Below are 57,671 nucleotides of genomic sequence, written 5' to 3' on the forward strand. Positions count from 1 at the left end.
CGCCCGGAATTTCAAAAAATAATTCCGTTAAACGACTCTCCACAAGAACGTCTATTGATGCAAGGACGACTCTATATTAATCCGTTTACTCCAGAGCCAACTCCTAGCGAGTGCTTGGGTTATGAACTAAATCCAAGTCAGATTAGTGGTTACTGGTGCTACCAGAGCCAATGGGAGTTAATCGGTAAGCCACTTTATCATTTACACAAACCATGCTGGGCGATTGGTACGGACGATTTATCTCAACCCATTGAAAAGCCTTCAGACCGATTTGTACATGCACAAACGGAGGACGGTCAATTCTGGTTTGTGGTACCGGATTCCTGGCCCGGAAACAACTCAGTTCAGGAATCTTAAAACGCAAAAGGGTTGATGCTTGCACATCAACCCTTTGTTTTCTAAATCGACTATTGAATGGTTTACAGGCCGGCAGCTGCAAACACTTGATTAACGATCTCTTGTGCTTCTGCTTCGATTTGTTTTAGGTGCTCTTCACCTTTGAAGCTTTCACAGTAAATCTTGTAGATGTCCTCTGTGCCTGATGGACGAGCAGCAAACCAGCCGTTGGCAGTCGTTACTTTTAGACCACCGATTGCAGCACCATTACCAGGCGCATGCGTGAGACGAGCCGTAATTGGATCACCCGCTAGTGTTTCAGCCGCGACCATTTCTGGTGACAACTTCTTCAGTACGTCTTTTTGAGGGCCATTCGCTACAGCTTGAATACGGTTGTATTTCGACTCACCGTGTTTCGCCGCTAGCTCTTCATAGTAGTCTTGTGGGTTCTTACCCGTTACCGCAGTGATCTCTGCCGCTAGAAGACATAACAAGATGCCGTCTTTGTCTGTTGACCATGGCGTACCATCTTTACGAAGAAAAGATGCCCCGGCACTTTCTTCACCACCAAAACCGAATTTACCAGTGTACAGACCATCAACAAACCATTTGAAGCCTACTGGTACTTCACATAGCTCACGACCTAGATCCGCCACAACACGGTCAATCAGTGCACTTGATACTAGTGTTTTACCAACCGCTACATCTTTACCCCATGCGTCACGATGGCGGTATAGGTAGTCGATACAAACGGCTAAGAAGTGATTCGGGTTCATCAAACCTTTTGGCGTAACGATACCGTGACGGTCGTAGTCAGGATCGTTACCAAATGCTAGATCGTACTCATCTTTCAATGCCAATAGACCCGCCATTGCGTATGGAGAAGAACAGTCCATACGAACCACACCGTCTTTATCGAGAGACATGAATTGGAAAGAAGGATCAATCGCTTCACTTACTAGCGTTAGGTCTAGGTTGTATGCCTGACCAATTTGACGCCAGTAATCGATGCCGCTGCCACCCAATGGATCTACACCAATCTTCAGGTTTGCTTTTTGGATTGCTTCCATATCGATAACGTTCACTAGGTCATCGATGTAGGGTTTAACCAAGTCCATCTCCACAAACAGATCCGATGCTTTTGCTTCTGCTAGTGGTAAGCGTTTAACACCTTGTAAACCTTCGGAAATCAGTGCGTTCGCACGATCTTCGATAGCTTGAGTCAACTCAGCTTCTGCTGGACCACCGTGAGTCGGATTGTATTTGATACCGCCGTCTTGTGGTGGGTTATGAGATGGTGTAATCACAATACCGTCTGCTTTTTCATCGTGCTTGATGTTGTAAGTCAGAATTGCGTGCGAGATACCTGGTGTTGGCGTGTAGCCGTTATCCTGCTGTACGATGACTTTTACGCCATTCGCAATCAAAACTTCAATCACGCTAGAAAATGCAGGTTCAGACAAAGCATGCGTGTCTTTACCGACAAACAAAGGACCTGTGGTCCCTTGCTGGGCACGAACTTCTGCAACCGCTTGAGCAATAGCCAAAATGTGGTTTTCGTTAAATGTATGCTTATCAGCGGTACCACGGTGACCTGATGTGCCGAATTGAACCTTGTGATCGGAGTTCTTAGCATCAGGTTGAAGCAAGAAGTAATTGGCAACGAGTGCCGGAATATTATGAAGATCTTCCTGCTGCGCTTTTTGCCCAGCACGAGGGTGCATAGCCATGTTTGACATCCTTTCTTTAAATACAAATAAAATTAAAAAAGCCTCATAATATCCGCTCACTGCGACACATTATGAGGCTTCTATCAGGTTTCTTAGATTGAACCTGTTACTTTTTCTATTAAGTCAGGTTGGTACCCCATGTGTGTCATCACTTGTTCAACCATCTGTCTTTTACGACTGGTATTGTTGTTCGTGATAACCCAAAACGGTGTGCCAGGAATGGCTTTTGGCTTGGTCGTGTTGCCATTTGCCAACAAGGTTTCTTCATTATCTGCAAAGTACACGCGTTTGCGCCCCTTTACATTCGTAGCCTGCGCGAAACCTTCTGGATTTAATTTATGTAAGGTCGATAGTACTAACATAAAGCGATCAATCGCTTTTTTTAGACCGGCAAACTCATCAGAAATAAGCAGCGAACGCATTTCTTTCACTACATCAACAGATTCCGTTTTACCCGCATCTTTACTTACTACAATCCCTTGTGGCTTCTCTACTACAGGCGCGGCTTCAGCTTCCTGCAACTGACCATCAAGGTTTAAAAGGCGTCGCAAAATATCCGAGGCGCTTTCACCGATATGCTTAGTTTGGCTAGCAATGTAACGGTATAGATCCTCATCAACCTCAATTGTTTTCATTCGCTTTTCACATTCTCAATGTTTAAACTCTGGGGGATTATAACGAGATCCTCTCGGATACTCCACGTTAAACCCATCACGAATAAGATAAAATGTCAGCATTACTCAACTATAAGCAGGAAGGCCAAGGCCAAACAGTTGTTTTGATTCACGGATTGTTTGGTAGTTTAAGTAATCTGGGTCTACTAGCCCGCGATCTTATTAAAGATCACACGGTGATCAGTATTGATCTGAGAAATCACGGCCTCTCTTTTCACTCAAACATTCATAATTACGCCGACATGGCAAAAGATGTGGCACAACTCCTACAACACTTAAATGTAGATCCATCTATTATTATTGGGCATTCAATGGGTGGAAAGGTCGCGATGACACTGGTGGACATTGCTCCAGAGCTCGTCAAACAGTTGGTTGTACTCGACATGGCACCTGTCGCCTACACAGCAAACCGTCACGACAATGTGTTTAACGGTTTACACGCAGTAATTAACGAAAAGCCAGCAAGCCGTCAACAAGCGATGGATATCCTAGCTCAACATGTTGAGATCGACGGTGTAAGACAATTTCTCTCTAAGTCACTATACAAAAATGGCGATAAAATGGACTGGCGGTTTAACGTACCGAGCCTTTATGAGAATTACGCACAAATTATCGGCTGGCAGGAAATTGCCCCAACAGACATACCCACTCTGTTTGTTAAAGGTGGTGATTCCGATTACTTAATGCCAGAGCACCAACCTGCGGTGCAAAAACAGTTCAAACAAGCAAAAGCACATATTATCGCTAATACTGGCCACTGGCTTCACGCCGAAAAACCGGCTGAAGTAATGAGAGTCATTCGGAAATACATTTCGAGTTAACAAATTCGAAAAGCAACAATAGATTATTGAAATAACCCTTCTTGTAGTGCATTAACTTTACCGTTTAACAGTGGTATAGTGCGCCCAAGATTTTTCGGCATGAAGGGCTAAAATGCTTTACGACTATATGGATATGCTCGAGTCTATTGGGCTCGATCTTCTTTTTGCTGCTATCTTCTTTTTCATCGGGATGGCAATAAAAGATGTGCTAAAGCAAGGCAATGTACCTGTTTTTGGTCGTCGTATTGTGTGGTTAGTCCTTTTCCTAGGCTGTGCTGGCTTTATTGCAAAAGGTGTAATTCAGCTAACTTGGGAAGGCTCTGGGTTAGGTTAAACCCTTAGTACCATCGCCAATAACAAACAATGTAAAGGTATAGACTCTATGGCAAGTGTAGGTATCTTCTTCGGTAGCGACACAGGTAATACTGAAGCCGTTGCAAAGATGATTCAAAAGCAACTAGGTAAGCATCTAGTTCACGTTCAAGACATCGCGAAAAGCAGCAAAGAAGACATTGATAACTTCGATCTTCTTCTTCTAGGTATCCCAACTTGGTACTACGGCGAAGCACAATGTGATTGGGATGATTTCTTCCCTGAACTTGAGCAAATCGACTTCTCTACTAAGCTAGTGGCTATCTTTGGCTGTGGCGACCAAGAGGACTACGCAGAGTACTTCTGTGACGCGATGGGCACAGTACGTGATATCGTTGAGTCTAAAGGTGGCACAATTCTTGGCCATACTTCAACAGAAGGCTACGAATTTGAAGCGTCTAAAGCACTTGTTGAAGGTGACGACAGCCAATTCGTAGGTCTATGTATCGATGAAGACCGTCAACCGGAACTGACTGACGAACGTGTTGAGAACTGGGTTAAACAGATTTACGAAGAAATGTGTTTAGCTGAGCTTGAAGGCTAAATAAATCGAATTATACAAAGACCTCCGATTGGAGGTCTTTTTGTATATTTTCACAAAGCATCGGTGAGCACTTCCTCTTCGCGATACTGAGGTTTCTTTCTTACATAAAGCTTGCGTTGAACCTCTGAAACCACATTCCCCTGCTTATCTTTTACATGGGTAATAAATTCAGGAAAACACTTTTCTCCATTCCGTGTCATTTGATAAATGTTTTCTAGCATTCCTTCAGTGACCTCAAATTCTGCAAATAAATCACTTTGCCCTGGCTTAATAAAGTTAATACTCGCCTCTTTATCCCACACGTAATACTCCTCGCGTAGAATCCCCATCAGCATCAACGAGTAAATGGGATCAGTTAAAGAGAAAATACTGCCACCATACTGAGTACGATTGGCGTTTTTATTCCACCAGCGAAGTTTCAAACGCACCTTGACGGTACGAAAGTCTTCAGAAATATGTAAGATTTTAATACCAGCGCCCCAAAAAGGTGGCCAAATATTGAGTGCGAATTTTACAATTCCTGGTTTGTATATCTTCGCAAGTCGCTTATTCATCGCAGTCCGTGCCCTCTCTAAGCTCAATGTTACATAATTGTAACTGGTCAGATCTGTAATATAATCGACCTATTTCTAATTTACAAAAAGATTCTATTAACCCTTTGAAGTTCGTGGTTTAATGTTCTGAGCGCTTATCCTATAATGGTAGGAAGATTGAATTCTGTTAAATCGCTGCAGATGATCCAACGGGAAAGTATATGTCAGATAATAATCAGGCGCTGAAGGATGCGGGTTTAAAAGTAACCCTTCCAAGGCTAAAAATTCTAGAAGTACTTCAGCAGCCAGACTGCCAGCACATCAGTGCTGAAGATTTGTACAAAAAGTTGATTGATCTAGGTGAAGAGATTGGCCTAGCAACTGTTTACCGAGTTCTAAACCAATTCGATGATGCTGGTATTGTAACTCGTCACCACTTTGAAGGTGGTAAGTCAGTCTTCGAATTATCGACTCAACATCACCACGACCATCTAGTGTGCCTAGACTGTGGTGAGGTAATTGAATTTTCTGACGATCTTATTGAAGAACGTCAAAAAGAGATTGCAGCTAAGTACAATGTCACGCTAACAAACCACAGCTTATACTTGTACGGCAAGTGCAGTGATGGTGGTTGTAAAGACAATCCAGATGCACACAAACCAAAAAAATAACGGTTTGTTGATTTAAAATAAACGTCAGCTCATGCTGGCGTTTTTTGTTTCTGAGGGCGATATCTTTCAATAGCTGAATTGCCGTACCAACTTTTGTAAAGCGTCGATTAGACTTACCAATTCAAACCTTAATAAACATCATTGTTTTGCTTCCAAACCGAACATTTATCAAACGCCCCTCACTCTTAATCAGCTCCCTACATTACCTATAACCGCCGAATTACGATAATGAGAATAAAAAAATGCCAGCATTTGCTGGCATTTTTATCGATTTTTGCATTAATCGAGATTATTGGTTCTCAATTTTTGCCCAAGTATCACGTAGGCCAACCGTGCGGTTGAATACTAGTTTATCTGCTGAAGAATCTTTCGAGTCTGCGCAGAAGTAACCCATACGCTCAAACTGGTAGCCTTTTTCTGCTTCTGCTGACGCTAAGCTAGGCTCTACAAAACCATTGATCACAACTAATGATTCAGGATTGATTGTAGAAGCAAAGTCTTCTGCTGCACCCGGGTTTGGAACCGTAAATAGACGATCGTACAGACGGATTTCCGCTGGTAATGCTTTATCAGCTGATACCCAATGAATCACACCTTTTACTTTACGGCCATCAGCCGGATTCTTACCTAGTGTGTCTGCATCGTAAGAACAGAAGATAGTCGTGATGTTGCCTTCAGCATCTTTTTCAACGCGCTCTGCTTTGATCACGTAAGCACCACGTAAGCGAACTTCTTTACCTAGCACTAAACGCTTGTACTTTTTGTTCGCCTCTTCACGGAAGTCTTCACGCTCAATCCACAACTCTCGAGTGAATGGTACTTCACGCACACCCATCTCTGGTTTGTTTGGGTGATTAGCAACCGTCAAGTTTTCTACTGCACCTTCTTCAAAGTTTTCGATAACAACTTTAACAGGATCCAGCACAGCCATTGCACGCGGAGCGTTCTCGTTTAAGTCATCACGAATACAAGATTCTAGTGAGCTAAACTCGATCATATTTTCTTGCTTCGTTACACCAATACGCTTACAGAATTCACGGATAGATGCTGGCGTGAAGCCACGACGACGCAGACCAGAGACTGTTGGCATACGTGGGTCATCCCAACCGTTAACCAGTTTTTCAGTGACGAGTTGATTAAGCTTACGCTTAGACATCACTGTGTACTCAAGGTTTAAGCGACTGAACTCGTATTGATGCGGACGGCTTTCGATCGTGATGTTGTCCAGAACCCAGTCGTACAGACGACGGTTATCCATAAACTCAAGCGTACAGATAGAGTGTGTAATGCCTTCTAATGCATCAGAGATACAGTGCGTGAAGTCGTACATTGGGTAAATGCACCACTTATCACCAGTTTGGTGGTGCGTAGCAAAACGCACACGGTATAAAACTGGATCGCGCATAACCATGAATGAAGAACCCATGTCAATCTTGGCACGAAGACACGCTTTACCTTCTTCAAATTCACCAGCGCGCATTTTTTCAAATAACGCTAAGTTCTCTTCAACAGAACGGTCACGGTATGGGCTTGGTTTACCTGGCGCCTTTAGCGTGCCACGGTATTCACGAATCTGCTCTGGACTTAGCTCATCTACGTACGCTAAGCCTTTGTTAATCAATTCAATTGCATATTCGTAAAGCTTATCGAAGTAGTTTGATGAATAACATACTTCACCACTCCACTCAAAGCCCAACCAGTTTACATCTTTCTTGATAGACTCAACGTATTCGATGTCTTCTTTTTCAGGGTTCGTATCGTCGAAACGTAGATTACATTGACCCTGGTAGTCCTGAGCAATACCGAAGTTCAAACAGATAGACTTAGCATGACCGATATGCAGGTAGCCATTTGGCTCCGGCGGGAATCGAGTATGCACGCTAGTGTGTTTACCATCCGCTAGATCTTTATCAATGATCTGGCGAATAAAGTTTGATGGACGAGCATCAGCTTCACTCATCTATAGCACCTCAAAAATATTAGTATTGTCAGAGAAAACGGAACTCTGCATCCAAGTATGGTTTTGCAGAGTACATTGTTTCTAATGATCCACAATTCTAAGCAATTAGACAACAAGAACTCGCGCTAAAACGACAATATTTATCGAGTTAGTGCGAAAGCACAGCAGATTCAAAGTGCCAAAACAAAAAAAGACCTCCCGAGGGAGGTCTTAGTCAGATATCAGTTCGATGTAATTAAGGCAATTTTACATTCGATAGGTCTTCATTAGCACCGATTGCTTTCATTTCGCCAGCAACGATTTCAGCTAGAGGGCCAAGGATAACTTGAAGGTTGTTTTCACCAAGTTTAACCACACCTTTCGCACCCAGTTTCTTCAGTACTTCCTCATCAGCGACTGAACGATCTTTTAGTGTCAAGCGTAGTCGAGTGATACATGCGTCGATTGAAGTTAGGTTGTCATGACCGCCAAGTGCTTTTAAGTATTGGCGAGCTAGGTCACCACTTTTCTTCTCACCAGCAGGCGCTGCTGCTTCGCTGTCGTCATCTTCACGGCCAGGCGATTTCAAGTTGAATGCGCGGATTGCGAAGCTGAATGTGAAGAAGTATAGAGCACCAAAGCCAAGACCAACTGCACCAAGTAGTAGCGGTTTAGTTGCTAGACCGTAGTTCAACAAGTAGTCAATTAGACCAGCTGAGAATGTGAAGCCGTGTAGCGTACCAAGCATGTTAGCAACAACAAGCGACAGACCAGTGAACACTGCGTGAATCGCGTATAGTGCAGGCGCTAGGAATACGAACATGAACTCTAGAGGCTCTGTGATACCAGTTAGGAATGAACAGAATGCAACAGAGAACAATGCACCACCAACTTGGCTACGTTTCTCAGCAGGAGCCGCTAGGTACATTGCAAGCGCCGCACCAGGTAGGCCGAACATCATTACTGGGAAGAAACCGTTCATGAACACACCAGCGCTCTTATCGCCGCCGAAGAAACGGTGTAGGTCACCAGATTTAACTGTTTCAGTTACTTCCTTCACTGTTGCAGTGATTTCAGGAGTGACAGAGTTAGCGAATTCAAATGTATGAGTTTGACCAGCCACAAGCGTTTTCGCTAGCGCAGGATCAACACACAGTTGTTGTAGAGCAGGAAGCGCTTGACCCGCAGCATTTGCACCAGTTACTAGCACTTCTTGACAAGACCCCATACCAAACCAGAAGAATGAGTTAAGTACGTGGTGTAGACCTACAGGAATAAGGGCACGGTTCAGTGTACCGTAGATAAACTGACCAATAGCGCCAGAAGTTGAGATGCCATGAGCAAGCGCATCTAGACCACCTTGAATTGTTGGCCATACAATGCCACCAACTGCACCAGCAACTAAAGCGAATAAACCTGCCATAATCGGCACTAAACGTTTACCAGAGAAGAAAGCAAGCCACTCAGGAAGACGTGTAGCATGGAAAGCGTTGTAAGAGTGGCCAGCAATAATACCTGCGATGATACCACCAAAGAACGACATGTTTACTGATGCATCAATTGTTGACGCTGTCGCTGTCAGTACAAAGTACGCAACTGCACCAGCAAGGCCAGCTGCACCTTGACCGTCTTTAGATAGACCGATCGCAATACCAAGGCCAAATAACAATGGAAGGTTAGAAAAGATTGAGTTACCTGCTTGTGCCATAAATGCGATGTCAAAAACATCCGGCTGGCCCAAGCGCAGTAACAAGCCTGCGATTGGCAAAGTCGCAATAGGAAGCATAAGAGCTTTACCTAACTTCTGCGCGTATCCGAGAATATTCACCTTAAGTTCCCCCTATAGGATTAGATGTTATGTTGAATGACTTATTTCAGTCGTCCAATTTAGTCATCCTCAGTTTATGACATTAATTTTGCTCCGCAAATTAAAAGCTCACCGTTTGTGATCATAATCACCACAATTTGCCCTTTCGGAAGGTTTTTGCTAGCGAGATCATAAAACTTATTTTATTATACGAAAAAATGGCGTTTTAAAGATAATATTCTCGCACTTTATGCAAGGCAGAATCAGTGTTATTTTGGTATCTAGGCGGGTAAATCACTGTAACTTTGCTCTGAAAAAGAATCATAAAAAACCATACAATTATTACTTTTCAGTTAGTTACTATGACAATAACATCGATAAAACGCGACTTGCTGTATGTGACTCGTTATCTAATTCAGTGATACAAACTAAGTACCCATATGACTAAAGCAGTCTCCACTTAGGTAACGATATAGAAATTGAATTCTCATCTATAAGGACTAGCTGACTATGTACGCGCTAAGTAACTGTAAAATTTATACCGGTAGTGATGTTCTTACCGATCATGCGGTCATCATCGAAAACGACCTTATTCAATCTATTGTGCCGGTTGCAGAGCTACCTCAGGGCATCGAAGTGAAAGACCTCGCAGGCGCAAACCTAAGTCCGGGCTTTATCGACCTGCAACTGAATGGCTGTGGCGGTGTAATGCTAAACGATGCAATCACACCGGAAACCATGCAAATCATGCACGAAGCAAACCTCAAGTCCGGCTGTACTAGCTTCTTACCAACGCTCATTACTTCATCAGACGAAGATATGCGAACTGCAATTTCTGCCGCTCGTGAATATCATAACCAATATCAAAACCAATCACTTGGTCTACACCTAGAAGGTCCTTATCTTAACGTCGCGAAAAAAGGTATCCACAACGTCGATTTTATTCGCCCGTCAGATGAAAGCATGGTTGATCTTATCTGCGCAAACGCAGATATCATCGCTAAAGTAACGCTTGCACCAGAGCAAAACGATCCAGAGCATATTGCACGATTAAAAGCAGCCGGCATCGTAGTTTCTATTGGTCATACAAATGCGACCTACGCCGAAGCGCGTAAAGGCTTTGAAGCAGGTATTACTTTTGCCACACACCTATTTAACGCGATGACACCTATGGTTGGTCGTGAACCTGGAGTTGTTGGTGCAATTTACGATACGCCTGACGTTTATGCTGGCATTATTGCTGATGGTTTCCACGTAGACTACGCAAACATCCGAATTGCTCATAAAATCAAAGGTGAAAAGCTTGTTTTGGTGACGGATGCCACAGCTCCAGCAGGTGCTAACATTGATCACTTTATTTTTGTCGGTAAGAAAGTATATTACCGAGATGGTAAGTGTGTTGATGAAAACGGCACACTAGGCGGCTCAGCTTTGACAATGATAGAAGCAGTTCAGAATTCAGTTGAGCACGCGGGGATCGCTTTAGACGAAGCTCTACGAATGGCCACGTTATACCCAGCAACTGCAATTGGTGTTGAGGATCGCCTTGGCCGAGTTCGAAAAGGGATGGTTGCAAACCTAACCATTTTCGATCGTGACTTCAAAGTAAAAGCGACGGTTGTTAACGGACAATACGAGCAAAATTAAGCATGAATGGCGGACAGATTGGTAATGTAGATTTAGTAAAACAGCTTAACAGCGCTGCGGTATATAGGCTGATTGATCAGCAAGGTCCTATCTCCCGTATTCAAGTCGCAGATGTGAGCCAGCTCGCACCTGCTAGTGTTACCAAAATAACCCGCCAACTTTTAGAGCGCGGCCTTATTAAAGAGGTCGCCCAGCAAGCTTCAACTGGTGGTCGTCGTGCAATCTCTCTGACCACCGAAGTCAAACCCTTTCACTCTATTGCGGTTCGTTTAGGTCGAGATTACGTACAATTTTGTTTGTACGATTTAGGTGGCACTGCACTTGCGGAAGATCAACACGAACTGCATTACACCAACCAAGCTGACTTGATCGCTGGGCTTATCGATTTACTTAAAGACTTCGTAAACCGTTGCGAAGACAAAATTGATCAGCTCATCGCAATTGGTATTACGCTACCGGGCCTTGTTAACCCAACAACAGGCGTAGTTGAGTACATGCCGAATACCGATATCGATAATCTGGCGCTGGGTGAAATTGTTGGGGAGAAGTTTAATACCGCATGCTTTGTTGGGAATGACGTACGTGGCATGGCGTTAGCGGAGCACTACTTTGGGGCAAGCCAAGACTGTCAGGACTCCATTTTAGTTAGCGTTCACCGCGGTACTGGCGCAGGTATTATCGTTAACGGCCAGGTTTTTCTGGGCTTTAACCGCAACGTCGGTGAAATTGGTCATATCCAAATCGATCCGCTTGGTGAACAGTGCCAATGTGGGAACTTTGGTTGCTTAGAAACCGTAGCAGCGAACCCAGCTATTATCCAACGAGTAAAACAACTGATTGCTCAAGGCTATGAGTCAAGCTTGACTGACCTTGAAAACATCACGATTGAAGCAGTGTGTCAGCATGCAATGGATGGTGACGAACTTGCAAAGCAGAGTTTAGTGCGAGTGGGTAACCAGTTAGGTAAAGCGATTGCAATTACCGTTAACTTGTTTAACCCTCAGAAAATTGTCATTGCGGGCGACATTACTGCTGCACAAGACATAGTCTTCCCTGCAATTCAACGCAATGTCGAAAATCAATCTCTCAAAACTTTCCATAACGACCTTCCTATCGTGGCTTCACACATTGATAAGCAGCCAACGATGGGCGCATTTGCGATGATTAAACGCGCAATGCTAAACGGAGTTTTGTTACAAAAGTTACTTGAAGACTAAGTTTATACAACTAATTGAGTTACAATCTCGGGCTGTGTTTTCACAGCCCGTTTTTGTATATCAGGAATACAGCTCAACAGTATGGAAATTATTCTAATTACAACAGCTTTTTTAGCTGGCTTTATTGCGCTTAAATGTAGCCTCCCTCCCCTCGTTGGTTTTCTACTGGCAGGATTTGGTTTGCATGCATTTGGCTATCAAAGCAATGACGTTATCGTCACTCTTGCAGATCTTGGTGTCACTCTTCTTCTATTCACGATCGGACTCAAGCTTGATGTCAAAACGCTACTGTCCAAAGAAATATGGGGAGGAGCGACCGCCCACAACATACTGTCTACCGCTTTTTTTGCACTAGCGCTATCAGGTTTAAAACTACTAGGCTTAACTTCGCTCGCCAGTATGGATAGCGGTCAAATCCTACTTTTAGCTTTTGCACTATCGTTCTCCAGTACCGTTTTTGCCGTAAAAGCATTGCAAGAAAAAGGGGAAATGAACGCCACCTACGGCACACTCGCGATCGGTATCTTGGTTATGCAAGATATTTTTGCCGTGGTATTCCTGACTGCTTCAACCGGAAAAGTCCCAGAATGGTATGCCATTGGTTTGTTCGCATTGCCTTTCCTTCGTCCACTATTCTATAAACTGTTAGATAAAGTTGGCCACGGCGAAATGCTGGTGCTGTTCGGTATTTTCTTCGCGCTTGTTGTTGGGGCAGGGCTATTCGAACTGGTCGGAATGAAACCAGACTTGGGCGCGCTGATTTTAGGCATGTTGCTCGCAGGCCACCCTAAAGCTTCAGAGCTATCCAAATCGCTATTCAATATGAAGGAGCTGTTCTTAGTCTGCTTCTTTTTAAACATTGGCTTGTCCGCTTCATTGAGCGTCAATGGTGTCGTACTCGCCCTACTATTTATCTTACTGCTGCCAATAAAAGGGCTCTTGTACTTCGTCACGATTAATCACTTTAAGTTTCGAGTACGTACCTCTTTGCTCGCCTCTTTATCGCTGTTCAACTACAGTGAGTTTGGCCTTATAGTCGCAGGGTTGGCCTATAAAATGGGCTGGATGCCAAGCGATATGCTCGCTGCGATTGCGGTTGCGGTGTCTGTGTCCTTTATTATTTCTGCGCCACTTAACCGCCTGAGCCACAAAATTTATCAACACTCCGGCAAGTGGCTGCAAGAGACAGCCGCAGAAAAGCTTAACCAGCGTGACCAACTCATTAACCCTGGGCATGCCCAGGTATTGATCTTAGGCATGGGGCGCATCGGGACTGGGGCCTATGATGAATTACGTGCGCGCTATGGCAAAATTTCACTAGGCATAGAAATTCGTGAAGATGCAGCACATCAGCACCGTTCAGAGGGAAGAAACGTGATCGCTGGCGATGCCACAGACCCAGATTTTTGGGAACGAATTTTAGATACAGGTCATGTCAAACTGGTGCTGCTTGCCATGCCTCATCATCAAGGTAACCAAACCGCACTTGAGCAGCTTAAACGCAGAAAATATAAAGGGCAAATAGCAGCTATCGCCGAGTACCCAGATCAGTTGGAAGGTTTGCTGGAAAGCGGAGTTGACGCCGCATTCAATATATACAGTGAAGCAGGTAGCGGTTTTGCTCGACATGTGTGTAAACAACTTGAACCTCAGTTCACACCAATAAAATAAGCAACCATACTAATATTTTTTAAAAGCCTTTCTATCAATAGAAAGGCTTTTTTGTATGGTTTTTATACCAAACCTTGATTCCATTCACCAAACAAGCCATTAAATTAAATAATATTTACACAACAAGGCTTTTTATCATTTTTATAATCACAAAACGTTGCTTTTTTTACTAGTAATGGCAAATTGAAGCCATACCGATTAGAAATTATTTAGTTTAGTAAGGATGTAGTATGTGTTCAGTATTTGGCATTTTAGACATTAAAAGCGATGCAGCCGCATTGCGCCCTATCGCATTAGAAATGTCGAAAAAACTTCGTCATCGTGGCCCTGACTGGTCTGGGATTTACTCTTCAGAGCGCGCTATTTTAGCGCATGAGCGCTTGGCGATTGTTGGTCTAAATAGTGGTGCACAACCGCTATACAGCCCTGATAAAAAGCTCATCCTTGCAGTCAATGGTGAAATCTACAACCATAAAGAAATTCGTGCTCGTTACGAAGGAAAATACGAGTTTCAAACCGATTCAGACTGTGAGGTCATTCTTGCACTGTACCAAGATATGGGTGCAGATCTCCTTGAAGAACTAAACGGTATTTTCGCTTTTGTTCTGTACGATGAAGAAAAAGACGAATACTTAGTCGGTCGCGACCACATTGGCATTATCCCTCTTTATCAAGGTCATGATGAGCATGGCAACTACTATGTTGCATCAGAGATGAAGGCACTTGTTCCAGTATGTAAAACAGTGAGCGAGTTCCCTCCTGGTAGCTACTACAGCTCAAAAGATGCCGAGCCAACGTGTTACTATGTTCGTGACTGGAACGAATACGCTGCCGTTCAAGGTAACACCACCAGCAAAGAAGAACTGACTGAAGCACTAGAAGCAGCGGTTAAACGCCAACTAATGACGGATGTTCCATATGGTGTTTTACTATCAGGTGGTTTAGATTCATCCATCACCTCTGCTGTGGCTAAACGTTTTGCTGCAATGCGAATTGAAGACGATGAAAAGTCAGAAGCTTGGTGGCCACAACTGCACTCTTTTGCTGTGGGTCTAGAAGGCGCGCCTGACCTGAAAGCCGCTCGCGAAGTTGCCGACCAAATCGGTACCGTTCACCATGAAATGACTTATACAATTCAAGAAGGTCTCGACGCGATTCGCGACGTGATTTACCACATCGAAACGTACGATGTGACCACCATTCGCGCATCCACGCCTATGTTCTTAATGGGTCGCAAGATCAAAGCGATGGGCATTAAGATGGTACTTTCTGGTGAGGGCGCTGACGAAATCTTTGGCGGCTACCTGTACTTCCACAAAGCACCAAACGCGAAAGAGTTCCACGAAGAAACAGTACGTAAGCTGCTTGCTCTGAACATGTTTGACTGCGCGCGCGCAAACAAATCGCTAGCGGCATGGGGGGTTGAAGGCCGAGTACCGTTCCTTGATAAAGAGTTTATCGACGTTGCAATGCGCCTAAACCCAGCAGATAAGATGTGTGGCAACGGCAAAATGGAAAAACACATTCTACGCGAGTGTTTTGAGCATTACTTGCCAGAGTCGATCGCATGGCGTCAAAAAGAACAGTTCTCTGATGGTGTAGGTTACAGCTGGATTGATACGTTGAAAGAAGTCGCAGAGCAAAAAGTGACGGATCAGCAGATGGAAACGGCTCAATACCGCTTCCCATACAACACGCCAACCACGAAAGAAGGTTACGTGTACCGAGAGATCTTTGAAGAGCTATTCCCACTACCGTCAGCGGCTGAGTGTGTGCCAGGTGGTCCTTCGGTAGCTTGTTCATCAGCGAAAGCGATTGAATGGGATGAGTCATTCCAAAACTGTGTAGACCCGTCAGGTCGTGCGGTGCAAACCGTCCATAACGACGCTTACTAAGCGACTAAGTAGGGTGTCATGCCCTACTCCTAATCGGTAATCATCGTTGTTTTGCTAAGCTCGCTAACAGCGTCCCACTGCTGATGATCACTAGCAAGATTAAAAAAGAGGTGCCAAAGCACCTCTTTTTTTGTTTGTACGCATTAGCTATTTCAAGTCTAAATCGCTGTTGTCAATGCTGACAGGCACTCGTTTAGTGATCATCTGCACTAACATGATTGAGCGTTTCTCACCATCTTGCTCTTGGAAGATAGCATCTATACCTGCAAACTGACCGCTCTTAACTCGGATTTGATCACCTGGTTTTGGCATACACTCAGAAGCGGTATTTTCATTACAGCATTTTTCTAGCTGCATCAATTCAAAGACTAAGTCACCTTGGACTTCTTTCGGTTGAGCACCAAAACGCACGAAATCAACAACCCCTCGAGTGGAGCGGACTGAGGTGAAGTTAGGTCCCTGTTCATAATCAAAGTAAGCAAACACATAACAAGGAAACAGCGGCTCTTCGACTTTTTGTCTTTTCCCGCGCAAAATCTTCTCAACTTCTACAGTTGGATAAAAGCACTCTACACCTTGGTTTTCAAGGTGCTGTTTCGCCCTAACCTGCTCCCCACGTTTACAATAAAGTAGATACCAACGTTTCATCTTTTTTACTAGCCAATTCTATTTTGTTTTTATCCTAGCATTAAGCCAAAGTTGAGTCATTGACATTCAGTTTATCTATAAAAGTATGATTATACATCGCTCGCATTAACGGTATCTTTTCAAGAGCTTACGAGAAGAAGTCCATAGACAAAAATGGAAATTAAGTTTGTAACACAGCCAACACACCATCATATCATCTGTAAATCCACTCAAAAACAGTCACTTAACAAACAGATTTAGTCGTAAGGCAAAATTTTATTGTTTGTCACTCATTAGATTGCCATGTATACGTAGAAGTCGTTAAAAAATGTAATAACTATTATTAGAAGAGCTTATGTCAAACCAACATCAATATTTCGGCCATCCTCGTGGCTTGTTCTTATTGTTCGGTACTGAACTGTGGGAACGCTTTTCTTACTACGCAATGCGCGCCATTCTAGTACTTTACCTTACAGATACAACGATGAATGGCGGCCTTGGCTGGTCAACCAAAGACGCACTAGACCTATACGGTATTTATACTGGTCTTGTGTATATCACACCTCTCATCGGAGGTTACTTAGCGGATAACTATCTAGGTCAACGCCGTTCAATTTTGCTTGGTGGCGCGTTAATGGCTATCGGCCAGTTTACACTCGCACTTCCTGCTGACGCTCTGGGTATTGGTTCGCTGCACAGTTTCTATTTAGGTCTTGGTCTGCTTATCACGGGTAACGGCCTCTTTAAGCCGAATATCTCAACCATGGTTGGCGATTTATATAAAGAGGGTGACAACCGTCGTGACGGCGCATTCACTATCTTTTATATGGGTATCAACTTAGGTGCGTTACTTGCCGGCGTCGTTTCTGGCTCTGTGACAACCTCGTACGGTTGGAAAGCTGGTTTTGTGGCCGCAGGTGTAGGTATGATTATTAGCCTAGTGATGCAAATGGTGCTAGCTCAGTCTTGGCTTGGTGACATCGGTCGCGAGCCCGCAGCAAAACGAGCTCTAAGCAACAAAAACTCAACCACGAAGCAACCCTTAACGAAAGAAGAAGTAAACCGACTAAAAGTAATTTTGGTCATGAGCTTATTCACTATCGTCTTCTGGGCTGGCTTTGAGCAGGCCGGTGGCCTGATGAACATCTACACTCAACAATATACTGATCGTATGATTGGTGGCTTTGAAGTACCTGCTGCGTGGTTCCAATCGCTAAACCCATTTTTCATTATTACCCTAGCACCGGTTCTAGCGGTCCTTTGGGTAAAACTGGGTAAACGCGAACCTACGTCGCCAGTGAAATTTGCAATGGCACTATTTTTCTTGGCAATTGGCTTCCTATGTATGGTTGGCGCTGTGCTAGAACAAGGTGGAGACACAACGGTAAAAACATCAATGTTGTGGCTGGTGGGTGCTTTCTTCTTCCATACATTGGGCGAACTGTGCTTATCTCCAATTGGTCTTTCACTGGTGACCAAGTTAGCACCGCTTCGCTTAGCTTCACTCATGATGGGTGCATGGTTTGGCTGCAATGCGATTGCAAACTACGTTGCGGGCTATGTGGGATCTCACGTAGGAGAATTGGGCGCAATGGCTATCTTTAGTGGCATTGCAGTCAGTGCTACCGTGAGTGGTGTCATCCTACTTCTGTTCTCGAATACGCTCGTTCGCTGGATGCATGGTGCAGAGAATACTCACAGCACAGCAGAACAAGTCGAAGAGCAGCAAGTACAAGTCGCTTAATCGCTCTACAAAAAAGGGTCGCTTTTGCGACCCTTTTTTGTACCTAAAGCTTAGAGTGAACTAACTCAGCCATCATTTCTATATGAAGCTCACTATCGTTCAAACAAGGAATGTAAGTAAAGCTTTCACCACCTGCTTCAAGGAAAATCTCTTTACACTCTTCCGAGATCTCTTCCAACGTTTCTAAACAATCCGAAGAGAATGCTGGTGTCACAACATTGATATTCTTTACCCCTTTTTCAGGAAGTGCCTCTAGGGTTTTATCGGTGTAGGGCTGTAACCACTCTTCTCGGCCAAATCGAGACTGATACGTCATACCTATCTGTTGCTCGTTTAACCCTAACGCTTCAGCGAGTAAGCGAGTCGTTTCTTCACAGTGCTGAGGGTAAACATCTCCATTATCAGCGTAACGTTTTGGAATACCGTGATAAGAACATAGCAAGTAGTCTCCCTTACCATACTCTTGCCAATGTTCACGAACTGAATGCGCTAACGCTTCAATGTATTTCGGGTGATTGTAGTAATCCCGAATAAAGCTAAAGCCCGGCATCACGGGCAGGTTTTTAAACGCTTTAGTGATTCCGTCAGAAACCGCTGCCGTTGTTGTGCCCGAGTATTGCGGATACAAAGGTAAAACGATGACTTCCTCTACCCCTTGAGCCAACAGCGCTTCAAAACCTGATTGCAAACTTGGATTTCCATAAGTCATGCCAAGTTCGACTGGCATATCAAGCTTTTGAGCCAACTTCTCTGTTTGACGCTTAGAGTACACCATCAGTGGCGAGCCCTCTTCCATCCAAACTGATTGGTAGAGTTTAGCAACCTTGGGAGCTCGGATTGGAAGGATAACGCCGTGCAATAGCGGACACCAAAGCCATCGAGTCATGTCTACCACTCGGTGATCATGAAGAAACTGACTTAAAAAACGCTTTACGGCAGGAGCGGTTGGTGCGTCAGGAGTACCCAGGTTCACGAGGAGTACACCCTGTTTATAATTCTCTTTCATAACATCCTATTCATGGTAAACGGCTTGGTTCATATACTTAAATAGCCTCAAAGTGCTGCATCGCTGCAGCTTGAAGTTATTTAGATATATGTTTACGAGTAAACTAAAAAAAGCGACCACTTGGGTCGCTTTCAATATATCAAAATATTAATTTTTTGACTTCAGTAAATTAAGAGAGTGCTTTCTCGATATCTGCACTAACTTCAGCTACTTGCTTAGTACCATCAAACTTAAGGTACTTAGTGTTGCCTGCTTCAGCTTCTTTACCGTAGTAGTTGATTAGTGGTGCAGTTTGCTCGTGGTAAACACCTAGACGTGCACGTACTGTTTCTTCTTTGTCGTCATCACGAACAACAAGATCTTCACCAGTTACGTCATCTTTACCTTCCACTTTAGGTGGGTTGTAAACAACGTGGTAAGTACGACCAGAAGGAAGGTGAGCACGACGACCTGCCATACGCTCAACAATCACATCATCTGCAACGTCAAATTCGATAACGTAGTCTACATCAACGCCCATTTCTTTTAGGCCGTCAGCTTGAGGAATAGTACGTGGGAAACCATCCAGTAGGAAACCGTTCGCACAGTCTTCTTGAGCGATACGCTCTTTGATAAGGCCAAGGATGATTTCATCAGAAACTAGCTGACCAGCGTCGATAACAGCTTTAGCTTGTTTACCAAGCTCTGTACCTGCTTTGATAGCAGCACGAAGCATATCACCAGTAGAGATTTGTGGAATACCGTATTTTTCCATGATGAAGTTTGCTTGTGTGCCTTTACCTGCACCTGGAGCACCTAGAAGAATGATGCGCATGATTTATCCTCTTTAATATTTAAGATTTATACCGAAGCTCACAATAGCTGGGCTTCTTAGACATCAAACCCGAGAAGCACTCGCAACGATAAGTTTCGGTATAACGTATATAGGCGAGCAAAAATACACGCCTTATTACTCACATTCAAGTCGCAGATTCTATCACAGGTTCGCCGCGCAAAGAGTGTATTAAGACTAAAGAATGTTAACGATACCCTCTTTCACGCCCTATTGATTATTAACTCAACACCTGAGATGCAAAATTTTGCGACAACAAACAAAAAGCTCGCGAAATGCGAGCTTTTTGATGTACTGAGGTTATTACACCTTAGTCAAAAGTTTATTAACAGCTCCTAAGAACTCCGTTGGGTCCTCAATTGAGCCTCGCTCTGCAAGCATTGCTTGACCAAGCAGGACTTCTACCCAACGACCAAATGCCTCTTCATCCGCTTCGTCAGCCATGCGCTTAACCAGCTCGTGCTCTGGGTTTAGCTCAAAGATGTACTTCACTTCTGGCACTGCCTGACCCGCCGCTGCAAGAAGCTTCGCCATTTGAGTGCCCATTTCGTAATCGTCCGTTACCACAACAGCAGGTGTAGATGCGAGTTTAAAGGTCGTACGAACTTCTTTCACACGATCGCCTAGGTAAGACTTCGTGCGTTCTAGAACCGACTTAAACTCTTCTTCAGTTTCTTTCTGCTTCTCTTTTTCTGCTTCATCTTCAAACTGACTTAGATCGAGCCCAGCTTTTGTGATTGACTGGAACTGCTTGCCGTCAAACTCAGTTAAGTAGTTCATCAGCCACTCATCAATGCGGTCGTACATCAAGATAACTTCAATGCCTTTCGCTTTGAACTGCTCTAAGTGAGGGCTGTTTTTCGCAGCTGCATAGCTGTCTGCCGTCAAGTAGTAGATCTTATCTTGACCTTCTTTCATGCGCTCAACGTAAGCAGCTAGACCCACGGTTTGCTCCGCAGAATCCACTTCAGTTGAAGCAAAGCGCAATAGGCCTGCAACTTTCTCTTTGTTTGCGAAGTCTTCTGCCGGACCCTCTTTCATCACAAGACCAAACTCTTTCCAGAATGATTGGTATTTCTCTTCATCATTCTTAGCCATGCGCTCTAGCATCGTTAGCACACGCTTAGTACAAGCATTACGTAGAGACTGAGTCACTTTGTTGTCTTGTAAGATCTCACGCGATACGTTGAGTGGCAGATCATTGGAGTCTATTAAACCACGTGCAAAACGTAGGTAAGACGGCATGAACTGCTCTGCATCGTCCATAATGAACACGCGTTGTACGTATAGTTTCAAACCTGATTTGTGGTCGCGGTTCATCATATCCCATGGCGCTTTAGATGGGATGTAAAGCAAGCTCGTGTAATCGTTTTTACCTTCTACACGGTTATGGCTCCAAACCAATGGATCGGCAAAGTCATGTGATACGTGCTTGTAGAACTCTTGATACTCTTCATCTGAGATATCCGATTTATTACGCGTCCACAGAGCTTGAGCTTTGTTGATTTGCTCCCACTTCTTCTCATCCGTTTCTTTGCCTTCGTCATCGCGAACAACCGTTTGGATGGAAACTGGGATGCCAATGTGATCCGAGTACTTGCTGATCACATCACGTAGACGCCATTCATTTAGGAACTCTTTACCTTCTTCACGCATATGAAGAATGATATCAGTACCACGCGATTCTTTAGTGATGTTTTCGATGGTGTACTCACCTTCACCGGCTGAGTGCCATTGTACTGCTTCATCAGCGGCTAGGCCCGCAGCACGAGTGCGTACGGTGACGGCATCAGCAACGATAAACGCCGAGTAGAAACCAACACCAAACTGACCAATAAGCTGAGAGTCTTTGCTCTGCTCTTCAGACAGCTTTGAGAAAAACTCCGCGGTCCCGGATTTTGCAATCGTACCTAAGTGCTCGATCACATCATCGCGGCTCATACCGATACCGTTATCAGAAATGGTTAAGGTATTTGCGCTTTCATCAAACGACAGTTTCACGCAAAGATCTGCATTACCTTCATATAAGTCTGGGTTAGATAGCGCTTGGAAGCGCAGCTTGTCCGATGCATCTGATGCGTTAGAAATCAGCTCGCGCAAAAAGATCTCTTTATTTGAATAAAGAGAATGGATCATTAAATGCAGTAGTTGTTTTACTTCTGATTGAAAACCACGAGTTTCTTTGTTTTGAGATACGGTTTCGCTCATGTGTGCTCCATAACATCTAAACTAATTGGCTTTTTCATGGAGATAAGTTTGTGACTTTCCCCTTGAAATTACCTTACTGAGATGTCATTTAACATGTGGCTGACAAATGTAAATTCAAGGTCAATATTGCTAAAAACGGTGTTTTTTTAGAAAAATTTAATTATCCTACCAGCCTAAAAGCATCTAAAATGTCGTGCGCACTCCATGCGCTTCGGTAATTTTGTGACATAAATCACTATAATTACAACATCATCCATCTAAGAAGAACTAAATGACTAACATCGGCACCAAATTTCTACTTGCTCAAAGGTTCACCTTTGATCCAAATAGTAATTCGCTCGCTGACCAACAAAACGGCAACGACGTTGTACGATTAGGAAGCAACGAAAGCCGTATACTTCTGATGTTGGCAGAGAGACCAAACGAAGTTTTAACCCGTAACGAGCTTCACGAGTTTGTTTGGCGTGAGCAAGGTTTTGAGGTGGATGACTCAAGCCTGACTCAAGCGATCTCTACTCTGCGTAAGATGTTGAAGGACTCAACAAAATCTCCAGAGTTTGTTAAAACGGTTCCTAAACGCGGTTATCAACTCATTTGTTCAGTGGAACGCTTAAGCCCATTATCTGCTGACTCTAATACTGACGTTGAAGAAACCACTTCTGAAAATGAAGTGCACGCAGCGGAAATAGAAACAAGTGACGCGCCGTCAGCAGAAGCGGCGACAGACACCACGACTGAAGTAGAGCCTCAAGTAGAACCACCTAAGGCACAGCCAAAACCAGCAGCTAACACTAATAACTGGCTGCCGCGTATGATCGTTCTTTTGTCTCTGCTGCTTCCTATTTGTGTATTGCTATTCACCAATCCTGCAGAATCCCAATTCCGTCAGATTGGTGAGTATCAAAATGTACCTGTGATGACGCCAGTGAACCACCCGCAAATCAATAGTTGGTTGCCGTCCATTGAGCAGTGCATTGAACGCTACGTAAAATACCATGCAGAAGATTCAATGCCGGTAGAAGTGATTGCTACAGGTGGCCAGAACAATCAGCTGATTCTGAACTACATTCATGACAGTCAACATTCATATGAGAACGTGACATTGCGTATTTTCGCTGGTCAAAATGACCCAACCGATATCTGTAAATAAGGAGGCCAGAATGAAGATAAAATTAGCATCTGCGGTTTTGGCCGTATCCGTTCTTTTCAGTGGTTGGTTATATTGGGGTAGCGACCTAAAAGTGGAACAGGTCCTCACTGCCAATGAGTGGCAGTCAACCATGGTGACGGTCATTACAGACAGCTTGCCTGACGATCCTGTCGGCCCACTGCGTCGTGTTAATGTTGAATCAAATGTGAAATATCTCCCTAATGGGGACTATATTCGCGTAGCAAATATCAAACTATTCGCTCAAGGTTCAACGGCAGAATCCACGATTAATATCTCGGAAAAAGGGCGCTGGGAAGTAAGTGACAACTATTTGTTGGTTTCGCCTTCTGAGTTTAAAGATATTTCATCTTCTCAATCAAAAGACTTCTCCGAAGCACAGCTACGTTTGATCACTCAAATCTTTAAGCTTGATGCTGAGCAAAGTCGCCGTATTGATGTCGTGAACGAAAAAACGCTATTGCTCACTAGCTTGAACCACGGTTCTTCGGTGCTGTTTAAAAACTAACTTTGATTTGATGATAAGGGGGCAAGACGCCCCCTTTATTTTGCTTATGGATTGGCTAGATACCCTCACCCTCTTTTTCGGCTCACTTATCGCCAATACTCTGGCTTCGCTTTCTGGCGGCGGTGCAGGCTTACTTCAATTCCCTTTGCTCATCTTTCTCGGCTTGCCATTCTCGGTTGCGCTGGGGACACATAAAGTGGCTTCCGTCGCTTTAGGCTTAGGGGCAGCAAGCACACACTTAAAAGCAGGCACAATTAAATGGAAGGTCGCGCTCTACCTTATAGTCTCTGGCAGCATTGGCGTAGTCTTAGGGGCGAACTTAATTGTCCAAATACCTGATGGTATGGCGGAAAAAATGCTAGGGAGCATGATTCTCGCGCTCGGCATCTATTCACGATTTAAGAAATCGTTAGGCCAATCAGAAATAATACGTAACCGTCACCCAATCGGTTGGGTCATCGGCGGTGTCGGACTAATGCTCATCGGTATCATCAACGGGTCGCTGACCGCAGGTTCTGGTCTGCTCGTGACATTATTTTTAGTTCGCTGGTTTGGGTATAACTATAAACAAGCCGTTGCTTACACCATGATTTGTGTCGGCCTGTTTTGGAATGGCATTGGAGGCATTGCCGTCGTCCAAGCTGGCGCTCCGATACATTGGGCTTGGTTGCCTGTTTTATTGTTAAGCTCATTTCTAGGCGGCAGTTTAGGCGCATGGGCCGCGACTCGATACAGCAACCGAGTGATTAAAATTGCATTCGAAATTCTCACGTTTGCCGTGGGTATCAAGTTGCTAGTTTAAACCGATTAAAAGGAAAGTTTCATGGATAAAGCAATCATTGATATTTATTACTGCCGCCAATGCAACTGGATGTTGCGTTCAACTTGGCTATCGCAAGAACTACTGCATACTTTTAGCGAAGAAATAGAAACGATCAGCTTGCACCCAGATACGGGTGGTCGCTTCGAAATTTTCTGTAATGGCCAGCAAATTTGGGAACGGAAAAAAGACAGCGGCTTTCCTGAAGCAAAGGTGCTAAAACAGCGCGTAAGAGACATTATCGACCCAGAACGCGATTTAGGACATTCAGACACAAAATAGGGAGCAATTCGCTCCCTATTTTTTTACTTAGTAAAACCGTTAAATCATGGTTTGTGCTAAGACTTCGCCTTCTGGCGTTTTTACCGTTAGCGTATTGTCTTCTAAAGTACCAAAGCTTCTCGGTAAGCCATTACGTGGGAATGTCATCGAGCCTGGGTTAAATATAATGGCTCCATCTTGCATCTCTGCGACAGGAACATGCGTATGACCGTGGGCGATGATATCACCTTCACGCAGTGGCGACCGTTTTTCAGAGTTATACAAGTGACCATGAGTCAAAAAGATTCTCTTGCCAGATTCAAGTAGCACCCACGAGTAATCCATCATCATTGGAAACTTCAATAGCATTTGGTCTACTTCACTATCGCAGTTACCACGCACAGAAATAATTTGATCACTGTATTGGTTCAATAGCTCCGCCACCTGCGGTGGGTTGTAACCTTCTGGAATCGGGTTTCTTGGCCCGTGGTTTAGCGTATCCCCCAACAAAATCAGGTGCTCCGCACCAGAGGCTAAAAATAGCTCAATAGTTTCTTTAGTTGCTGGCAAAGAGCCATGCAGATCTGAGGCAAAAAATAGTTTCACGACATCGTCTCCTCACAAAGTACGAGGTCATTCTACGGCATTTTTATGACAGCTCAACCAACGACTACTGATAACGCAATGATTCAATGACCATAGGCAAAATATAGAACCATGCGGCATACGCAGTTCCAACCAACACCAGTATCCAAAACACCATCGACATAAATTTTGACTTAGCTAGGTGGTGCAGCGGGTCTGGCTCTCCGCATCCTGGACATGCGTGAGCGCGCTTTGAGATTTGTTTCTCACACACAGGGCAAGAGACTAAAGGCATGATACAAATTCCTCGACAATAGACTTAGGGCGCAAAGAATAATGGTGAATTAACACATATGCAACCTAACATATATTAAATATTTTAGTTCTTTGTAACAGTCGCTGACTTGAGAAAAAATGCGTTGATTTTTCATTTATATCAACCTATTACACTTCTTCTCGCACCATGCCATTGATGACAATATTGTTATAACTCACCATGCCAATGACCTCCCCATCTTCAATAACCGGAGCTCGGCTAATGCCAAATCGTTCAAATAGGCGCGCACAATATTTCACATTCATATCAGGGTCGACACACAAAGCGGGCTTGGTCATGATCTCATAAATATTCGTGCGCTGTGGAGAGCGATTATTCGCCAGCACCTTTTTGGCGATATCATTCATCAAGACGATGCCATATTCATCGTTGTCATCTCGCTTTTTCACCACCAGCGCTTTGACTTGGTATTTTTTAGCCAACGTTATGCCTTCATAAACTGTCATTAGCCCATCAACCATGACATAAGTAGCCGCCATTACATCTCGAACTCTAATTATCGTTTGACTGCTCATAACTCATCCTCGACCACTTTGGTCAACGTCTCTACTTGATGCGCGACACCGACTGCATCCTCAATATCGATCTGAATAGCAATGCCCTGCCCCGACTCTCGGTCGAACTCACCAACTTCATTGATGGTTTCTAATATGTGTCGAGAAAGGTGCTCCTCAACGACAAACAGCAGCACATCTTTTTGTACTTCCAGCGTTAAGCCAAAAAACGTTCGCTTTTGATTTAAGCCTTGTCCACGAGCGTTATTAATCACCGTCGCACCAGTCGCGCCAGCTTCGCGAGCAGCGTCCAGTACCTTGTCTGTTTTGCTGTCTTCAACAAACGCAAGTATCAATTTAAAGCGCATTTTCTTCGTCCTCCGAGACATCTTTATTCAGCCATTGGGTTATTTGCGCATAGCCCATCACAGAGATCATAGGAAACAGACTGGCAAAAGCGATCAAGCCAAAGCCATCAATCATTGGGTTTCTTCCTGGGACGGTAGAAGCAAGCCCCAGCCCTAGTGCGGTTACAAGCGGAACAGTGACAGTAGAAGTCGTGACGCCTCCAGAATCGTAGGCGAGTGGAACAATAAGCTTTGGCGCATAAAACGTTTGAATCACAACCACGATGTAACCCGCAATGATGTAATAGTGAATAGGGTCACCGACAACAATCCGATAGCTCCCTAGCGCGATGCCAATGGCCACCCCAAATGCAACGGCCACGCGTAAACCGTTAATACTGATACTGCCACCAGAAACTTGGTTTGCTTTTATCGCTACAGCGATTAGAGAAGGCTCAGCAATCGTGGTACTAAAACCGATAAAAAAGGCGAAGGTATACACCCAATAGTAGTCGACCCACACTAAGGCTTTTCCCACAGAGACTTTAAACTCTTGTAAAAATTCCGGCGCCGTCAGTTGCACGGCCATGGTCTCTCCGAGCGGAAACAGAGCCATTTCTAATCCGAGCAAAAAAAGAGCGAGCCCAAGAATCACATAAACAAACCCAAGCAAAACCTTCTTAAGGTTGTTAACTGGACGCCTTAACACCGCTAACTGAAAACCAAAAATAATGCTGGCGATGGGAATGACATCTCGAACGGTCGATAATAAAGTGTCTAGGAAATGTTCAATTGAAATCATGTTACGACCATTCCGTAAACCATCACAAACATCATCGGTAGTAGCGAGGCAAAAGCGATCAAACCAAAACCATCCACCATGGGGTTGCGCCCTTTAATCGCCGATGCTAAACCAACCCCTAGTGCAGTGACCAAAGGCACGGTGATAGTCGACGTCGTCACACCTCCAGAATCATAAGCAACGCCAATAATGGCTTCCGGTGCAAACCACGTCAGGACTACAACGCCGACGTAGCCGCCGATGATCATGTAATGAATTGGCCACCCTTTTAAGATGCGCAGAACGCCAATAACGATGGCGATTCCCACAGAAAGCGCTACCGTTACTCGTAGCCCTTGTCCATAATCCTGCATCGATTGCTCTGAGTTTGGGATCATCCCGCCTTCTGCCGCAACTTCTGATGCTTCTTCTGCTACGGCCGTTAATGCAGGCTCGGCGATCGTGGTGCCAAAGCCTAGACAAAACGCAAAAACTAACAACCAGAATACGCTGCCTTTTTTTGCAAAGGCTTGAGCCATACTCTCTCCGATAGGAAAAAGACCAAGCTCTAGACCAAAAATAAAAAACGTTAACCCTAAAACCACAAGCAATAAGCCAAAAAGAATGGAGATGAGATTAGGAAGTGGCTCTTGCAAAACAACTAATTGAAAAAAAGTGATAACAACAACGATGGGTAGCAGATCGCGAGCACTATTAAGGAGCGCTCGAAAAAGAGCAACAAATGCTTCCATACCTATCCCTCCTTGATGGTGCAAACTGATTACGCTTGTTCCGGTAGCGATGTTTTTAGTCTGGCATAGATTTAGTTCTCCTACCGTGAACGAATTAGCGCCATGCATAACATTTAGTTACATTTTTTCAATATGTGAAGTCAGTAGCCTCGCTACAGGCTTGCCACTATCCTAGAAATAATAGTCTTGAGATGATCAAGCTCAGCACAAAACGACTATAATGTTCTAATACGTGTACATTCAAAGAGATAACATGAAGATATTACTCACAGGTGGCACTGGGTTTATTGGTTCGGAGTTGCTCAAGCTGCTATCCACTCACCAAGTTATGCTACTTACACGCTCTCCGGAGCAAGCAAAACAACGCCTCCAACACGCTGATTTGGGTAATATCGAATACCTTGACTCGCTTGAGTCATTCGCCGACCTCAATCACATTGATGCCATAATTAATCTTGCGGGTGAGCCTATCGCAGATAAAAGATGGACCAGCGAGCAGAAAGAAAAAATCTGTAAAAGTCGCTGGAAAATTACCGAACAAATCGTTGAGCTGATCCACGCCAGCACAGAACCTCCCGCTGTTTTTATTAGTGGCTCGGCCGTTGGTTACTATGGCGATCAACAAGACCATCCGTTTGATGAGTGCCTGCATGTTAACAGTGAAGACTTTCCTCACGAGGTTTGTGCAAAGTGGGAGCAAATAGCCAAACGCGCAGAGTCTGAACAAACACGTGTTTGTCTATTGCGAACTGGCGTAGTACTCGGCCTTAATGGCGGGGCTTTGGCGAAAATGCTCTTACCTTACAAACTTGGCGTAGGCAGCCCGCTCGGGAACGGTAACCAGTACATGCCTTGGATTCACATTCTGGATATGGTCCGCGCCATCATGTACTTGCTTGAAACACCACATGCCCACGGTGCGTTCAATATGTGCGCACCTCACCCTGTGACTAACCGTATCTTTAGCGGCACGTTGGCAAAAACGCTCAAACGACCACATATCTTGTTCACGCCTAAATGGGCAATGGAGCTCCTAATGGGTGAATCTTCCTGTTTATTGTTCGATAGCATGAGAGCCAAACCCAAAAAGCTCACCGAACTTGGCTTCAAATTTAGCTACTCCAGAATAGAACCAGCACTCAAGCACTTGCTTCATGACCGGAGCTGATGAATGATGACCTCATTCAATGTTGCTTGAGGCTTAATTTATGAAAAAGTCGATTCTTATTACGGGTTGCTCAACCGGTATCGGTTACGTGTGCGCTCACGCCCTGCAAAACGAGGGATTTCATGTCATTGCATCTTGTAGGAAAGAGCAAGATGTCCAACGTCTAATTAATGAAGGGCTAACCTGCATCAAGCTAGACCTAAACAGCCCTGAAAGTATTTCTTCGGGCGTGAAGCAAGCATTAGAGCTAGCAGAGGGTAAGCTTTATGCCGTGTTCAATAATGGTGCCTATGGCCAGCCCGGTGCATTGGAAGACTTGCCCACCGAGGCTCTTCAAGCTCAATTTCAGACCAACTTTTTTGGTTGGCACCAGTTAGTCAGAGAAGTGCTTCCTCACATGCGCATACAAGGCGAAGGACGGATAATACAAAACAGTTCTGTTCTTGGCTTTGCTGCAATGAAATACCGCGGCGCCTACAATGCGTCAAAGTTTGCCCTAGAAGGCTGGACTGACACACTACGGCTAGAGCTTGCGGATACGAATATCAAAGTGACATTGATAGAACCTGGGCCTATCGAAACTCAATTTAGAAACAATGCATTAAAAGCCTTCGAGAAGTGGATTGATATTGAATCCAGCCCTCACCGCCTCGCCTATGAAGGACAAAGAGAGCGACTCAACAAAGACAAATCTAATAATCGATTTGTTTTACCTGCAGAGTCCTGCGTCGCACCTGTTCTTCATGCATTGACTAGCGCTTCACCTAAAATTCGCTATCGAATTACTACGCCGACTAAATTATTCGCAATCTTGAAAAGGTTATTACCAACCCGTGTGCTTGATAAAATTTTGCGACAAGCTGCATAAAAAAGTTTTGTCACAATGTAATTTCATCGTAACAATGTGATGTCATTATGAGCATGTAGGTTAAAAAAACCTCAAGCAAACGAATCAATTTCTACGCAATTCAGTGAGCACTATTCAGCCTAAAGTGAATGAGTTGCTTAGATTTGGTATCGCCACCCATTACGTTTTGTAGCAATGTTTATACTACTGCGAGGCAACAATGACATTAAATCAGCTTAACTGGCTTAGTGTGGGTGTAGTGTTGACCATGTTCATCCTATTTTGATACCGCACTAACAAATAGCATTAGAACTGCGCTGCTTCGGCAGCGTTTTCTTTTTGCCTTACACCTATTCAGCAGTAACACTATTCTCTTACCGCATCCTTTCACAAAATAGAATGATTCATTATTGATGACGATTAGCAACCCTCGCTTGAATTTCCCTTAAATCAACTCCATATCTATTATCAACGACAAGACACAAAGCAAGGATACTCTGATGCAATCCCCATTTATCGTTGAGATAACAGAACAGAACTTTCGCGAAACTCTTGAAGGATCAATGAACACGCCCGTTCTGATCCACTTTTGGGCCAATGCTCAACCAGAAAGCGCACAGATACTCCCTGAGTTGCAATCTCTTGCTCAACAGTACAACGGTGCATTTACGCTTGCTTTATTAAATTGTGAAGATCAGCCAGCTCTAGCGTCTCAATTTGGTGTGCAAGTATTGCCAACTATCGCGCTGTTTATAAATGGTCAAGCCGTCGATGGATTGGGTGGCCCTCAGCCAATTGATGCCATTGCAACCATGCTACAAAAGCATTTGCCAAGCCCAGATGAACAGCTATTAAAGCAAGTCAGTGAACTTCTTCAGCAAGGTGAGCATGCTCAGGCTTTAAGCATCATCCACACTTTGCCGCCAGAACTGCAAGAGCGTGGCGATGTGAAACTCGCGATGGCTGATTGTTTATTAGAAACCAAACAATTTGATGTCGCTCAAGAGCTACTGAACGCTATCCCTCTTGAGTATCAAGATAACTACTACAAGAGTCTAATAGCCAAGCTCGAGCTGCATTTGCAGGCTGCAGATAGCCCTGAGTTACAACGACTAGAACAAACATACGCAGCAGACATGGCAAACTTCGAACTTGCTTGTGAATTGGCGGTACAGTACAACCAAGTGGGTCGTGATGAAGAAGCGTTAGAACTGCTGTGGAATATTCTTAAAAAAGACTTGGGCGCCCAAGACGGTGAAGTGAAGAAGACTTTTATGGATATTCTCAGCGCGCTAGGTCAAGGCAACGCATTAGCAAGCAAATATCGCCGTCAGCTGTATTCGATTCTGTACTAACTCGCTGAAAAGCGAAACTTCAACTAAAGGCCGGATATTCCGGCCTTTGTTATATAAAAAACCAATAACCTCTTAAGGTTCTCAGAACTTCAATTGTCTATTGTCTATAAATAGGTAAAAATGAATCGGACATTATGCACTTAAGGGAATAACTCATGCCAATTGATTCACTGATTACCATCGGTATTTTCGTCGTTCTTGCTGTAGTTATCTTATCTTCAGCCATTAAGACGGTGCCACAAGGAAATAACTGGACAGTCGAACGCTTCGGACGCTACACCCATACGCTAAAACCCGGCTTAAACTTGATCATCCCATTTGTTGATAAGATAGGGCAAAAAGTCAACATGATGGAGCGCGTTCTTGATATTCCAGCGCAAGAAGTTATTTCAAAAGACAACGCTAACGTGGTTATTGATGCCGTCGGATTTGTTCAAGTCATCGATGCTGCCAAAGCGGCTTATGAAGTCAACGATTTGGAACATGCCATTAGAAATTTAACTCTCACCAATATCCGTACCGTTTTAGGCTCAATGGAGTTGGACGAAATGCTGAGTCAGCGTGACATGATCAACTCCAAGCTGCTGGCAATTGTTGACCAAGCCACCAACCCGTGGGGTGTAAAAGTCACGCGAATTGAAATAAAAGATGTCCAGCCACCATCCGATCTAACGGCGGCGATGAATGCTCAAATGAAAGCCGAGCGAAATAAACGAGCGGAGATTCTCGAAGCAGAAGGGGTACGCCAAGCTGAAATTTTAAAGGCTGAAGGTCACAAGCAATCGGAGATATTAAAAGCTGAGGGCGAAAAGCAGTCTGCTATTCTCCATGCTGAAGCTCGTGAACGCGCCGCACAAGCAGAAGCAAAAGCGACTTATATGGTTTCTGAAGCGATTGCCAAAGGCGATATGCAAGCCGTCAATTACTTCATTGCTCAAGGCTATACCGAAGCGATCAAAAGCATTGGTCAAGCCGAAAACGGCAAAATCATTATGCTTCCATTAGAAGCGACCGGACTAATGGGCTCGGTTGCAGGGATAGCAGAGATGTTTAAACAACAAGATAAAGAATAACTTATGGACTTTTTCAGTTTGCTGGAAGGCGTCTCTTTCTGGCATTGGCTAGCCTTCGGTTTTGCACTTCTAGCGGTAGAGCTACTTGGGACGGCGGGATATTTTCTCTGGCTCGGAATTTCTGCACTTATCGTTGGGGCACTAATGACTGTTTTACCAATGAGCTGGCAATTACAATGGCTTTGCTTTGCAAGTTTCAGCTTAATCACCACTTGGTTATGGTGGCGACGACAATGGTCTCAAGACAAGAAAGAAGACCAAGAAAGAGATCTGAACCAAAAGTATAAGCAGTTAATCGGACGCACACTTACCATTGAAGAGGACTTTTCTGTTGGACTCAATCGTATCAAGGTTGCCGATACCACGTGGTCGGCACAGTCGGATCAAGCACTTCCAGCAGGAACGCGCGTTAAAATAAAAGATATCGATGGTATTATTTTAATCATTGAGCCTGATTCTAAGTAATTTATGCCAAAGTAATGGGGCAAACTATGCTCCATTACTTTAATCTAGACAACCGCTTTCATTTCATTGATTTAATTAAAATCGAACAAAAAATAAGTAACAGCAATATTATTAATATCCTACCCTCTCCTTCCAGGAATTTAATTCCTCATCATACGACAATCAATAAGATAGAAATATATCGATATAAATTATCTTTCTAAATTTATTTTAAAAAATAAAACTTTATTGAATTATTTTTTGATCTTTTTGCCCCCCCATACATACTTAACGCATAAGCATTTAAGTTGAATGCTTTTTATTTGGTAAGTAAGAGGATGTACTATGAAGAAACTTCTCTTTTTAATGTTATGCGGTATCTTTTCTTTTTCTTCCTTTGCCTACACTAACGGAAATGGTGGTACAACTAATTTAGGACCGATAGTCGAATGTAAATTGCCAAGTGGTGATGTCACTAATATTCCAAGTGAAATGTGTCGATTTAGAGGCGGAGAATGGAACTAATATAGAAGTCAGTAGTTAGTTCGATATAAGTAAACTATTGATACCTTACTTTTCAGTAAAGTCATTATTTACCCAAGCAAGTAGATATTCAATGTCTACATTAAGGTGATGATTATGAGATTTTTAGCTGGTCTATTGTTAGCATGTTTTGCCCTAGCTCCATTAACTACTCATGCCAATGGTGCTTCAGGTGGACGTACGCTAGCCCCAGAGATAAAGTGTGAGTTACCAAACGGTAACGTGCATATGTTACCGCCGTTATATTGCAAAATATATGATGGTCGAGAAGTAAAATAAAAAAGGAGCCTAGCGGCTCCTTTTTATCATCTCACTAAGTATTAGTGGAAGCTGTAAGGGATAAGAACTTGTAGACGTAGGTCTGTTTCATCCGCATCACCAGCACCAGCGTACTCATCGCGCTCTAGGATTGTACCGTGTAGACGGATCGTAGAACCTTTCAGTGCGCCACTCTGTAGAGAGTAAGATACTGTCGCGTTAACTGCGTATTCACTTTCGTAATCCCAGTCACCTGATGCACCGCTTGCTGCAGAATCAGCACCAGTACCGTAACCAAAGCCTAGGTAGTAGTTCCAGCCGTTACCTTGGTTGTACGATAGACGGTTGTACCACGCTAGCTCACCCGCTTTGTTCCAGTCAGACAGTGCATCCCACCACTGAGACCAAGTACCGTTGTTCATACCGTAAGTATGAATTGTACGTGGAACGAAGTCAGCACGGTTGTCTGTGTCTGTGTAGCGTAGCTCAGACATCCAAGCTAGCTTGCCGAAAGATTGATTCAAAGATAGACCAGTGTGGAAACCTAGACCATCGTATTTCACATCATCGTCAACACCGTAGAAATCAAATGCTAGAGTTGTACGGTCACTCACAGTGTACTTCAAGTAAGCCTTGTAAGAAGTGTTGTCAGTTTCGTTGTGGTAGCTAGTTACTTGACCTGCACCCCAGTCGATACCATTTGCATATTGAACGCCAGTAGCTTGACCCAAACCAAGTTGCATAAACAAGCTGTCAGTTAGGTTACCGTTTAGGCCTAGAGAGTGTAGGTAGCTCCATGAAGTGTCAGACCAAAGCGCTGGCGCGTAGTCATCTTCGTGAAGTAGCCAAGGTGCTGTAAATTGGTCTGCACCAAAGTAGCTTAGGTTGAAATCACCTAGTTTAGCGTTCAGTTCGAAACCACGGTAAGTACCAGGTACGAAACTCCAAACGTTACCAATAGTACCGTTACCACCCGCTTGTAGCATACCAAAGCGCGCGTTGAAGCTTTCGTTTGCTTTGAACTTCAGTGCTGCTTTGTAAACTTTAAGCTGTTGACCATCACCTGCACCCCAGTCTAGGTTGTTACAAGTTGAAATTTCGTTACATAGGTAGCCTTCGTTTGAATTGTAAAGGCTATCGTTGTAAAGGTCGCCAGAATAGTAAGCCGCAACATCTGCACCAACCCAACCATCGTGGTAGCCAGAAGTAAAGTCTAAAATTGCGTTGTAAGAAGAGTAGTTTAGACGACTCCAACGGTCACCGTTTTCACCGCCTGGCTTACCTGTTGTACGAGTACGAGAACGAGTATCAACTAGAAATAATGCATTAAGACTAGAGTCTTGCATAAATTCGTTCACTTTCTCGACGTACTCGCCACCTGCTGCACTTTCAGTAGACGCTGTAGCTGGAGCAACAGCAACAACACCAAACATTGCTGCGGTTAACGCTGAAACCTTAAAAAATTTGTCCATGGAAAAACTCCTAAAAATGGATATAGCTGTATTTTTCTATCTCACCTTTAGTTGGCCGCCGAAGGAGAGAAGTAAATTCCTGATCAAACCTCATTATTTCTAATTTGGCTTTTTTTAGTTCCTGCATACACACCGTGTATCCACGTGATTAAGACTAACTTCGCAGCTAAAAACATCCAAACGGAACTTATTTTTTTTCTAAAAAAATATGAGCCAGTCCAAAGTTCCATATAAGTTGTTGATCCAGATCTTACTTTTAACAACACCAACACAAAAAGACAGTTAAACATTAAATATCAATAACTTAACCCCCCCCTAGAACTCCAACTTGAAGTCACTCGCAGACTAAAGAAGTAAAAAACCTTAATAATTCAATGGGAGATCTTGATCACTGAAAAGATAAAAAGCATAAAAAACTCAATAAAAAAGCACTTAATTATGGGCAAAAAAAAGCCCGACATGCTTACCATGTCGGGCTTTTAGTTATTTTTTAGCTTTTTTGATGAGACTTAATTCATCAACTCGAGTAAGTCTTGTTCTGTTTTGATCTCGATACCCAGTTCTTGTGCCTTTGCCAACTTCGAACCTGCATTTTCACCAGCAAACAAAATATCCGTTTTCTTAGAAACACTACCTGTCACTTTTGCACCTAGGGATTGGAGGGCTTCTTTAGCCTCTGTGCGACCTAATTGAGAAAGTGTTCCTGTCAATACGACCGTCTTACCTTCTAACGGTAGCTCCCCTACCTGCTCAGTAGTATTAATCTCTGGCCAGTGGATGCCTTGTTCAAGCAAATCTTTAACCACTGCTTGGTTCTGCTCTTCACTGAAGAAAGTCGTAATATGTTGAGCAACCACAGCACCGATGTCTTGCACTTCAATTAACTGCTCTTCGTTAGCATTTTGGATGGCTTCCAACGTTTTAAAGTGCATTGCTAGGTTTGCGGCGGTTGCCTCGCCAACTTCACGAATCCCAAGCGAATACAAAAAGCGAGGTAACGTTGTCTCTTTTGATTTTTCTAACGCATTCACAATGTTCTGCGCAGACTTTGGCCCCATGCGATCTAATACCGTTAAAATCCCCGCAGATAACTTAAATAAGTCAGCAGGAGTTTTCACCATCTCACGGTCAACAAGTTGCTCGATCACTTTATCGCCTAGACCGTCAACGTCTAACGCTTTACGAGACACAAAGTGTTTTAGCGCTTGTTTACGTTGGGCTTGGCAAACTAAGCCACCCGTACAACGTGTTACCGCCTCTCCTTCGATTCGTTCAACATGCGAACCACAAACAGGACACTGAGTTGGAAAAATAATATCTCGCGCTGTTTCTGGTCGACGCTCTTTGATGACAGAAACGACTTGAGGAATAACATCACCCGCTCGACGAATCACAACGTGATCACCGATCTTAACTTGCAGACGTTCTATCTCATCTGCGTTATGAAGCGTAGCATTACTTACCGTTACCCCGCCAACAAATACAGGCTCTAGTTTAGCAACAGGTGTAATCGCACCAGTACGACCGACTTGGAATTCCACCTCATTCAACGTCGTCATTTCTTCCTGAGCCGGGAATTTGTAGGCAATCGCCCAACGTGGAGCGCGAGCAACAAATCCAAGACGCTCTTGCACGGCAATATCGTCAATTTTAATGACGACACCATCGATCTCATAAGGAAGGGCATCACGACGCTGCAAGATATCTTGGTAGTAAGCTTTTACATCCGCCAAACTTTCAACTCGCTTGGTCTCCGGGCACATTGGTAATCCCCAAGATTTAATTTGCAAGAAGCGTTCGTAGTGACTTGCCGCCAATTCCGCGCCTTGCACCACGCCTACACTGTATGCATAGAAGCTAAGGGGACGAGAAGCCGTAATGCGTGAATCCAATTGTCGTAAGCTACCTGCCGCAGCATTACGTGGATTAACAAAGATTTTCTCGCCTTTCTTCCTTGCTAATTCATTGAGCTTTTCAAACCCAGCTTTCGGCATAAAGACTTCACCACGAACTTCAAGACGATTTGGCCAGTCATTACCCCTGAGTTTTAAAGGAATGGCTTTAATCGTACGTACATTTTCTGTGATGTTCTCGCCAGTAGTGCCATCGCCTCGTGTTGCCGCCTGAACTAAGACACCGTTCTCATACAGTAAACTAACTGCGAGTCCATCCAGTTTCGGCTCACAACAGTATTCTTTCACACTCTGACTGCCCACCCGCTCTTGTGCTCGCTTATGGAAACTATCAAGTTCGCTGTCATCAAACGCATTATCAAGCGAAAGCATCGGTACTTCATGTGTCACTTGGCTAAACGCAGAGAGAGGTTGTCCACCGACACGTTGACTTGGTGAATCTACGGTAATTAAATCAGGGTTCTCAGCTTCAATATCCAGGAGCTCTCGCATTAAGCGGTCGTACTCGGCATCAGGGATCTCTGGGTTATCTTCCACGTAGTAACGCACAGCGTGGTAATGCAACGACTCTTTTAGTTCTTCTAATCGCTGAAGTACTGATTCAGACATAGTAAAGCCCCGTGTATTTTCAATCGGTGAGGTTGGGAAATCCAAGAAAAAGGGCTCCATCCGGAGCCCTATTATTATTTGCTGTTAAGATTATGCGTTAGCGGCATTAAACTCAACTATTTGACGTCGATAAGACGCTAAACGGTCTGGCGTCATTAAGTTACGCTGGTCATCAAGAACGTTGCCACCTAAATCATCAGCAATTTGCTGCGCAGTTCGGAGCATTAAGTTGAAGTTCTGTTCAGCCTCACCATAACAAGGCAATGTCATGAAGAATGAAATACCCTTCGTTGTAAACTCAGCAGGATCAGCATGCTCAAACGTACCAGGGTGCATCATATTAGCGACGCTAAACAGCACTTTGCCGTTACCGGACAAGTCGACATGACGGTGGAAAATATCCATCTCGCCATAAATTAAGCCGTTTTGTTGCATACTCTCAAATAAAGCAGTACCAACAAATGGCTCTTCACCCGCGCAGTGCACATTCAATACAATCACTTGCATTTCAGGTTCAGGCTTTGGCTCTTCCTTAGGCTCTGCAACGACAGGGTCGCTAACCGTTTCGACTTGCTGTTCTTTCTCAGTAATATCAAACGCGGCGGGAATAGCTTCTTCTTCCGCAGCAGGCTGGAGTGGCTCTTCAACTACTGGTGCTTGAACAACAGGCTGAACGTCCTCTTCTTTATCTTTTTCTGCAACAAATGAAGGGATGTCATCTGGCTCCTGCTGTGTCTGTGTTACTTCAGATGGACCACCGAATAGCGGGTCAGATTCAAATTTGTTGTCGAAAGAACTCGCCATCCCAAAATCTGGTTCTTTGCGATCTTTACGAATGATCTCAAAGTCATCTTCAGGAGCGGGAGCGAAGTCTCGTTCTTTCTCGACAAGATCATTTTTGTCCCCTTGGTCAACATCCAGCTTACCAAGCGGCTTGTTACCAAACTTTGCTTTGCCTTCTTTTTTACTGCTCCACAAACCATGAAACAGCAATGCCGCGATGGCTAATGCGCCAACAACAATGAGTACGAATCGCAATTCCTGCATTATTTACTCTCAATATACTTGTTTTTACTACTCGCAGTTCCTTGAGCAGCAACCCAAGTGCAATAAATCTGAATGATACGTTTACTTTACCAAAACTATATGTAGATTTAGAACAACTTAATGCAAGAAGTTCCGTTTTTTGTTGTGATTCTTGCCACGATTCCACTTAACAAGACGTCATTTGTCAGGGCATTGAAAGAAAAGCCCTCACAGGTACAATGAGTTTTCATTTACACGAAGCCAAAATAGACATGAAGCAAAACAATCAGCAGAGAACCGGATTCGGTTATTTTCTATACGGGATACAATTGGCACTTGCCCCTAAAATCAGACGCTTTGTCATCTTACCTCTACTTGCAAATATCTTGCTTGTGGGTGGTGCCATCTTCTATCTATTTTCAAACCTTAATATATGGATCGAAGACTGGATTGGGCAGCTGCCTGAGTTTTTATCCTGGTTAACTTACATTCTTTGGCCTTTACTCGCTCTGACGATACTCGCTACCTTCTCCTATTTTTTCAGCACGCTCGCGAACTTTATCGCCGCGCCATTCAATGGCCTCTTAGCTGAAAAAGTGGAAGAGTACTTAACGGGACAAAAAGTAAATGATGATGGTTTCACTGCAGTCCTGAAAGATGTTCCTCGCGTTTTAGCTCGTGAATGGAGAAAGCTCCTTTACATCTTACCTAAAGCAATAGGCCTATTTCTGTTATTGCTCATCCCTGCCCTTGGACAAACAGTAGGCCCATTTTTATGGTTTATCTTTACCGCCTGGATGCTCGCGATTCAATATTGTGACTACCCGTTTGATAACCATAAAATCCCATTTAACGACATGCGTTACAAATTGAAACAAAAGCAAGGTAAGGCCTATGGCTTTGGGGTATTGGTGTCTGTGTTTACGACGATCCCAATTTTGAACCTCATTGTCATGCCTGTAGCAATATGTGGCGCAACCGCTATGTGGGTGGCGGAGTTTAAGCACCAACGATAGTCGATTAGAGATTAAGGAAAGGGATCAGCGCCAGCTTTTCCCTTTTCTTTTATCAAGTTCTGGGCCAACCTAATAAGATATAACTTTTTAATCCTTTTCCCTTTTTTTCATACCGCATATTCTTCTATCCATATTCACACAACGTGTAATGAAGGAACATCACTATGAGCAAAATCTACGAAGATAACTCTCTTACTATCGGTAATACACCTCTCGTTCGTCTAAACAAAGTGAGCAAAGGCAAAGTTCTCGCGAAAATTGAAGCGCGTAACCCTAGCTTCAGTGTTAAGTGCCGTATCGGTGCAAACATGATTTGGGAAGCAGAGAAAGCGGGGCTTCTTAAGCCAGGTGTAGAGCTTGTAGAACCTACCAGTGGTAACACAGGTGTTGCTCTAGCATTCGTAGCGGCTGCTCGCGGTTACAAGCTAACATTGACCATGCCTGAATCAATGAGCCTAGAACGCCGTAAGCTACTTAAAGCACTAGGCGCTAACCTTGAGCTGACTGAAGCGGCGAAAGGCATGAAAGGGGCGATTGCTAAAGCAGAAGAAATCGTAGCAAGCAACCCAGAGAAGTACCTACTTCTTCAACAATTTGACAACCCTGCGAACCCAGAAATCCACGAGAAGACTACGGGCCCTGAGATTTGGGAAGCGACAGACGGTGAAATCGACGTATTCGTTGCTGGTGTTGGTACGGGCGGTACTATCACAGGTACAAGCCGTTACATCAAAGGTGAAAAAGGTAAAGCCATCACTTCTGTCGCAGTTGAGCCAGCAGAGTCTCCAGTTATTGCACAAGCACTTGCTGGCGAAGAAATCCAACCTGCTCCGCACAAGATCCAAGGTATCGGTGCTGGTTTCATCCCAGGTAACCTCGATTTAGACATTATTGACCGCGTTGAACAAGTCACCTCAGAAGAAGCGATTGAGATGGCTCGTCGCCTAATGGAAGAGGAAGGTATCCTAGCTGGCATCTCATCCGGCGCGGCTGTTGTTGCAGCTAACCGACTTGCAGAACTCCCTGAATTTGAAGGAAAAACAATTGTAACCGTTCTACCAAGTTCAGGTGAGCGTTACCTAAGTACAGCACTCTTTGCAGGTATCTTTACCGAAAAAGAGAACCAACAATAATATGTGTTCAAATCAATTTTTAGTTTAAAAAAGCCCCGTTTAGGGGCTTTTTTGTTGATCCCTGCCCTACCTTTGGTAATATCAGGGTGTTTTATTTCTAGCTTCAAAATAAAGAAGCAGAACACAAAAAGGTTTCAAAGTGATTACGCACGCAAACAGTTGCGTAGTTACCAAACTTTTGACTAGTATCAGAACTGACGCGCTTTGAACTCTTCCCGTGCTAGCGCACAAGATGTAAAGCAGTTAAGCTAAAATCTAGTCACAAACTAACAAAAAAATACATTTATTGGGGTATATCACATGTACGAGAAGCAAGTAGAAATCACAGCAGAAAACGGCCTTCACACTCGTCCAGCTGCACAGTTTGTTAAAGAAGCAAAAGCATTCGACGCAGACATCACTGTGACTTCTAACGGTAAAAGCGCTAGCGCTAAGAGCCTATTCAAACTACAAACACTAGGCCTAGTAAAAGGTACTCAAGTAACTATTTCTGCTGAAGGCCCACAAGCTCAGCAAGCAGTTGACCACCTAGTTGCTCTAATGGACCAACTACACTAATCCGGTCTCCTACTCCAGAAGCCATTTTGTGAAAGCAAAATGGCTTCGTTGGAAATAGGCTCAAAACTAAGCTAAAACTATTCGTTAGCGCACCCATTATTCTCCCGTTTTATAAAGTTGACCAAACTTAAGGTAAGGCTATGATTTCAGGCATCCTAGCATCTCCTGGTATTGCAATCGGTAAAGCACTACTACTTCAAGAAGATGAAATTGTCCTAAACACAAACACTATTTCTGACGATCAAGTAGAAGCTGAAGTTCAGCGTTTCTTCGACGCTCGTAACAAATCTGCAGCTCAGCTAGAAACAATCAAGCAAAAAGCGCTTGAAACGTTTGGTGAAGAAAAAGAAGCGATCTTTGAAGGTCACATCATGCTTCTTGAAGACGAAGAGCTAGAAGAAGAGATCCTAGCACTTATCAAAAACGACAAGATGACTGCGGATCACGCTATCCACTCAGTTATCGAAGAGCAAGCATGTGCTCTTGAGTCACTAGATGACGAATACCTAAAAGAACGTGCAACTGACATCCGCGATATCGGTTCTCGTTTTGTGAAAAACGCACTGGGTATCAACATTGTTTCGCTTAGCGACATCAATGAAGAAGTTATCCTAGTTGCTTACGATCTAACGCCATCTGAAACGGCACAAATTAACCTAGACTACGTACTTGGTTTTGCTTGTGATATCGGCGGTCGTACATCTCACACTTCAATCATGGCTCGCTCTCTTGAGCTTCCAGCTATCGTTGGCACTAACGACATCACGAAAAAAGTTAAGAATGGCGATATGCTGATTCTTGACGCGATGAACAACAAGATTGTTGTTAACCCATCAGAAGCTGAGCTAGAAGAAGCAAAAGCGGTTAAAGCGGCATTCCTAGCTGAAAAAGAAGAGCTAGCGAAACTGAAAGACCTACACGCAGAAACGACTGACGGTCACCGTGTAGAAGTTTGCGGTAACATCGGTACAGTGAAAGACTGTGACGGTATCCTCCGTAACGGCGGTGAAGGTGTTGGTCTGTACCGTACTGAATTCCTATTTATGGACCGTACTGCACTTCCAACTGAAGAAGAACAGTACCAAGCGTACAAAGAAGTTGCGGAAGCAATGAACGGTCAAGCTGTGATCATCCGTACTATGGATATCGGCGGCGATAAAGATCTCCCATACATGGATCTTCCAAAAGAGATGAACCCATTCCTAGGCTGGCGTGCTGTACGTATCAGCCTGGATCGTCGTGAAATCCTTCGTGATCAGCTACGTGGTATCCTACGTGCGTCTGCACACGGTAAACTGCGTATCATGTTCCCAATGATCATCTCTGTTGAAGAAATCCGTGAGCTTAAGAAAGCGATCGAAGAGTACAAAGAAGAGCTACGCGCTGAAGGCCACGCATTCGACGAAAACATCGAAATCGGTGTTATGGTTGAAACTCCTGCTGCTGCAGCGATCGCACACCACTTAGCGAAAGAAGTATCTTTCTTCTCTATCGGTACAAACGACCTAACTCAGTACACGCTAGCGGTAGACCGTGGTAACGAGATGATCTCTCATCTTTACAACCCACTATCACCAGCAGTACTAACCGTGATCAAGCAAGTTATCGACGCTTCTCACGCAGAAGGAAAATGGACTGGTATGTGTGGTGAACTTGCAGGTGACGAGCGTGCAACGCTTCTACTTCTAGGTATGGGTCTGGACGAGTTCTCAATGAGCGGCATTTCAATCCCTAAAGTGAAGAAAGTAGTTCGTAACTCTAACTTCGCAGAAGTGAAAGCAATGGCTGAAGAAGCCCTTTCTCTACCAACAGCTGCAGAAATCGAAGCAGTGGTAGAAAAGTTTATTGCTGAGAAAGCTCAGTAATCGGTAGTACCAAGTAATTCAATACTTAATGGCCATTAGACGGCGAAAAAAGTCGTCTAATGCGCTATATTGGTATACTATAATTCGACAGAATAAAACCAAACCTTAGGAGCATGACACAATGGGTCTGTTTGACAAACTTAAGAAGCTTGTATCTGATGACAGCGCTGACGCTGGTGCTATCGAAATCATCGCGCCACTTTCTGGTGAGATTGTAAACATCGAAGACGTGCCAGATGTTGTTTTCGCTGAGAAAATCGTTGGTGACGGTATTGCTATCAAGCCAGCAGGCAACAAAATGGTAGCTCCTGTAAACGGTACTATCGGTAAGATCTTCGAAACTAACCACGCATTCTCTATCGAGTCTGACGACGGTGTTGAGCTTTTCGTTCACTTCGGTATCGACACAGTTGAACTAAAAGGCGAAGGCTTCACGCGTATCGCTGAAGAAGGTCAAACTGTTAAAGCTGGCGACACTGTTATTGAATTCGATCTAGCTCTTCTAGAAGAGAAAGCGAAGTCAACGCTAACTCCAGTTGTTATCTCTAACATGGACGAAATCAAAGAGCTGAACAAGCTTTCTGGTTCTGTGACTGTTGGTGAAACTCCAGTTCTACGTGTAACTAAGTAATTTTTACTTAGCCGGACACGAAAAAACGCTGCCATTGGCAGCGTTTTTTATTACCTGAAGTTTATGCTTTCTTACCAGATTCAACTGAGTAGACCAAGTGCCGAACTCGGCCTTTGTTTTGCCTGAGCCAATAACGCAGTTGTCGCATCTTGGAGCACTTGAGAACGCACCATTTCCGTAGATTCTCTTGCAAAATCTGTATCTCTTATTCGACTCTTGGATTCTGTAACACTCCGATTCACGGTATTTAAGTTATACACCGAACCATTTACACGGTTCTGAAAGCTGCCAATTTCACTTCGGTGCGAATCAACGTACTTAATTGCTGCATCAATCACCCCAATTGAAAACTGCGCCTTACCAGCCGTCGACATATCGATGTCATCCATTGTGACTGATTGACCGGTGCTTATATCAAGCTCATCCGCTAAACTGCCTTCTAGATGCACGCCCTCTGGCGCAATCATCGTAGAGGCAAAGAATTGCAGCTCATTATTTTCCGTTACTGAGGCACTCACTACCGATTGTTGAGCATTGATGTAAGTGGCGACCTGTTCTATGCGATCACCCAATTTGAGCCCAATGGATTCCGTTTGGGTTTGCCCTTTACTGTCTTGGTATTCGACTTTTAGAGTTTGGTTATCTTTAGTGACTCGCCAATCTTTATCGACCGCATCACCAACATAATGCTGCCCTCCCATCTCTGGGATATGGCTACGCATATTACGTAACGTCAAAGAGATTGAGTTAGCGTTCGCGCCAATATGGAAACTTTGTGAACCGTAAGATCCATCAAACAGGTTTTTATCCGCAAATGTCGTTGTGATCGCGACACGATCAAGCTCATCCTGCAGCGCTACGACCTCGTACTGGATGCTTTGTCGGTCACTGGTATCGTTACTACCGTTTGCTGCTTGAAGCCCTAGAGAGCGTAACCGTTGCAAAATATCACTGCTCTCATGTAACGCGCCTTCCGCGGTTTGCGCTACCGAATAAGCATCGTGCGCATTTCTTAAGGCGACATCAAGCCCTCTCGTTTGCACATGGAGAGTATTGGATATCTGTAAACCTGCCGCATCATCACTCGCCGAATTAATTCGAAAACCAGAAGTTAGGTTGCGTTGTGACTCGACGTTTTGCGCTGCCGCTTGACTCAAGTGTCTCTGCGCCACCATCGCGGCAACATTGGTATTTAAAGAGACCATCTAATCGATATGAGTGCCTTGTCGAACATCCTGTTGGGACGCATCTAAATCGTTATAGCCGATAAGCAAAAAAGCCAGGGATAAGCCTGGCTTTTGTATCTTGTCTTATTAAGGTGATTAACCTAGCAGACTTAGTGCTGAGTTTGGCGCTTGTTTCGCTTGCGCAAGGATTGAGCTTGACGCTTGCGATAGAATTTGTGACTTGGTCATTTGAGTCGTTTCTTTCGCGAAGTCAGTATCTTTGATACGGCTCTTCGACGCGTTCACGTTCTCGTTGATGTTATCCAAGTTACTGATTGCATGGTTGAAACGGTTCTGGAATGCACCCAGCTCTGCGCGGTGGCTGTCTACGTATTTCAGTGCCGCATCGATGATAGCCACAGATTCTTGTGCGCCACCAACTGAGGTTACGTCGATAGTATCTACCGTTACTTTTTTACCTTCGCCCAAACCTAGCTCGCCAGATAGGCCGCCTGAAAACTCGACTTCGCCTTCGACTTTGTTGTTGCCAGCAAAGATTTGCAGTTTACCGTCTTGGTCCACTGAGGCTTTCACTAGGTCAGTTTGACCGTTAATGTAAGTCGCAAGCTCTTCGATATCATCACCCGCTTTTGCGCTGATGTTGATTTCTTGCTCTTGGCCATAGCTGTCCGTTAGGTTGATTTTTAGGTCGTTCTTACCTTCAGCAACGTTCCAGTCTTTACCTTTACCACTTTCAGCTTGGTAGCTTACACCGCCCATCATTTTGTTGTCTGAACGCATGTCTTTGAGCTCAAGCATCACGGCTTCACCGTTATCCGCACCGATTTGGAACGATTTCGCACCGTGTGTGCCGTTTAGTAGCTTGTTACCACCGAAAGAAGTAGTTTCTGCGATACGGTTTAGTTCGTCGTTTAACGCGGTCACTTCTTCTTGAATCGCCACACGCTCTGATTTCGAGTTTGAGCCGTTTGCTGATTGTAGAGACAAGTCACGCATACGTTGAAGAATGTTAGTGGTCTCGTTCATTGCACCTTCAGCGGTTTGTGCAATTGAGATACCGTCGTTCGCGTTGCGAACCGCCACATCCAAACCACGGCTTTGTACGTTCAAACGGTTCGAAATTTGTAGACCCGCAGCGTCATCTTTTGCGCTGTTGATTTTGAAACCCGAAGACAAACGCTCCATAGAAGTTTGTTGAGCTGAGTTTGCGTTGTTTAGGTAACGCTGGGCGGTCATCGCTGATACGTTAGTGTTTACATTCACTGCCATGGTGATTTCTCCAATTGATTTTCCGGTATAGCGGTTTCCGACGTCTCGGAAAACCAAGTAGTTCTCTCAAAGTTACCCCTATTAACGACACCAAATTCAGAAGCTTTAGAAAAAAATTTAAAAAAATAACATTGCGAGATTTGGCTAAAAAAATTGAAGAAAAGTAAGAAAAAGTGCTCAAGTTTCCACAAATCGAGCCGAGCGGGCCAAATTGTATAGAAAACCAGCAAAAGGAAACAATTGAAGGTAAGTTCGCAGACGATAGACGTGAGAATTAGAAAAGAAAAAGCCCCTTTTCCTTTGAGAGAACTGGGGCTAGGTTGGTCGCCAGAGCCTATGTGGAGATCAAGAGAAATGAACACATTTCCGGCATACCGAGTGCAACTTTACATTGAAAATGATTGGCAGGTGAGAGATGAGAGAGCCGCTCATTCTATTATAAAGTTGCTTGCCAAAAGCCTGCATTCCCATCCACGTCTGAATGTATTGAGTACAGGCTAAGTAAACTACTGCAATAGTGACATTGCAGAGTTTGGCAACTGTTTCGCTTGAGCAAGAATCGATGTACCTGCTTGTTGCAAAATTTGTGCTTTGGTCATTTGCGTGGTTTCTTTCGCAAAGTCCGTGTCTTTAATTCGGCTGTTCGACGCGTCAACGTTTTCTTGGATGTTTGCCAAGTTGTTGATGCTGTGACTCAGACGGTTTTGCTTCGCACCCAGATCCGCACGTTGTGAATCCACGTATTTCAGTGCCGAATCCAGCACAGAGATAGCGTTTTGAGAACCTTGTACGGTTGTCATATCAATATCTTGTACTGATGTTCTAAGAGGTTCATCGCTCAAACCAAGCTCAGACGCCAATCCACCCGAAATTGAAATCTCACCCTGAACGTTTGGATGTGCAACAAAAACTTGTAACTTGCCATCTTCACTTACAGACGCGTTGATCATATCAGACTGACCATTAATGTACGTAGCAAGCTCTTCGATGTCGTCACCTGCTTTTGCATTAATGTTGATTTCTAGATCATCGACATTGCCGTCTTCGTCTTCACCCATACCTGGCAAAGTGATTTTTAGGTCCGATTTAGCAGGGTCAACGCCCCAATCTTTATCTTTACCGTTTTCCGATAAGAAGGTCACACCGCCCATGCGAGTATCGTCCGCACGAATGCTGGTTAGCCCCATAATCATTGCTTCACCTGAGCTCGCACCAATCTGGAATGCCGCTTCACCGAATGAGCCGTTCAATAGACGACGGCCACCGAATGACGTGGTTTCTGCGATACGGTTTAGCTCGTCAATCAATGCCATTGACTCTTCGTTGATCGCCTGACGCTCAGCCGGAGAGTTAGTACCGTTCGATGATTGAATCGCCAGGTCACGCATACGTTGCATTACTGACGTTGCCTCATTCATCGCACCTTCAGCGGTTTGGGCAATCGAGATACCATCGTTCGCGTTACGCATTGCGACATCTAGACCACGAGACTGTGCGGTTAAGCGGTTAGAGATCTGTAGACCTGCCGCATCATCTTTTGCACTGTTAATCTTATGTCCTGAAGATAAGCGCTCCATCGACGTATTTAATTCGTCAGTCGCTTTGTTTAGGTAACGCTGCGCGGTCATCGCGGAGACGTTAGTACTAACTGTTACAGCCATTTTGCTCTCCTTTTGAGTTCGCAAGCTTTTGCGAAGCGGCCAGCTTTACTCTCATTTGGATAAGCACTGACCGTAAAAATTACTTGCTAAATCTGCCTTAAACGCAGGGTTTAGAATCTCTAAAGCTGTTCTGATATTTTCAATACAATTTGTGTGCCAACTTATAAAATTTATTTCACCGCTTTTAAAAGAAGCACATAAACAATAAGTTAGCGTTATCACTAAACCATTTCCGGATAATGAGGCTCATCTTGCTTCATAGATATTGACCGCTACTTTGTTGCCGCCCGACTTGCCTCTCGCGTCATTGCCGCTTTGGGTAAAATCGTGCCGCATAGCATGACTCTTAATTTACGTCGATTTATCGCACTTAAGGCTTTGCACATAAGGCATCAAAAATCAGACAGTGTGTCTTAAGTCAGACTAAATATAGTTAAACAGAGTTAGCTCTTTGGTCTTACCGAATGCTTGTTGCGATGCCTGTAACGCTCGCGAGTTTTCACTGAACTCGATAACGGCTTTAGAGTAATCCAAATCCTCAAAGTTGCTCTTCGCTTTCGCCAGAGACAAATTAAAGTCTTCGTGGTTTTGCTCTTGGATATCGAGCGTGCTCAATCGAGCGCCAGCATCAGTACGCGCTTTATTCAAATGGATAAAAGCAGCGTGAAATTCTTCTGTCATTTGGTGCAATTTGGCGGTCGCCGACGTATCCGACACCGATTTATCTGACCACGCCATTGCATCCTTGAAGGTATCGAAAATGCTGAACTCTGCCCGCTTTTCGATCTCGATGCTATCGCCAGGCGTAATTTGACCTTTTACGTGCACTTTCAGGCCTTTGTACTCAATGCCTTTTTCTGGAGAAAACTCATCGGCATCCACGACTTTACCGTTACGCTCTAGTTGGTAACCAAATTTGCCGTTGTTCATATCGACAAATGTCACGCGATACGCCGCATCATCCTTCGTATCAACGTTAGTGGCTCTGTTTAATAGCAACTCAGAACCGTTTTGTAGATCGTAATTCGGCTGATAATCGCCAAATGGGTTTGGTATCTCCATAAACAGCTTGCTGCCAGGATCGTTCATTGGCATCTCAAGCATGCTGGAGACTTTCATTTTGCGCTGGTAATCGTCTCCAGCGTACTGAACACTACCGTCTTTATCGCGATAGAATGGTTGGCTTTTTGGCTTAGTGCCAGCAAACACGTAGTTACCAGATTCATCTTGCGAGTTCACTAAGTTAAGGAAGTTGTTCGCAATCTCTTCTAACTCACGCTTCTTTGCTTGTCGGTCTTCCGCAGAAAAGGCACCGTTAATCATCTCCATCGTTAAGCGCTTCGACTCGTCGGCAAAATTCTCCGCATTGGCGATATTAACTTCGTGGTTTTCTAGACGATTACGCACCAACACTATCGAGCTAAGATATTGTTGTAGCTGTTCTTGTTGCTGACTAATATTTTGAATGTAATGCGACGCAAGGGGATCGTCGCTAGGTTTCAGTAACTTTTTTCCTGAAGCAAGTTGCTCTTGGTTATGGTGAACCTTATTCTCTTGACGACGCAAATCATTTTGCACGGACTGATAGTTATGGAAACTAGAAATTCGGGTTAGCACTTATCTCTTCTCCTTACCTCAGTTGTAAAATGGTATTGAAGGTGTCATTCGCCGCTTGCATCACACGTGATGAAGCCATGTACGCTTGTTGAAACTTCATCATGTTGGCCGCTTCTTCATCAAGGTTAACGCCAGAGATAGAAGCAACGCGCTCTTGTGCCGCTTCATGCTCTAAGCGAGCGACAGAGGCTAATCGGTTTGCTGTAGAAGATTTCAATCCGACTTCGGTATTGAGGTTGTGATAAACATCAATCAAAGTACTGGATTTTCCGTCCATCATCTTGTCTGTTTGGATCTTCTGCATTTTTCTCAAGTTGCCATTACCACCTTCCGAAGGCACCAAGTTCGCGGTGAACTTGTCATTCATCAGCGCACCTTCGCTCAGCTCAAATACAGTCGCATCGCCATTTTTATACAGCGGATGACTTTTCGGCACTGAGATTTCAATCATCGGGTTATCTTTGTCTAGCGGGTATGAGTATTTGTCCGATAGCAAATTGCCTTTGTTGTCCGTGATCTTTAACCATGGCTTATCATGTTTCTCGTCGGCTGGTTGTACGGTGACCTCAAACTCTTTGACATCCCCCGCCTCACGAATTTTGAACTTGGCGTTACCTTGAGCAAAAGTGGTTGAAGCTTCATAACTTTGCGCGGCAATGGCTTTTGCATCATTGGTTTCCATCTTGATGATGGCTGCGCCACTTCGTGTTGGGCGCAACAATACGCGCTCACCAGCGGCAAGACCTTCACCAATTTGCACTTTCATACCATCCAGAACAAACGAAGAATCCGATTGATCAATGTTCAACGACATTTGCTCACCTTTCGGTGTTGTTACGCTATACTGGTCGCCATCATAACGTAGCGAATATTCACCACCTTTGATCGCTGAGATATCATCAATGTAAACCGCAACATCAGCTTGAGAGTCAGGCGCAGCAAAAACTCGAGATTTTGCCACCAGCTCAGAGTTCACGTCGGTAAATACGTCTTTACCTATCTTACCGTTAAGATCCAGACCTTGAGATTGCAGCTGATTAATTTTGTAGGAAAATCCCGTCGCTAAGCGGCCCATTTCATCCTGAAGTTGCGGAATGTGTTTGTCGCGCATTTCAAGCAAGGCACCGATTTTGCCATCCATGTCGTCAGACTTGATCGCTTTAATGCCATCTCCTTCCACCATCGCTAATCGTCTTTGGTGAACATCAGGATAGCCGTCAATCATTTTGAGCTGGCTTGCTTCCGTGCCAGAAACTAGCGTGTGTCCATTGCCAATGTGAACATTAAACCCTTCCGCATTTTTGCGTGGGGTTACGGTAACTTTGGTGTACTCAGATAACTCAGTAACCAGCTTTTCATGCTGGTCCATCAAATCATTATGTGGACCGGGTGTGCGCATCATTAACCGATGCACATCGCGGATTTCCAAGGCAAGTTGGTTCACGCGTTCAATGCCCATATCCAATTTTTTATTGGTCACATCAGATTGCAATCGCACGGTTTCATGGAAGTCATTTAATGTATCAGAGAAGATTTTCGCCTTTTCCAATACCACTTTCCGTGCCCCCAAATCGTTCGGGGTATCTGCCATGGTTTTGACCGCATCGAACCACTCGTTCAAGTTCTCTGGAATTTTCTTCGATGCAACTGAGCTCAACATGCTAGAGAGCATATCAAGATTGTCTTGGGTATCCGTTTTGTTGGCATTGTTGGTTGACGACAAGTTCAGTTCATTCACGGCAAACTGATCCCACGAGCGGCGAACATTTTCCACATGCACACCCATGCCGTAGGTAGAACCACCAAACATGCGCGGATCATTCGTACCTTGGATAACAGACTGGCGGCTATAACCCTCTGTATTAACATTAGAAATGTTATGACCAGTGGTGTTTAATTGTCTCTGAGCAGTAAGCACACTTTGAGTACCTACATTCAGAAGATCTGACGCCATACATGCCCCCAAAAACGAAATAAAATCGGCAAAACCGATCACCTAGACACATCAAAGCAAAAGGTGTGCCAAATAAAATAGAGGTGTGAATGTTCAGAAAAAGTAAAGGCTTGCACAGTGGCAAGCCTTCGAAAACAACATGAACTGGCGAAGAGTAAATTACATACTTTCGATTTTCTGCTTCACCTGCAGGACTTTGTCTGCGTAATTCGGATCAGTCGCGTAACCCGCGCTGTGGATGCCGCGAATGAAGGACTCTGAATTCCCTCGCTGTTGCAATGCCATCTCGTAACGTGGGTTGTCATTTAAAAAGCGCACAAAGTCATTAAAGCTGTCTTCGTAATTTGAGTAGGCGCGAAACGCTGCCGTCTCTTTCACTGGCGTGTTATCGTGGAACTCTAGAGTTTGAGTCGTCACTTTGTCCCCCCGCCAGCTTCGATCTGCTTTGATGTTAAATAAGTTGTTGCTGCTGCCACGCGCGTTCTTCACAACCTTTTGTCCCCACCCCGTTTCCAAAGCCGCTTGAGCAAGTAGCAGAGATGGCTCGACACCTAGGGCTTTAGCGGCTTTCTCCGCGTATGGCTTCATCGAGTTAACAAAAGATTCTGGCGAATCGAATCGAGTTGGTTCATTGCTTGGTCGAGATAGCTGACCAGATTCAATCAAGCGCTGTTCAATCTCACGCGCTTTTTTCGGGTCAACACGACGATATTCCACGGCATTATTTGCCGCATCACGCATTGCCGTTTCACTCTTGTCGTTACCTTGTCCAGCCGTTAATTGCTTAACAATCATATCGGCCAAGCCCATTGAACCAGACGAACTGAGCTCACTCGCCATCTGCTCATCGAGCATTTGTCGATAGAACTTCTCGTTCTGGCTGTTCATCATGTTGGACTCAAAGCCCTCATTGGCTTCTCGCATGGATTTCAACATCATGGAGGTGAAAATAGATTCGAACTGACGAGCTGCTGCACGCAGTGCTTCTTGCTCGCCATCTTTACCTTCCTTCACTGCTTTTTGACGCAGGGTATCCAGCGAACTGATGTCATGAATAAAACCAATGTCGTTAGGATTGTTCATTATACCTACCTCCTAACCATTAAATGATGATCAACTGGCCTTCAATGGCACCAGCTTGTTTCAATGCTTGCAAGATAGCCATCAAATCCGACGGCGCTGCGCCGACTTGGTTAACGGCACGGACCAAATCATCCAACGTTAAGCCTGGCTCGAACTTAAACATCTTGCCCTGCTCTTCGCTAACTTCGATATCCGAGTCTGGCACGACAACGGTTTGCCCACCAGAAAAGCCGTTCGGTTGGCTAACATTCAGGTTTTCTTTGATCGCAACCGTCATGCCACCATGCGTTACCGCAGCAGGTTTGAGACGAACATGTTTACCAACTACGATGGTACCCGTGCGAGAGTTAACGATGATTTTGGCTGCGCCATCTGCTGGGTCGAACTCTAGGTTTTCAATTGCCGATAAGAACGCCACACGCTGGCTGACATCACGAGGGGCACGTACACGTACCGACGTCGCGTCTACTGCACTCGCCATTTGTGGGCCAAGGAAGTTGTTTACCGCATCCGCCATACGTTGAGCCGTTGTGAAGTCTGACTCAAGCAAGTTGAACGTGATGTAATCACCACGACCAAATGGGTTTGGAATTTCTCGCTCTACTGTCGCACCACTAGAGATAAGACCAACGGTTGGATTGTTACCTACGATTTTTGAACCGTCAGCACCTTCAGCACTGAAGCCGCTCACCACTAAGTTACCTTGAGCAACCGCGTAAACTTGACCATCGAGACCTTTGAGGAACGTTTGCAGTAGCGTACCACCACGCAAACTTTTGGCACTTCCGATGGAAGAGACTGTCACGTCTACTTGCTGACCCGGTTTAGAGAAAGGCGGCAACTCTGCCGTTACCATGACTGCAGCAACGTTTTTAATTTTTGGCTTTGTGCCCGGCGGCATCTGAATGCCGAAGTTTTGCAGCATAGCGGCGAAACTTTGCTCCGTAAACGGGTTCGCTTCGCCTGTGCCAGGTAAGCCTGAAACCAAACCATAACCCACGAGTTGGTTGCTTCGTACACCTGCCACTTGCGCGACGTCTTTGATACGTGCAGCTTGGGCAGCGGTAGAAAACAGAGCAACGCTCATCAGTATTAAAAGGAGTTTTTTCATGCTTACTTATCTCTTGCAGTCAAATTGCCGTCAGCACGGCGTGTTATAGCGCTACATTAAAGAATCGTGCCAAGAAACCCGGCTCTTGCATATCTTGTTGTACACCGGTGCCAGAATACTGAATTCTTGCGTTAGAAACGCGGTTTGATGCAATAGTATTGTCGAAACTAATGTCATCCGGACGAATAGTGCCGCTTAAACGTATGTACTCATCACCCGTATTAAGCGTCATCCATTTTTCTCCACGGATAACGAGGTTGCCATTTGCCAAAACTTCAATCACCTCAACAGTAATGTAACCACTGATGCTGTTACTCTGCTTAGCAGAAGAGTCACCCGCAAATGAGTTTGAGTTATTTAAGTCATAAGAGAAATTGTATTTGCCACCAATTTGCAGCTCTTCGCCACCCACTTGAAGCGGGTCCATTTGCGCTTCATTGGTTTTCGATAAATCGGCATTGGCGCTTTTCGTGGCGCTGGTAGTCTCATCCAGTGTCACGGTAATAATGTCGCCAATACCACGTGGCTTGGAATCGTCGTAAAGATCGGTAATGTGCTCGGCGCTAAACAGTGAACCTGTTGCAGCAGCATAATGCTCAGGTTTCTTTTTCGGATGAATAGGAGCCCATGCAGGATCACCCGCAACCGGATCGCTTCTGCCACGCAGTGTATCCACGATACCGCTGCTCTCTTCTTTCGATTTATCGCCTTCTACCGCGTCAACCACCGTCGTTGCTTGTGTCACTTCATCCGTTTCAATCGGCTCTAACATGGCACAACCCGACATCGTGGCAATCAAAGCAAGTAGACAAATACGTTTCATCGTGAGCTCCTCAATTCTTGCTCTTAACCGTTATAACTGCTGGTTAACGAAGCTCATCATCTTATCGACTGACGAGATCACTTTTGAGTTCATTTCGTAAACGCGCTGGGCTTCGATCATGTTGACCAACTCTTCCGTTACATTCACGTTAGACGCTTCCAGCATAGATTGACGGATTTCACCCAAACCGTCCAAACCAGGAACACCTTCTTGTGGATCGCCACTGGCACCCGTTGGTAAGTAAAGGTTCTGGCCAATTGGCTCTAGGCCACCTGGGTTAACAAAGTCTGTAATGGTTAGCTGACCAACGACTTGGTTGTCTTGCTGACCACGGACGCGAACCGATACTTCACCATCCGTACCGACAGTGATAGAAATCGCATCTTCTGGAATCACAATTTCAGGTTCTACAGGGTAGCCAGAACCCGACGTGACTAACGTGCCTTCACCATTTAACGTGAACTGACCGTTACGGGTGTAACCGATGTTGCCATCCGGCAACGTCACTTGGAAGAAGCCGTCGCCTTCAACCATCATGTCCAGTGCGTTGGTCGTTGTCTGCGCATTACCATGCGTGTGCACTTTTTGCGTCGCAACCACTTTAGAACCCGCACCTAGCATCAAGCCACTCGGAAGCTCAGTGTTCTGAGATGATTGGCCGCCAGGCTGGTTGATGTTCTGATAGAACAAATCTTCGAATACCGCACGGCTCTTTTTGTAGCCCACAGTAGAGGCGTTCGCCAAGTTGTTCGAAATCGTGGCAATGTTGGTTTGTTGGGCGTCTAGACCTGTTTTACTTACCCATAGTGCTGGATGCATAGTGAACCTCTAACTCTGTTAACTCATACGAAGCAGTGAATCTGAAGATTTATCCATCTCTTCAGCAGTGCTCATCATCTTGACTTGCATTTCAAACTGACGCTGTAAGTCAATCAATGCGGTCATTTCACCTACGGCATTCACGTTACTGCCTTCAATCGCTCCTGTCTGGAGGCTAACAGTAGCGTCTGCTTCGTAAGGTTGGTTTGGAGTTTTATGGCGAAATAAGCCATTGGTGTCTTTAAATAAGCTTTGATCATTAGGCTTAACAAGCTTAATGCGATCAACCGCTTGGAATTCTTCCGCCGGGGCACCTTGAGGAAGCACAGAGATGGTGCCATCACGACCGATTTCAATTTTGGAGAGAGGAATAGGCAAAGTAATCGGCGCATCGTTTTCACCCAGCACCAAATGGCCACTTGCGTTAGTAAGCATGCCATTTTGATCGACTTTTAGGTTACCGTTACGGGTCAACCCTTCTTTACCCGTGTGATCGAGTACCGATATCCAGCCGCTGCCTTCAATAGTCACATCCAGATCACGCCCTGTTGTAATCACACTACCTTGAGCAAAGTTATGCCCTGGACGCTCTGTCATGCTGAACACACGTGAAGGATGGCCTTCACCATAAGCCTGCATTGAGCGAGCCTGTGCTAAATCCGCACGAAACCCTGTCGTGCTTACGTTAGCCAAGTTATTAGCACGCAATTGTAGTGCCTGCATATTTTGCTTGGCCCCACTCATTGCGAGAAACAGTGCGCGATCCATAAATTACTCCAAAAACTTCTCTGTACACGGAGTAAAAGCAATAGTTATGCCAACACAAAATGAGCTTATTTATCAAACACTTAAATAAGAAACAAAAGATTAAGAGGGGTTTCAGTGGCAGAAAACTGCAACAAGGGGCAAGGTTTTGATCCACATGGCGGCAACGGCGGCAAATCAGAGATCAAAGCATGCTTAACCTGAACTGAGGTATTTTCAGGCTAAGCATCAGATGAATGTCATGATGTTATCAAGCCAAGTGGCGAAAGCTCGCCTAACTTGATGATGCAGATTATCGGATCTGCAGGATATTTTGTTGTAGCTGGTTGTGCACTTCTAGCGAACGTGAGTTTGCTTGGAAGTTACGCTGAGCAGAAATCAGGTCCACCAGCTCCTGCGTCATATCAATGTTTGACTGTTCCAGCATACCGTTGTTGATGGTGCCGAAAGAGCCTTTGTTAGATTCACCCCAAATCTTGTCACCAGAGAACTGAGTTGAATCCCATTGCGTACCGCCCTTCTTATCCAGACCTTGCTCGTTTGGAACACGTACTAGCGCGACACGACCCAATGTGACGTTTTCACCGTTTGAGTAAGTCCCCATTACGCTGCCGTTTTCATCGAAGTCAACCTTGGTTAGGAAGCCCGTTGTTGCACCGTCTTCATCGAACTTAGTCAGTTCGAACGGAGCAGCAAACTGTGTTGCCGAGCCTAAACCGAAGTTAAGCGTCTGCGCAGGATCGGCACCATTCATATCGACTGGTGTCGTGTTCGTCGCCGGATCGCCCAGTGCCACAGACGTAATTGGCTGACCATTGTTCAAGCTCGCCAACGTACCATCGTTGTTGAACTTCATGGTATGCCCCACATGGCCTGTTGGCGTTTGTGCATCACCTGCCGCAACGTTTAAAGGCTTTTCACCTTCTTTATCTGTCACGGTGTAGTAAGTGTTCCACGTGTTTGGCTGAGTCTGATCTTTCAAGTAGTACGTCGTTAGCTTGTAAGACTGACCCATCGAGTCATAAATAGTCGAAGAGGTTGAACGGTTGTATGTATCTGGGTCTGAAAAATCAAACTGAGTTGGATCTTTCAAATCGCCGTTAGCTGGCAAGTTCACGCCCACTTCAATGTTTGCTGTTTGCTT

The 57,671-nt window shown here is 44.6% G+C and carries 54 protein-coding genes (2 of these 54 cut by a window edge); 25 read left to right on the plus strand and 29 right to left on the minus strand.

Going from position 1 to position 57,671, the window contains the following annotated elements; all coding sequences use genetic code 11:
* A protein-coding gene (locus NL645_RS11385) for a DUF1853 family protein (protein WP_134647998.1) crosses the window boundary here: on the plus strand, nucleotides 1–357 show its 3' end. 417 nt of this gene lie to the left of the window's left edge; only the last 357 of its 774 coding nucleotides appear in the window; its start codon lies off the left edge, out of view; its stop codon occupies nucleotides 355–357.
* Nucleotides 358–419: 62 nt separating this feature from the next.
* On the opposite strand, the gene pgm is transcribed toward NL645_RS11385, so the two are convergent.
* Together pgm and seqA are read right to left on the minus strand one after the other, a co-directional pair.
* Complete coding sequence (gene pgm / locus NL645_RS11390) at nucleotides 420–2,066, minus strand: phosphoglucomutase (alpha-D-glucose-1,6-bisphosphate-dependent) (RefSeq protein ID WP_134647996.1); 1,647 nt, start codon at nucleotides 2,064–2,066, stop codon at nucleotides 420–422.
* Nucleotides 2,067–2,158: 92 nt separating this feature from the next.
* Nucleotides 2,159–2,701, minus strand: a complete 543-nt coding sequence (gene seqA, locus NL645_RS11395) for a replication initiation negative regulator SeqA (RefSeq protein WP_005393026.1) — start codon at nucleotides 2,699–2,701, stop codon at nucleotides 2,159–2,161.
* A 92-nt stretch (nucleotides 2,702–2,793) separates the two neighbouring features.
* On the opposite strand from seqA, the gene NL645_RS11400 reads away from it, so the two are divergent.
* From NL645_RS11400 to fldA, 3 genes are all read left to right on the plus strand, one after another.
* Nucleotides 2,794–3,561, plus strand: a complete 768-nt coding sequence (locus NL645_RS11400; protein ID WP_134647994.1) for an alpha/beta fold hydrolase — start codon at nucleotides 2,794–2,796, stop codon at nucleotides 3,559–3,561.
* A 112-nt stretch (nucleotides 3,562–3,673) separates the two neighbouring features.
* Complete coding sequence (locus tag NL645_RS11405; RefSeq protein ID WP_005393038.1) at nucleotides 3,674–3,895, plus strand: DUF2788 domain-containing protein; 222 nt, start codon at nucleotides 3,674–3,676, stop codon at nucleotides 3,893–3,895.
* 48 nt (nucleotides 3,896–3,943) lie between these two features.
* Nucleotides 3,944–4,477 (plus strand): flavodoxin FldA, encoded by a 534-nt coding sequence (gene fldA, locus NL645_RS11410; protein WP_005393040.1) that lies wholly within the window; start codon nucleotides 3,944–3,946, stop codon nucleotides 4,475–4,477.
* Between the two features lie 50 nt (nucleotides 4,478–4,527).
* Here fldA and NL645_RS11415 read toward each other — a convergent pair whose 3' ends face one another.
* Complete coding sequence (locus NL645_RS11415; protein WP_005393042.1) at nucleotides 4,528–5,031, minus strand: DUF4442 domain-containing protein; 504 nt, start codon at nucleotides 5,029–5,031, stop codon at nucleotides 4,528–4,530.
* A 200-nt stretch (nucleotides 5,032–5,231) separates the two neighbouring features.
* Here NL645_RS11415 and fcrX point away from each other — a divergent pair, with 200 nt between their 5' ends.
* Entirely contained in the window at nucleotides 5,232–5,681 is a 450-nt protein-coding gene (fcrX, locus tag NL645_RS11420; RefSeq protein ID WP_005382141.1) for a ferric iron uptake transcriptional regulator FcrX, read from the plus strand.
* Between the two features lie 289 nt (nucleotides 5,682–5,970).
* Here fcrX and glnS read toward each other — a convergent pair whose 3' ends face one another.
* The gene (gene glnS, locus NL645_RS11425) at nucleotides 5,971–7,641 is read right to left on the minus strand and encodes a glutamine--tRNA ligase (RefSeq protein WP_005393044.1); all 1,671 of its coding nucleotides are present in this window, start codon (nucleotides 7,639–7,641) and stop codon (nucleotides 5,971–5,973) included.
* A gap of 235 nt (nucleotides 7,642–7,876) precedes the next feature.
* Nucleotides 7,877–9,448 carry an N-acetylglucosamine-specific PTS transporter subunit IIBC gene (nagE, locus tag NL645_RS11430; RefSeq protein WP_006742711.1) on the minus strand — a complete coding sequence of 524 codons (1,572 nt, stop codon included), beginning with the start codon at nucleotides 9,446–9,448 and terminating at the stop codon, nucleotides 7,877–7,879.
* Nucleotides 9,449–9,937: 489 nt separating this feature from the next.
* Between nagE and nagA the strand changes: the two genes are divergently transcribed.
* The 4 genes from nagA (at nucleotide 9,938) to asnB (ending at nucleotide 15,857) form a co-directional block, all read left to right on the plus strand.
* Complete coding sequence (nagA, locus tag NL645_RS11435; RefSeq protein WP_104969169.1) at nucleotides 9,938–11,074, plus strand: N-acetylglucosamine-6-phosphate deacetylase; 1,137 nt, start codon at nucleotides 9,938–9,940, stop codon at nucleotides 11,072–11,074.
* 2 nt (nucleotides 11,075–11,076) lie between these two features.
* Nucleotides 11,077–12,291 carry an ROK family protein gene (locus tag NL645_RS11440; RefSeq protein WP_006742713.1) on the plus strand — a complete coding sequence of 405 codons (1,215 nt, stop codon included), beginning with the start codon at nucleotides 11,077–11,079 and terminating at the stop codon, nucleotides 12,289–12,291.
* Between the two features lie 81 nt (nucleotides 12,292–12,372).
* Nucleotides 12,373–13,962 (plus strand): cation:proton antiporter family protein, encoded by a 1,590-nt coding sequence (locus tag NL645_RS11445; RefSeq protein ID WP_006742714.1) that lies wholly within the window; start codon nucleotides 12,373–12,375, stop codon nucleotides 13,960–13,962.
* Between the two features lie 230 nt (nucleotides 13,963–14,192).
* Nucleotides 14,193–15,857 (plus strand): asparagine synthase B, encoded by a 1,665-nt coding sequence (gene asnB / locus NL645_RS11450; protein WP_253651728.1) that lies wholly within the window; start codon nucleotides 14,193–14,195, stop codon nucleotides 15,855–15,857.
* Nucleotides 15,858–16,004: 147 nt separating this feature from the next.
* Here asnB and rfaH read toward each other — a convergent pair whose 3' ends face one another.
* Nucleotides 16,005–16,505, minus strand: a complete 501-nt coding sequence (gene rfaH / locus NL645_RS11455; RefSeq protein ID WP_005393056.1) for a transcription/translation regulatory transformer protein RfaH — start codon at nucleotides 16,503–16,505, stop codon at nucleotides 16,005–16,007.
* A 334-nt stretch (nucleotides 16,506–16,839) separates the two neighbouring features.
* Between rfaH and NL645_RS11460 the strand changes: the two genes are divergently transcribed.
* Complete coding sequence (locus tag NL645_RS11460; protein WP_253651729.1) at nucleotides 16,840–18,228, plus strand: peptide MFS transporter; 1,389 nt, start codon at nucleotides 16,840–16,842, stop codon at nucleotides 18,226–18,228.
* 43 nt (nucleotides 18,229–18,271) lie between these two features.
* On the opposite strand, the gene hemH is transcribed toward NL645_RS11460, so the two are convergent.
* The 3 genes from hemH to htpG all read right to left on the minus strand — a co-directional run bounded on the left by hemH (nucleotide 18,272) and on the right by htpG (nucleotide 22,274).
* The gene (gene hemH / locus NL645_RS11465) at nucleotides 18,272–19,234 is read right to left on the minus strand and encodes a ferrochelatase (protein ID WP_253651730.1); all 963 of its coding nucleotides are present in this window, start codon (nucleotides 19,232–19,234) and stop codon (nucleotides 18,272–18,274) included.
* 169 nt (nucleotides 19,235–19,403) lie between these two features.
* Nucleotides 19,404–20,048, minus strand: a complete 645-nt coding sequence (gene adk, locus NL645_RS11470; RefSeq protein ID WP_005393061.1) for an adenylate kinase — start codon at nucleotides 20,046–20,048, stop codon at nucleotides 19,404–19,406.
* Nucleotides 20,049–20,369: 321 nt separating this feature from the next.
* The gene (gene htpG, locus NL645_RS11475; protein WP_253651731.1) at nucleotides 20,370–22,274 is read right to left on the minus strand and encodes a molecular chaperone HtpG; all 1,905 of its coding nucleotides are present in this window, start codon (nucleotides 22,272–22,274) and stop codon (nucleotides 20,370–20,372) included.
* A 271-nt stretch (nucleotides 22,275–22,545) separates the two neighbouring features.
* Here htpG and NL645_RS11480 point away from each other — a divergent pair, with 271 nt between their 5' ends.
* The 4 genes from NL645_RS11480 to NL645_RS11495 are packed head-to-tail and all read left to right on the plus strand — an operon-like array spanning nucleotide 22,546 to nucleotide 25,052.
* Complete coding sequence (locus NL645_RS11480) at nucleotides 22,546–23,424, plus strand: transcriptional regulator (RefSeq protein ID WP_124008613.1); 879 nt, start codon at nucleotides 22,546–22,548, stop codon at nucleotides 23,422–23,424.
* Nucleotides 23,425–23,434: 10 nt separating this feature from the next.
* On the plus strand, nucleotides 23,435–23,950 hold the full coding sequence (toxS, locus tag NL645_RS11485) for a transmembrane regulator ToxS (protein ID WP_005393067.1): 516 nt from the start codon (nucleotides 23,435–23,437) through the stop codon (nucleotides 23,948–23,950).
* A gap of 46 nt (nucleotides 23,951–23,996) precedes the next feature.
* Nucleotides 23,997–24,752 carry a sulfite exporter TauE/SafE family protein gene (locus NL645_RS11490; RefSeq protein ID WP_053807090.1) on the plus strand — a complete coding sequence of 252 codons (756 nt, stop codon included), beginning with the start codon at nucleotides 23,997–23,999 and terminating at the stop codon, nucleotides 24,750–24,752.
* A gap of 21 nt (nucleotides 24,753–24,773) precedes the next feature.
* Entirely contained in the window at nucleotides 24,774–25,052 is a 279-nt protein-coding gene (locus tag NL645_RS11495) for a SelT/SelW/SelH family protein (protein WP_005382088.1), read from the plus strand.
* A gap of 39 nt (nucleotides 25,053–25,091) precedes the next feature.
* On the opposite strand, the gene yfcE is transcribed toward NL645_RS11495, so the two are convergent.
* From yfcE to NL645_RS11525, 6 genes are all read right to left on the minus strand, one after another.
* Nucleotides 25,092–25,637: a phosphodiesterase gene (gene yfcE, locus NL645_RS11500; RefSeq protein WP_253651732.1), complete on the minus strand. Its 546-nt coding sequence runs from the start codon at nucleotides 25,635–25,637 to the stop codon at nucleotides 25,092–25,094.
* A gap of 64 nt (nucleotides 25,638–25,701) precedes the next feature.
* Nucleotides 25,702–25,911 (minus strand): hypothetical protein, encoded by a 210-nt coding sequence (locus NL645_RS11505; protein ID WP_005393073.1) that lies wholly within the window; start codon nucleotides 25,909–25,911, stop codon nucleotides 25,702–25,704.
* A gap of 149 nt (nucleotides 25,912–26,060) precedes the next feature.
* Nucleotides 26,061–26,468 (minus strand): CBS domain-containing protein, encoded by a 408-nt coding sequence (locus NL645_RS11510; RefSeq protein ID WP_005393075.1) that lies wholly within the window; start codon nucleotides 26,466–26,468, stop codon nucleotides 26,061–26,063.
* On the minus strand, nucleotides 26,465–26,815 hold the full coding sequence (locus NL645_RS11515) for a P-II family nitrogen regulator (RefSeq protein ID WP_005393077.1): 351 nt from the start codon (nucleotides 26,813–26,815) through the stop codon (nucleotides 26,465–26,467). The genes NL645_RS11510 and NL645_RS11515 overlap by 4 nt, the downstream gene beginning before the upstream one ends.
* A complete protein-coding gene (locus NL645_RS11520; protein ID WP_046874269.1) occupies nucleotides 26,805–27,596 on the minus strand; it encodes a DUF1538 domain-containing protein in 792 nt (263 codons plus the stop codon). Before NL645_RS11520 ends, NL645_RS11515 begins: the two co-directional genes overlap by 11 nt.
* Complete coding sequence (locus tag NL645_RS11525; RefSeq protein WP_005393081.1) at nucleotides 27,593–28,327, minus strand: DUF1538 domain-containing protein; 735 nt, start codon at nucleotides 28,325–28,327, stop codon at nucleotides 27,593–27,595. Before NL645_RS11525 ends, NL645_RS11520 begins: the two co-directional genes overlap by 4 nt.
* Nucleotides 28,328–28,580: 253 nt before the next feature.
* Here NL645_RS11525 and NL645_RS11530 point away from each other — a divergent pair, with 253 nt between their 5' ends.
* From NL645_RS11530 to NL645_RS11555, 6 genes are all read left to right on the plus strand, one after another.
* Nucleotides 28,581–29,495 (plus strand): TIGR01777 family oxidoreductase, encoded by a 915-nt coding sequence (locus NL645_RS11530; RefSeq protein WP_253651733.1) that lies wholly within the window; start codon nucleotides 28,581–28,583, stop codon nucleotides 29,493–29,495.
* A gap of 40 nt (nucleotides 29,496–29,535) precedes the next feature.
* Nucleotides 29,536–30,363, plus strand: a complete 828-nt coding sequence (locus NL645_RS11535) for an SDR family oxidoreductase (RefSeq protein ID WP_253651734.1) — start codon at nucleotides 29,536–29,538, stop codon at nucleotides 30,361–30,363.
* 479 nt (nucleotides 30,364–30,842) lie between these two features.
* A complete protein-coding gene (locus tag NL645_RS11540; protein ID WP_150918277.1) occupies nucleotides 30,843–31,697 on the plus strand; it encodes a co-chaperone YbbN in 855 nt (284 codons plus the stop codon).
* 155 nt (nucleotides 31,698–31,852) lie between these two features.
* Complete coding sequence (locus NL645_RS11545) at nucleotides 31,853–32,770, plus strand: SPFH domain-containing protein (RefSeq protein ID WP_005393087.1); 918 nt, start codon at nucleotides 31,853–31,855, stop codon at nucleotides 32,768–32,770.
* A gap of 3 nt (nucleotides 32,771–32,773) precedes the next feature.
* Nucleotides 32,774–33,235, plus strand: coding sequence for an NfeD family protein (locus NL645_RS11550; protein WP_253651735.1), 462 nt, complete (start codon nucleotides 32,774–32,776; stop codon nucleotides 33,233–33,235).
* 324 nt (nucleotides 33,236–33,559) lie between these two features.
* Nucleotides 33,560–33,739, plus strand: coding sequence for a hypothetical protein (locus tag NL645_RS11555; RefSeq protein ID WP_074191004.1), 180 nt, complete (start codon nucleotides 33,560–33,562; stop codon nucleotides 33,737–33,739).
* 338 nt (nucleotides 33,740–34,077) lie between these two features.
* On the opposite strand, the gene NL645_RS11560 is transcribed toward NL645_RS11555, so the two are convergent.
* From NL645_RS11560 to zipA, 3 genes are all read right to left on the minus strand, one after another.
* Complete coding sequence (locus tag NL645_RS11560) at nucleotides 34,078–35,487, minus strand: hypothetical protein (protein ID WP_006742721.1); 1,410 nt, start codon at nucleotides 35,485–35,487, stop codon at nucleotides 34,078–34,080.
* Nucleotides 35,488–35,996: 509 nt separating this feature from the next.
* Nucleotides 35,997–38,009 (minus strand): NAD-dependent DNA ligase LigA, encoded by a 2,013-nt coding sequence (ligA, locus tag NL645_RS11565; RefSeq protein WP_041852978.1) that lies wholly within the window; start codon nucleotides 38,007–38,009, stop codon nucleotides 35,997–35,999.
* Between the two features lie 90 nt (nucleotides 38,010–38,099).
* On the minus strand, nucleotides 38,100–39,056 hold the full coding sequence (gene zipA, locus NL645_RS11570) for a cell division protein ZipA (protein ID WP_104974386.1): 957 nt from the start codon (nucleotides 39,054–39,056) through the stop codon (nucleotides 38,100–38,102).
* Between the two features lie 251 nt (nucleotides 39,057–39,307).
* Here zipA and cysZ point away from each other — a divergent pair, with 251 nt between their 5' ends.
* The 5 genes from cysZ to crr all read left to right on the plus strand — a co-directional run bounded on the left by cysZ (nucleotide 39,308) and on the right by crr (nucleotide 44,238).
* Complete coding sequence (cysZ, locus tag NL645_RS11575; RefSeq protein ID WP_031780324.1) at nucleotides 39,308–40,051, plus strand: sulfate transporter CysZ; 744 nt, start codon at nucleotides 39,308–39,310, stop codon at nucleotides 40,049–40,051.
* A gap of 164 nt (nucleotides 40,052–40,215) precedes the next feature.
* A complete protein-coding gene (gene cysK / locus NL645_RS11580) occupies nucleotides 40,216–41,184 on the plus strand; it encodes a cysteine synthase A (RefSeq protein ID WP_005382045.1) in 969 nt (322 codons plus the stop codon).
* Between the two features lie 300 nt (nucleotides 41,185–41,484).
* Nucleotides 41,485–41,742, plus strand: coding sequence for an HPr family phosphocarrier protein (locus NL645_RS11585; protein ID WP_005382043.1), 258 nt, complete (start codon nucleotides 41,485–41,487; stop codon nucleotides 41,740–41,742).
* A gap of 140 nt (nucleotides 41,743–41,882) precedes the next feature.
* Nucleotides 41,883–43,607, plus strand: a complete 1,725-nt coding sequence (ptsI, locus tag NL645_RS11590; protein WP_005393100.1) for a phosphoenolpyruvate-protein phosphotransferase PtsI — start codon at nucleotides 41,883–41,885, stop codon at nucleotides 43,605–43,607.
* Between the two features lie 121 nt (nucleotides 43,608–43,728).
* Nucleotides 43,729–44,238 carry a PTS glucose transporter subunit IIA gene (gene crr, locus NL645_RS11595; protein WP_005382041.1) on the plus strand — a complete coding sequence of 170 codons (510 nt, stop codon included), beginning with the start codon at nucleotides 43,729–43,731 and terminating at the stop codon, nucleotides 44,236–44,238.
* A gap of 80 nt (nucleotides 44,239–44,318) precedes the next feature.
* On the opposite strand, the gene NL645_RS11600 is transcribed toward crr, so the two are convergent.
* The 11 genes from NL645_RS11600 to flgE all read right to left on the minus strand — a co-directional run.
* Nucleotides 44,319–45,443, minus strand: a complete 1,125-nt coding sequence (locus tag NL645_RS11600; protein WP_253651736.1) for a flagellin — start codon at nucleotides 45,441–45,443, stop codon at nucleotides 44,319–44,321.
* A gap of 117 nt (nucleotides 45,444–45,560) precedes the next feature.
* On the minus strand, nucleotides 45,561–46,694 hold the full coding sequence (locus NL645_RS11605; protein ID WP_005393103.1) for a flagellin: 1,134 nt from the start codon (nucleotides 46,692–46,694) through the stop codon (nucleotides 45,561–45,563).
* Nucleotides 46,695–47,200: 506 nt separating this feature from the next.
* Nucleotides 47,201–48,355 carry a flagellin gene (locus tag NL645_RS11610; RefSeq protein ID WP_006743025.1) on the minus strand — a complete coding sequence of 385 codons (1,155 nt, stop codon included), beginning with the start codon at nucleotides 48,353–48,355 and terminating at the stop codon, nucleotides 47,201–47,203.
* A 423-nt stretch (nucleotides 48,356–48,778) separates the two neighbouring features.
* Nucleotides 48,779–49,972 carry a flagellar hook-associated protein FlgL gene (flgL, locus tag NL645_RS11615; RefSeq protein WP_253651737.1) on the minus strand — a complete coding sequence of 398 codons (1,194 nt, stop codon included), beginning with the start codon at nucleotides 49,970–49,972 and terminating at the stop codon, nucleotides 48,779–48,781.
* A gap of 13 nt (nucleotides 49,973–49,985) precedes the next feature.
* Nucleotides 49,986–51,926 carry a flagellar hook-associated protein FlgK gene (gene flgK / locus NL645_RS11620; RefSeq protein ID WP_012842055.1) on the minus strand — a complete coding sequence of 647 codons (1,941 nt, stop codon included), beginning with the start codon at nucleotides 51,924–51,926 and terminating at the stop codon, nucleotides 49,986–49,988.
* Nucleotides 51,927–52,085: 159 nt separating this feature from the next.
* Nucleotides 52,086–53,012 (minus strand): flagellar assembly peptidoglycan hydrolase FlgJ, encoded by a 927-nt coding sequence (gene flgJ, locus NL645_RS11625; RefSeq protein ID WP_109169978.1) that lies wholly within the window; start codon nucleotides 53,010–53,012, stop codon nucleotides 52,086–52,088.
* 16 nt (nucleotides 53,013–53,028) lie between these two features.
* Nucleotides 53,029–54,120 (minus strand): flagellar basal body P-ring protein FlgI, encoded by a 1,092-nt coding sequence (locus tag NL645_RS11630; RefSeq protein WP_006743028.1) that lies wholly within the window; start codon nucleotides 54,118–54,120, stop codon nucleotides 53,029–53,031.
* A gap of 43 nt (nucleotides 54,121–54,163) precedes the next feature.
* Nucleotides 54,164–54,943 (minus strand): flagellar basal body L-ring protein FlgH, encoded by a 780-nt coding sequence (gene flgH, locus NL645_RS11635; protein WP_006743029.1) that lies wholly within the window; start codon nucleotides 54,941–54,943, stop codon nucleotides 54,164–54,166.
* Nucleotides 54,944–54,973: 30 nt separating this feature from the next.
* Nucleotides 54,974–55,762, minus strand: coding sequence for a flagellar basal-body rod protein FlgG (gene flgG / locus NL645_RS11640; RefSeq protein WP_005382032.1), 789 nt, complete (start codon nucleotides 55,760–55,762; stop codon nucleotides 54,974–54,976).
* Between the two features lie 18 nt (nucleotides 55,763–55,780).
* Nucleotides 55,781–56,530 (minus strand): flagellar basal-body rod protein FlgF, encoded by a 750-nt coding sequence (gene flgF / locus NL645_RS11645; protein WP_005382031.1) that lies wholly within the window; start codon nucleotides 56,528–56,530, stop codon nucleotides 55,781–55,783.
* 289 nt (nucleotides 56,531–56,819) lie between these two features.
* On the minus strand, nucleotides 56,820–57,671 hold the 3' portion of the coding sequence (flgE, locus tag NL645_RS11650; protein ID WP_005393123.1) for a flagellar hook protein FlgE. It continues 462 nt past the right edge of the window; the window shows 852 of its 1,314 coding nt (coding positions 463–1,314); the start codon falls outside the window, past its right edge — the gene reads right to left on this strand; its stop codon occupies nucleotides 56,820–56,822.

The sequence above is a fragment of the Vibrio sp. Y51_MX_L26 genome (assembly GCF_024181935.1).
In the GTDB taxonomy this organism is placed as follows: domain Bacteria; phylum Pseudomonadota; class Gammaproteobacteria; order Enterobacterales; family Vibrionaceae; genus Vibrio; species Vibrio diabolicus.

Coding starts and splice junctions, on each gene's coding strand:
- pgm (WP_134647996.1), bottom strand. CDS start 2,066: ATGGCTATGCACCCTCGTGCTGGGCAAAAAGCGCAGCAGGAAGATCTT.
- seqA (WP_005393026.1), bottom strand. CDS start 2,701: ATGAAAACAATTGAGGTTGATGAGGATCTATACCGTTACATTGCTAGC.
- NL645_RS11400 (WP_134647994.1), top strand. CDS start 2,794: ATGTCAGCATTACTCAACTATAAGCAGGAAGGCCAAGGCCAAACAGTT.
- NL645_RS11405 (WP_005393038.1), top strand. CDS start 3,674: ATGCTTTACGACTATATGGATATGCTCGAGTCTATTGGGCTCGATCTT.
- fldA (WP_005393040.1), top strand. CDS start 3,944: ATGGCAAGTGTAGGTATCTTCTTCGGTAGCGACACAGGTAATACTGAA.
- NL645_RS11415 (WP_005393042.1), bottom strand. CDS start 5,031: ATGAATAAGCGACTTGCGAAGATATACAAACCAGGAATTGTAAAATTC.
- fcrX (WP_005382141.1), top strand. CDS start 5,232: ATGTCAGATAATAATCAGGCGCTGAAGGATGCGGGTTTAAAAGTAACC.
- glnS (WP_005393044.1), bottom strand. CDS start 7,641: ATGAGTGAAGCTGATGCTCGTCCATCAAACTTTATTCGCCAGATCATT.
- nagA (WP_104969169.1), top strand. CDS start 9,938: ATGTACGCGCTAAGTAACTGTAAAATTTATACCGGTAGTGATGTTCTT.
- NL645_RS11440 (WP_006742713.1), top strand. CDS start 11,077: ATGAATGGCGGACAGATTGGTAATGTAGATTTAGTAAAACAGCTTAAC.
- NL645_RS11445 (WP_006742714.1), top strand. CDS start 12,373: ATGGAAATTATTCTAATTACAACAGCTTTTTTAGCTGGCTTTATTGCG.
- asnB (WP_253651728.1), top strand. CDS start 14,193: ATGTGTTCAGTATTTGGCATTTTAGACATTAAAAGCGATGCAGCCGCA.
- rfaH (WP_005393056.1), bottom strand. CDS start 16,505: ATGAAACGTTGGTATCTACTTTATTGTAAACGTGGGGAGCAGGTTAGG.
- NL645_RS11460 (WP_253651729.1), top strand. CDS start 16,840: ATGTCAAACCAACATCAATATTTCGGCCATCCTCGTGGCTTGTTCTTA.
- hemH (WP_253651730.1), bottom strand. CDS start 19,234: ATGAAAGAGAATTATAAACAGGGTGTACTCCTCGTGAACCTGGGTACT.
- adk (WP_005393061.1), bottom strand. CDS start 20,048: ATGCGCATCATTCTTCTAGGTGCTCCAGGTGCAGGTAAAGGCACACAA.
- htpG (WP_253651731.1), bottom strand. CDS start 22,274: ATGAGCGAAACCGTATCTCAAAACAAAGAAACTCGTGGTTTTCAATCA.
- NL645_RS11480 (WP_124008613.1), top strand. CDS start 22,546: ATGACTAACATCGGCACCAAATTTCTACTTGCTCAAAGGTTCACCTTT.
- toxS (WP_005393067.1), top strand. CDS start 23,435: ATGAAGATAAAATTAGCATCTGCGGTTTTGGCCGTATCCGTTCTTTTC.
- NL645_RS11490 (WP_053807090.1), top strand. CDS start 23,997: ATGGATTGGCTAGATACCCTCACCCTCTTTTTCGGCTCACTTATCGCC.
- NL645_RS11495 (WP_005382088.1), top strand. CDS start 24,774: ATGGATAAAGCAATCATTGATATTTATTACTGCCGCCAATGCAACTGG.
- NL645_RS11505 (WP_005393073.1), bottom strand. CDS start 25,911: ATGCCTTTAGTCTCTTGCCCTGTGTGTGAGAAACAAATCTCAAAGCGC.
- NL645_RS11510 (WP_005393075.1), bottom strand. CDS start 26,468: ATGAGCAGTCAAACGATAATTAGAGTTCGAGATGTAATGGCGGCTACT.
- NL645_RS11515 (WP_005393077.1), bottom strand. CDS start 26,815: ATGCGCTTTAAATTGATACTTGCGTTTGTTGAAGACAGCAAAACAGAC.
- NL645_RS11520 (WP_046874269.1), bottom strand. CDS start 27,596: ATGATTTCAATTGAACATTTCCTAGACACTTTATTATCGACCGTTCGA.
- NL645_RS11525 (WP_005393081.1), bottom strand. CDS start 28,327: ATGGAAGCATTTGTTGCTCTTTTTCGAGCGCTCCTTAATAGTGCTCGC.
- NL645_RS11530 (WP_253651733.1), top strand. CDS start 28,581: ATGAAGATATTACTCACAGGTGGCACTGGGTTTATTGGTTCGGAGTTG.
- NL645_RS11535 (WP_253651734.1), top strand. CDS start 29,536: ATGAAAAAGTCGATTCTTATTACGGGTTGCTCAACCGGTATCGGTTAC.
- NL645_RS11540 (WP_150918277.1), top strand. CDS start 30,843: ATGCAATCCCCATTTATCGTTGAGATAACAGAACAGAACTTTCGCGAA.
- NL645_RS11545 (WP_005393087.1), top strand. CDS start 31,853: ATGCCAATTGATTCACTGATTACCATCGGTATTTTCGTCGTTCTTGCT.
- NL645_RS11550 (WP_253651735.1), top strand. CDS start 32,774: ATGGACTTTTTCAGTTTGCTGGAAGGCGTCTCTTTCTGGCATTGGCTA.
- NL645_RS11555 (WP_074191004.1), top strand. CDS start 33,560: ATGAAGAAACTTCTCTTTTTAATGTTATGCGGTATCTTTTCTTTTTCT.
- NL645_RS11560 (WP_006742721.1), bottom strand. CDS start 35,487: ATGGACAAATTTTTTAAGGTTTCAGCGTTAACCGCAGCAATGTTTGGT.
- ligA (WP_041852978.1), bottom strand. CDS start 38,009: ATGTCTGAATCAGTACTTCAGCGATTAGAAGAACTAAAAGAGTCGTTG.
- zipA (WP_104974386.1), bottom strand. CDS start 39,056: ATGCAGGAATTGCGATTCGTACTCATTGTTGTTGGCGCATTAGCCATC.
- cysZ (WP_031780324.1), top strand. CDS start 39,308: ATGAAGCAAAACAATCAGCAGAGAACCGGATTCGGTTATTTTCTATAC.
- cysK (WP_005382045.1), top strand. CDS start 40,216: ATGAGCAAAATCTACGAAGATAACTCTCTTACTATCGGTAATACACCT.
- NL645_RS11585 (WP_005382043.1), top strand. CDS start 41,485: ATGTACGAGAAGCAAGTAGAAATCACAGCAGAAAACGGCCTTCACACT.
- ptsI (WP_005393100.1), top strand. CDS start 41,883: ATGATTTCAGGCATCCTAGCATCTCCTGGTATTGCAATCGGTAAAGCA.
- crr (WP_005382041.1), top strand. CDS start 43,729: ATGGGTCTGTTTGACAAACTTAAGAAGCTTGTATCTGATGACAGCGCT.
- NL645_RS11600 (WP_253651736.1), bottom strand. CDS start 45,443: ATGGTCTCTTTAAATACCAATGTTGCCGCGATGGTGGCGCAGAGACAC.
- NL645_RS11605 (WP_005393103.1), bottom strand. CDS start 46,694: ATGGCAGTGAATGTAAACACTAACGTATCAGCGATGACCGCCCAGCGT.
- NL645_RS11610 (WP_006743025.1), bottom strand. CDS start 48,355: ATGGCTGTAACAGTTAGTACTAACGTCTCCGCGATGACCGCGCAGCGT.
- flgK (WP_012842055.1), bottom strand. CDS start 51,926: ATGGCGTCAGATCTTCTGAATGTAGGTACTCAAAGTGTGCTTACTGCT.
- NL645_RS11630 (WP_006743028.1), bottom strand. CDS start 54,120: ATGAAAAAACTCCTTTTAATACTGATGAGCGTTGCTCTGTTTTCTACC.
- flgH (WP_006743029.1), bottom strand. CDS start 54,943: ATGAAACGTATTTGTCTACTTGCTTTGATTGCCACGATGTCGGGTTGT.
- flgG (WP_005382032.1), bottom strand. CDS start 55,762: ATGCATCCAGCACTATGGGTAAGTAAAACAGGTCTAGACGCCCAACAA.
- flgF (WP_005382031.1), bottom strand. CDS start 56,530: ATGGATCGCGCACTGTTTCTCGCAATGAGTGGGGCCAAGCAAAATATG.